The 56,227-nt window shown below is 74.3% G+C and carries 56 protein-coding genes (1 of these 56 cut by a window edge); 34 read left to right on the forward strand and 22 right to left on the reverse strand.

The genetic code is table 11. The features are described 5' to 3' along the window. On the forward strand, positions 1–774 hold a 774-nt coding region (locus tag KVT14_RS06760), incomplete at its 5' end, for a carbon starvation CstA 5TM domain-containing protein (RefSeq protein ID WP_306795721.1). A 187-nt stretch (positions 775–961) separates the two neighbouring features. Here KVT14_RS06760 and KVT14_RS06765 read toward each other — a convergent pair. After that, on the reverse strand, positions 962–2,230 hold the full coding sequence (locus KVT14_RS06765) for an FAD-binding protein (protein WP_217614960.1): 1,269 nt from the start codon (positions 2,228–2,230) through the stop codon (positions 962–964). Positions 2,231–2,355: 125 nt separating this feature from the next. On the opposite strand from KVT14_RS06765, the gene KVT14_RS06770 reads away from it, so the two are divergent. Together KVT14_RS06770 and deoD are read left to right on the forward strand one after the other, a co-directional pair. Then, the gene (locus KVT14_RS06770; protein ID WP_147795800.1) at positions 2,356–2,760 is read left to right on the forward strand and encodes an FKBP-type peptidyl-prolyl cis-trans isomerase; all 405 of its coding nucleotides are present in this window, start codon (positions 2,356–2,358) and stop codon (positions 2,758–2,760) included. A 112-nt stretch (positions 2,761–2,872) separates the two neighbouring features. Then, positions 2,873–3,589, forward strand: a complete 717-nt coding sequence (gene deoD, locus KVT14_RS06775) for a purine-nucleoside phosphorylase (protein ID WP_217614961.1) — start codon at positions 2,873–2,875, stop codon at positions 3,587–3,589. 19 nt (positions 3,590–3,608) lie between these two features. On the opposite strand, the gene KVT14_RS06780 is transcribed toward deoD, so the two are convergent. From KVT14_RS06780 to msrA, 3 genes are all read right to left on the reverse strand, one after another. Continuing rightward, a complete protein-coding gene (locus KVT14_RS06780) occupies positions 3,609–4,019 on the reverse strand; it encodes a VOC family protein (RefSeq protein WP_217614962.1) in 411 nt (136 codons plus the stop codon). A 156-nt stretch (positions 4,020–4,175) separates the two neighbouring features. Further along, entirely contained in the window at positions 4,176–4,913 is a 738-nt protein-coding gene (locus tag KVT14_RS06785) for a HEAT repeat domain-containing protein (protein WP_217614963.1), read from the reverse strand. 180 nt (positions 4,914–5,093) lie between these two features. Next, on the reverse strand, positions 5,094–5,762 hold the full coding sequence (gene msrA, locus KVT14_RS06790; protein ID WP_217614964.1) for a peptide-methionine (S)-S-oxide reductase MsrA: 669 nt from the start codon (positions 5,760–5,762) through the stop codon (positions 5,094–5,096). 126 nt (positions 5,763–5,888) lie between these two features. Between msrA and KVT14_RS06795 the strand changes: the two genes are divergently transcribed. The 4 genes from KVT14_RS06795 to KVT14_RS06810 all read left to right on the forward strand — a co-directional run bounded on the left by KVT14_RS06795 (position 5,889) and on the right by KVT14_RS06810 (position 10,127). Beyond that, positions 5,889–7,118: a cystathionine gamma-synthase gene (locus KVT14_RS06795; protein ID WP_217615018.1), complete on the forward strand. Its 1,230-nt coding sequence runs from the start codon at positions 5,889–5,891 to the stop codon at positions 7,116–7,118. Beyond that, positions 7,115–8,464, forward strand: a complete 1,350-nt coding sequence (locus KVT14_RS06800) for an AI-2E family transporter (RefSeq protein ID WP_217614965.1) — start codon at positions 7,115–7,117, stop codon at positions 8,462–8,464. Before KVT14_RS06795 ends, KVT14_RS06800 begins: the two co-directional genes overlap by 4 nt. An 11-nt stretch (positions 8,465–8,475) precedes the next feature. Further along, positions 8,476–9,681, forward strand: a complete 1,206-nt coding sequence (ilvA, locus tag KVT14_RS06805) for a threonine ammonia-lyase (protein ID WP_217614966.1) — start codon at positions 8,476–8,478, stop codon at positions 9,679–9,681. A 200-nt stretch (positions 9,682–9,881) separates the two neighbouring features. Next, entirely contained in the window at positions 9,882–10,127 is a 246-nt protein-coding gene (locus tag KVT14_RS06810) for a hypothetical protein (protein WP_217615027.1), read from the forward strand. Between the two features lie 81 nt (positions 10,128–10,208). Here KVT14_RS06810 and greA read toward each other — a convergent pair whose 3' ends face one another. Together greA and KVT14_RS06820 are read right to left on the reverse strand one after the other, a co-directional pair. Beyond that, on the reverse strand, positions 10,209–10,697 hold the full coding sequence (gene greA / locus KVT14_RS06815) for a transcription elongation factor GreA (RefSeq protein WP_217614967.1): 489 nt from the start codon (positions 10,695–10,697) through the stop codon (positions 10,209–10,211). Positions 10,698–10,922: 225 nt separating this feature from the next. Further along, entirely contained in the window at positions 10,923–11,327 is a 405-nt protein-coding gene (locus tag KVT14_RS06820) for a DUF4307 domain-containing protein (RefSeq protein WP_308160934.1), read from the reverse strand. A 133-nt stretch (positions 11,328–11,460) separates the two neighbouring features. On the opposite strand from KVT14_RS06820, the gene mca reads away from it, so the two are divergent. Genes mca through KVT14_RS06835 form a run of 3 tightly spaced genes read left to right on the forward strand, consistent with a single transcriptional unit; the run spans position 11,461 to position 13,480 of the window. Then, on the forward strand, positions 11,461–12,318 hold the full coding sequence (gene mca / locus KVT14_RS06825) for a mycothiol conjugate amidase Mca (RefSeq protein ID WP_217615019.1): 858 nt from the start codon (positions 11,461–11,463) through the stop codon (positions 12,316–12,318). Further along, positions 12,315–12,659, forward strand: a complete 345-nt coding sequence (locus tag KVT14_RS06830; protein WP_217614969.1) for a hypothetical protein — start codon at positions 12,315–12,317, stop codon at positions 12,657–12,659. Before mca ends, KVT14_RS06830 begins: the two co-directional genes overlap by 4 nt. Beyond that, positions 12,656–13,480: a carbon-nitrogen hydrolase family protein gene (locus tag KVT14_RS06835; RefSeq protein ID WP_217614970.1), complete on the forward strand. Its 825-nt coding sequence runs from the start codon at positions 12,656–12,658 to the stop codon at positions 13,478–13,480. The genes KVT14_RS06830 and KVT14_RS06835 overlap by 4 nt, the downstream gene beginning before the upstream one ends. Before the next feature lie 127 nt (positions 13,481–13,607). On the opposite strand, the gene KVT14_RS06840 is transcribed toward KVT14_RS06835, so the two are convergent. Both KVT14_RS06840 and KVT14_RS06845 read right to left on the reverse strand, forming a co-directional pair. Next, entirely contained in the window at positions 13,608–14,351 is a 744-nt protein-coding gene (locus tag KVT14_RS06840; protein WP_217615020.1) for a GTP pyrophosphokinase family protein, read from the reverse strand. 95 nt (positions 14,352–14,446) lie between these two features. After that, on the reverse strand, positions 14,447–15,118 hold the full coding sequence (locus tag KVT14_RS06845) for a hemolysin III family protein (protein WP_308160935.1): 672 nt from the start codon (positions 15,116–15,118) through the stop codon (positions 14,447–14,449). A 209-nt stretch (positions 15,119–15,327) separates the two neighbouring features. On the opposite strand from KVT14_RS06845, the gene KVT14_RS06850 reads away from it, so the two are divergent. Both KVT14_RS06850 and KVT14_RS06855 read left to right on the forward strand, forming a co-directional pair. Further along, positions 15,328–16,089 carry an isoprenyl transferase gene (locus KVT14_RS06850; RefSeq protein WP_217614971.1) on the forward strand — a complete coding sequence of 254 codons (762 nt, stop codon included), beginning with the start codon at positions 15,328–15,330 and terminating at the stop codon, positions 16,087–16,089. Between the two features lie 303 nt (positions 16,090–16,392). After that, complete coding sequence (locus tag KVT14_RS06855; RefSeq protein WP_210417453.1) at positions 16,393–17,727, forward strand: PhoH family protein; 1,335 nt, start codon at positions 16,393–16,395, stop codon at positions 17,725–17,727. 92 nt (positions 17,728–17,819) lie between these two features. Here the strand turns inward: KVT14_RS06855 and KVT14_RS06860 are convergent, their stop codons facing one another. Then, on the reverse strand, positions 17,820–18,971 hold the full coding sequence (locus KVT14_RS06860) for an FUSC family protein (RefSeq protein ID WP_217614972.1): 1,152 nt from the start codon (positions 18,969–18,971) through the stop codon (positions 17,820–17,822). Positions 18,972–19,045: 74 nt separating this feature from the next. On the opposite strand from KVT14_RS06860, the gene KVT14_RS22300 reads away from it, so the two are divergent. Both KVT14_RS22300 and KVT14_RS06870 read left to right on the forward strand, forming a co-directional pair. Next, on the forward strand, positions 19,046–19,531 hold the full coding sequence (locus KVT14_RS22300; protein ID WP_217614973.1) for a MarR family transcriptional regulator: 486 nt from the start codon (positions 19,046–19,048) through the stop codon (positions 19,529–19,531). A gap of 197 nt (positions 19,532–19,728) precedes the next feature. Further along, positions 19,729–21,861, forward strand: coding sequence for a methyl-accepting chemotaxis protein (locus KVT14_RS06870; RefSeq protein ID WP_217614974.1), 2,133 nt, complete (start codon positions 19,729–19,731; stop codon positions 21,859–21,861). A 61-nt stretch (positions 21,862–21,922) separates the two neighbouring features. Here the strand turns inward: KVT14_RS06870 and KVT14_RS06875 are convergent, their stop codons facing one another. Both KVT14_RS06875 and KVT14_RS06880 read right to left on the reverse strand, forming a co-directional pair. Next, on the reverse strand, positions 21,923–23,335 hold the full coding sequence (locus KVT14_RS06875) for an aspartate ammonia-lyase (RefSeq protein ID WP_217614975.1): 1,413 nt from the start codon (positions 23,333–23,335) through the stop codon (positions 21,923–21,925). 188 nt (positions 23,336–23,523) lie between these two features. After that, positions 23,524–24,189, reverse strand: coding sequence for a carbonic anhydrase (locus tag KVT14_RS06880; RefSeq protein ID WP_147795818.1), 666 nt, complete (start codon positions 24,187–24,189; stop codon positions 23,524–23,526). A gap of 210 nt (positions 24,190–24,399) precedes the next feature. Between KVT14_RS06880 and KVT14_RS06885 the strand changes: the two genes are divergently transcribed. Genes KVT14_RS06885 through KVT14_RS06900 form a run of 4 tightly spaced genes read left to right on the forward strand, consistent with a single transcriptional unit; the run spans position 24,400 to position 28,848 of the window. After that, positions 24,400–25,692: an extracellular solute-binding protein gene (locus KVT14_RS06885; RefSeq protein ID WP_217615022.1), complete on the forward strand. Its 1,293-nt coding sequence runs from the start codon at positions 24,400–24,402 to the stop codon at positions 25,690–25,692. Between the two features lie 29 nt (positions 25,693–25,721). Then, complete coding sequence (locus tag KVT14_RS06890; protein ID WP_147797136.1) at positions 25,722–26,675, forward strand: carbohydrate ABC transporter permease; 954 nt, start codon at positions 25,722–25,724, stop codon at positions 26,673–26,675. Next, positions 26,675–27,523 (forward strand): carbohydrate ABC transporter permease, encoded by an 849-nt coding sequence (locus tag KVT14_RS06895; protein ID WP_217614976.1) that lies wholly within the window; start codon positions 26,675–26,677, stop codon positions 27,521–27,523. The genes KVT14_RS06890 and KVT14_RS06895 overlap by 1 nt, the downstream gene beginning before the upstream one ends. Positions 27,524–27,549: 26 nt before the next feature. Next, positions 27,550–28,848, forward strand: a complete 1,299-nt coding sequence (locus tag KVT14_RS06900; protein ID WP_217614977.1) for an ABC transporter ATP-binding protein — start codon at positions 27,550–27,552, stop codon at positions 28,846–28,848. A gap of 102 nt (positions 28,849–28,950) precedes the next feature. Here KVT14_RS06900 and KVT14_RS06905 read toward each other — a convergent pair whose 3' ends face one another. The 3 genes from KVT14_RS06905 to KVT14_RS06915 form a co-directional block, all read right to left on the reverse strand. Beyond that, positions 28,951–29,889, reverse strand: coding sequence for a carbohydrate kinase (locus KVT14_RS06905; protein WP_217614978.1), 939 nt, complete (start codon positions 29,887–29,889; stop codon positions 28,951–28,953). A 103-nt stretch (positions 29,890–29,992) separates the two neighbouring features. Further along, positions 29,993–30,253 (reverse strand): exodeoxyribonuclease VII small subunit, encoded by a 261-nt coding sequence (locus KVT14_RS06910; RefSeq protein WP_147795822.1) that lies wholly within the window; start codon positions 30,251–30,253, stop codon positions 29,993–29,995. Between the two features lie 42 nt (positions 30,254–30,295). Further along, positions 30,296–31,147, reverse strand: a complete 852-nt coding sequence (locus KVT14_RS06915) for a helix-turn-helix transcriptional regulator (protein WP_217614979.1) — start codon at positions 31,145–31,147, stop codon at positions 30,296–30,298. Positions 31,148–31,247: 100 nt separating this feature from the next. Between KVT14_RS06915 and KVT14_RS06920 the strand changes: the two genes are divergently transcribed. Next, complete coding sequence (locus KVT14_RS06920; protein ID WP_217614980.1) at positions 31,248–32,012, forward strand: SDR family oxidoreductase; 765 nt, start codon at positions 31,248–31,250, stop codon at positions 32,010–32,012. Between the two features lie 79 nt (positions 32,013–32,091). On the opposite strand, the gene xseA is transcribed toward KVT14_RS06920, so the two are convergent. After that, positions 32,092–33,357, reverse strand: coding sequence for an exodeoxyribonuclease VII large subunit (xseA, locus tag KVT14_RS06925; protein WP_254630531.1), 1,266 nt, complete (start codon positions 33,355–33,357; stop codon positions 32,092–32,094). A gap of 147 nt (positions 33,358–33,504) precedes the next feature. Between xseA and KVT14_RS06930 the strand changes: the two genes are divergently transcribed. After that, positions 33,505–34,545: a 4-hydroxy-3-methylbut-2-enyl diphosphate reductase gene (locus KVT14_RS06930; protein WP_217614982.1), complete on the forward strand. Its 1,041-nt coding sequence runs from the start codon at positions 33,505–33,507 to the stop codon at positions 34,543–34,545. 59 nt (positions 34,546–34,604) lie between these two features. On the opposite strand, the gene KVT14_RS06935 is transcribed toward KVT14_RS06930, so the two are convergent. Next, positions 34,605–35,990: a DNA recombination protein RmuC gene (locus tag KVT14_RS06935; protein WP_217614983.1), complete on the reverse strand. Its 1,386-nt coding sequence runs from the start codon at positions 35,988–35,990 to the stop codon at positions 34,605–34,607. 51 nt (positions 35,991–36,041) lie between these two features. Here KVT14_RS06935 and KVT14_RS06940 point away from each other — a divergent pair, with 51 nt between their 5' ends. From KVT14_RS06940 to KVT14_RS06965, 6 genes are read left to right on the forward strand one after another with little or no spacing between them, the layout of a single operon-like run. Next, positions 36,042–36,809 (forward strand): ABC transporter ATP-binding protein, encoded by a 768-nt coding sequence (locus KVT14_RS06940; RefSeq protein ID WP_217614984.1) that lies wholly within the window; start codon positions 36,042–36,044, stop codon positions 36,807–36,809. Further along, positions 36,785–38,350 (forward strand): hypothetical protein, encoded by a 1,566-nt coding sequence (locus KVT14_RS06945; RefSeq protein ID WP_217614985.1) that lies wholly within the window; start codon positions 36,785–36,787, stop codon positions 38,348–38,350. Before KVT14_RS06940 ends, KVT14_RS06945 begins: the two co-directional genes overlap by 25 nt. A 39-nt stretch (positions 38,351–38,389) precedes the next feature. Further along, entirely contained in the window at positions 38,390–39,475 is a 1,086-nt protein-coding gene (gene ychF, locus KVT14_RS06950; RefSeq protein ID WP_147795830.1) for a redox-regulated ATPase YchF, read from the forward strand. A gap of 34 nt (positions 39,476–39,509) precedes the next feature. Then, complete coding sequence (locus KVT14_RS06955) at positions 39,510–39,791, forward strand: type II toxin-antitoxin system RelE/ParE family toxin (protein WP_217614986.1); 282 nt, start codon at positions 39,510–39,512, stop codon at positions 39,789–39,791. Then, positions 39,778–40,089 carry a HigA family addiction module antitoxin gene (locus tag KVT14_RS06960; protein WP_217614987.1) on the forward strand — a complete coding sequence of 104 codons (312 nt, stop codon included), beginning with the start codon at positions 39,778–39,780 and terminating at the stop codon, positions 40,087–40,089. Before KVT14_RS06955 ends, KVT14_RS06960 begins: the two co-directional genes overlap by 14 nt. Beyond that, positions 40,086–41,237: a class I SAM-dependent methyltransferase gene (locus KVT14_RS06965; protein ID WP_217614988.1), complete on the forward strand. Its 1,152-nt coding sequence runs from the start codon at positions 40,086–40,088 to the stop codon at positions 41,235–41,237. Before KVT14_RS06960 ends, KVT14_RS06965 begins: the two co-directional genes overlap by 4 nt. Positions 41,238–41,246: 9 nt before the next feature. On the opposite strand, the gene KVT14_RS06970 is transcribed toward KVT14_RS06965, so the two are convergent. Beyond that, on the reverse strand, positions 41,247–42,038 hold the full coding sequence (locus KVT14_RS06970; protein WP_217614989.1) for an SDR family NAD(P)-dependent oxidoreductase: 792 nt from the start codon (positions 42,036–42,038) through the stop codon (positions 41,247–41,249). A gap of 109 nt (positions 42,039–42,147) precedes the next feature. Here KVT14_RS06970 and KVT14_RS06975 point away from each other — a divergent pair, with 109 nt between their 5' ends. Beyond that, a complete protein-coding gene (locus KVT14_RS06975) occupies positions 42,148–42,651 on the forward strand; it encodes a MarR family winged helix-turn-helix transcriptional regulator (RefSeq protein ID WP_217614990.1) in 504 nt (167 codons plus the stop codon). A 27-nt stretch (positions 42,652–42,678) separates the two neighbouring features. Here the strand turns inward: KVT14_RS06975 and KVT14_RS06980 are convergent, their stop codons facing one another. The 4 genes from KVT14_RS06980 to KVT14_RS06995 form a co-directional block, all read right to left on the reverse strand. Next, on the reverse strand, positions 42,679–43,122 hold the full coding sequence (locus KVT14_RS06980) for an iron chaperone (RefSeq protein ID WP_217614991.1): 444 nt from the start codon (positions 43,120–43,122) through the stop codon (positions 42,679–42,681). A gap of 101 nt (positions 43,123–43,223) precedes the next feature. Continuing rightward, a complete protein-coding gene (locus tag KVT14_RS06985) occupies positions 43,224–43,667 on the reverse strand; it encodes a hypothetical protein (protein WP_217614992.1) in 444 nt (147 codons plus the stop codon). Further along, positions 43,664–45,256, reverse strand: a complete 1,593-nt coding sequence (locus KVT14_RS06990) for an APC family permease (RefSeq protein WP_254630519.1) — start codon at positions 45,254–45,256, stop codon at positions 43,664–43,666. The genes KVT14_RS06985 and KVT14_RS06990 overlap by 4 nt, the downstream gene beginning before the upstream one ends. 99 nt (positions 45,257–45,355) lie before the next feature. Continuing rightward, positions 45,356–46,024, reverse strand: coding sequence for a hemerythrin domain-containing protein (locus tag KVT14_RS06995; RefSeq protein WP_217614993.1), 669 nt, complete (start codon positions 46,022–46,024; stop codon positions 45,356–45,358). A gap of 118 nt (positions 46,025–46,142) precedes the next feature. Here KVT14_RS06995 and KVT14_RS07000 point away from each other — a divergent pair, with 118 nt between their 5' ends. From KVT14_RS07000 to KVT14_RS07020, 5 genes are all read left to right on the forward strand, one after another. Beyond that, complete coding sequence (locus tag KVT14_RS07000; protein ID WP_217614994.1) at positions 46,143–46,664, forward strand: CGNR zinc finger domain-containing protein; 522 nt, start codon at positions 46,143–46,145, stop codon at positions 46,662–46,664. Positions 46,665–46,766: 102 nt separating this feature from the next. Next, a complete protein-coding gene (locus KVT14_RS07005) occupies positions 46,767–47,183 on the forward strand; it encodes a VOC family protein (RefSeq protein WP_217614995.1) in 417 nt (138 codons plus the stop codon). Positions 47,184–47,674: 491 nt separating this feature from the next. Further along, the gene (locus KVT14_RS07010; protein ID WP_217614996.1) at positions 47,675–49,525 is read left to right on the forward strand and encodes an ABC transporter family substrate-binding protein; all 1,851 of its coding nucleotides are present in this window, start codon (positions 47,675–47,677) and stop codon (positions 49,523–49,525) included. A gap of 206 nt (positions 49,526–49,731) precedes the next feature. Beyond that, on the forward strand, positions 49,732–51,348 hold the full coding sequence (locus KVT14_RS07015; RefSeq protein WP_217614997.1) for an ABC transporter permease: 1,617 nt from the start codon (positions 49,732–49,734) through the stop codon (positions 51,346–51,348). Next, entirely contained in the window at positions 51,345–52,415 is a 1,071-nt protein-coding gene (locus KVT14_RS07020; RefSeq protein WP_217614998.1) for an ABC transporter permease, read from the forward strand. Before KVT14_RS07015 ends, KVT14_RS07020 begins: the two co-directional genes overlap by 4 nt. Positions 52,416–52,419: 4 nt before the next feature. Here the strand turns inward: KVT14_RS07020 and KVT14_RS07025 are convergent, their stop codons facing one another. Continuing rightward, positions 52,420–53,034, reverse strand: a complete 615-nt coding sequence (locus KVT14_RS07025) for a PH domain-containing protein (RefSeq protein ID WP_217614999.1) — start codon at positions 53,032–53,034, stop codon at positions 52,420–52,422. A 93-nt stretch (positions 53,035–53,127) separates the two neighbouring features. On the opposite strand from KVT14_RS07025, the gene KVT14_RS07030 reads away from it, so the two are divergent. Further along, positions 53,128–55,050 (forward strand): ABC transporter ATP-binding protein, encoded by a 1,923-nt coding sequence (locus KVT14_RS07030; RefSeq protein ID WP_217615000.1) that lies wholly within the window; start codon positions 53,128–53,130, stop codon positions 55,048–55,050. A 135-nt stretch (positions 55,051–55,185) separates the two neighbouring features. Then, on the forward strand, positions 55,186–56,227 hold the 5' portion of the coding sequence (gene typA / locus KVT14_RS07035; protein ID WP_217615001.1) for a translational GTPase TypA. 896 nt of this gene lie beyond the right edge of the window; only the first 1,042 of its 1,938 coding nucleotides appear in the window; its start codon is at positions 55,186–55,188; its stop codon lies beyond the right edge, outside the window.

The raw sequence follows: 56,227 nt of genomic DNA on the forward strand, positions 1-56,227 counted from the left end.
GAGGCGCTGTTCATCCTGTCGGCCGTCGTCGCGGTCACGAGGGTCGCCCGGTTCCAGCTGTCCGACGCGATCGGGAACTGGGTGCCACGGTTCCGCGACCCGTCCTGGCTGGTCGGCGGCTGGATCTCCACGGCGGTCGACGTGGCGGCCTGGGGCTCGCTGCTGCTCATTGGCGGGACCGACCCGCTCCGCGGCATCCGCACGCCCTCCCCGCTGTTCGGCATCGCGAACCAGCTCATCGGCGCGGTCGCGCTGCTCGTGGTCACGGTGATGGTGGTCCGCAAGGGCTACGTCCGGTGGGCGTGGATCCCGCTGGTGCCGCTCGCGTGGGACACCGTCGTCACGTTCACGGCGTCGTACCAGAAGATCTTCTCCAGCGTCCCGGCCATCGGGTACTGGGCGCAGCACCGGCAGTACCAGCAGCTGATCGCCGACGGCATCGACGACCCCGGGGCGCTCGCGGACGCGCGGGCCGTGGTCCGGAACACCGCGATCCAGGGGACGCTGTCGATCCTGTTCGTCGTGCTGGTGGCGACGCTCTTCGTGGCGGCGGTCGTCACCGTCGTGCGCGCGCTGCGGACGCCCGGCGGGATCGGGACGTCCGAGGACCGGGCCGAGCCGTCACGGCTCTACGCGCCGGGGCAGCTGTTCGCGTCGCCGCTGGAGCGGAAGGTCGAGGCCGAGTACGCGCGGATGGTCGAGGAGGGCCGGGTCGAGCCGGTCGGCGGTGGGCACGGCTCCGGCGGGCACGGGCACGGCGGGGGCCGGTCGTGAGCGCGGTGAGGCGGGCGGTGCTCGCCCTGCGCTGGTACGTCCGCGAGGTGCTGCGCACGTCCGACCGGGGCACGGGCCCGGGCTGCTGCTGACGGCGACCCCCGGACCGGAACCGGGTGGAGCGTCCTGCCCGACACGCGCGGCGTGTCCCGGCAGAACGCTCCACCCGTGCCCACCTCGGGGGCGGTCAGGCCGCGCCGAGCACGTGCCGGTCGACGAACGCGTTGCGGAACGTGCCGTCGGGGTCCGTGCGCGCGACGAGCGCGCGGAAGTCGTCCAGCCGCGGGTAGAGATCCCGCGGGTCCGCGCCGGCCGGGCCGACCGAGTCGAACAGCTTGCCCCAGTGCGGCCGGGCCCCGAACGGCGCCAGCGCGGCCTCGATGCGCGGGAGCACCGCCTCGACCTCGGCCTGCCGCGGCAGCCAGGTGAAGTGCAGGCCGACCCGGTCGCCGCCCTCGGCGGTGCTCAACCACAGGTCGTCGCCGGCGATCGTCCGGATCTCGGCGACCTGCAGCAGCGGCGCGACCAGGTCGCCGAGCCCGCGCATCGCCTCGATCGCCGCCACGGCGTGCGCGCGGGGGACCAGGTACTCGGACTGCAGCTCGTCGCCGTTGCTCGGCGTGAACTCGAGCCGGAAGTGCGGCAGGCGCTCGTGCCACGGGCCCGGGACGCCGAGCTGCTGGGTGCAGTTCACCGGGTCGATGCCGGGCAGCGGGTGCAGCGGCCCGGGCGCCGGGCGGGCGCCGAACAGGTCGGCCCGCGGCTCGTACGTCGCTCCCGGGGCGACGCGGGTCTTGCGCCAGACCTGCCGGACGCCGGTGGCGGACCAGTCGGTGAACAGGCTGACCGAGTCCGCGGACCCGGTGATCTCGTCCAGGTGCTCCAGCACGGCGTCCCACGGCAGGTCGGTGTGCACCTCCTGGGCGACGTCGTAGGTGGGCTCGACGTCGAGGGTCACGCGGACGACGACCCCCAGGGCGCCCAGCGCGACGACCGCGCCCGGGAAGTCGGCGTCGCCGCGCGCGAAGTGCCGCAGCGAGCCGTCGGCGGTCACGAGGTCCAGGCCGGCGACCGCGGCGGCGAGGTTCCGGGACCGGTCGCCCGACCCGTGCGTCGCGGTGGCGACCGCGCCGGCGACGGAGATGTGCGGCAACGACGCGAGGTTGTGCAGCGCCCAGCCCCGCGGGTGCAGCTCGCGGGCCAGCGCGCCGTACCGGGTGCCGGCGGACACCGTCACGGTGCGCGCCGCGGCGTCGACGTCGACCGCCGGGTCCAGCCCGTCGAGACGCACCAGGTCGTGCGGGGTGTCCGCGACGTCGTTGAAGCAGTGCCGGGTGCCCAGGGCCCGCACGTGCCGCGCGGCCGCGACCACCTCCTGCACCTCCTCGACCGTGCGCGGCTCGTGCACGCGCGCGGCGGCGTAGGTCAGGTTCCCGGCCCAGGTGGTCAGCGTCATCGGTGCTCCCGTCCCGGCGGGCGCCCCTCGCCCGCCGGGCACGACCGTAACCCGGGCGCGTTCGCGAGCCGGGGAGCGCACCGTGCAGGATGGGGGAGTACGCCGCACCCGATCGAGGAGACGTCATGCCCGCCACGCTGCCCGAGGCCACCGGTTCGTTCGGTGAGAAGCCGACCCTGACGTTCCCGGAGGGCGACGCCCCCGCCGAGCTCGAGGTCGTCGTGCTGTCGCCCGGCGACGGCGCGCTCGTCGAGGCCGGCGACGACCTCGAGGTCCACTACCTCGGGCAGACCTGGGGCGGGAACGTCTTCGACAACTCGTACGACCGCGGCTCGTCGATCTCGTTCCCGATCGGCGTCGGCGCCGTCATCGGCGGCTGGGACGAGGGCCTGGTCGGCCAGCCCGTCGGCTCGCGCGTCCTGCTGTCGATCCCGTCGCACCTCGGCTACGGCGACCGCGGCGTGCCGCAGGCCGGCATCCGCGGCGGCGACACCCTGGTGTTCGTCGTCGACATCGTCGGCACGCACTGACGCAGCACCACCCCGCACCACCTCGGCCGCCGCCCTCGCCCGGACACCCGGGCCGGGCGGCGGCCGCGCGTCCGCCCCCGCACCGCCCGCCACGACCCCCGAGGAGCCCGCCATGCCCACCCCGCACATCTCCGCCCAGCCCGGCGACTTCGCCCCCGACGTCCTCATGCCGGGCGACCCGCGCCGGGCGACCCGGATCGCGGAGACGGTGCTCGACGACGCGCGCCTGGTCACCGAGGTGCGCGGCATCCTCGGCTACACCGGCACCTGGCAGGGCCGCCCGGTGTCCGTGATGGCGTCCGGCATGGGCGTGCCGTCGATCTCGATCTACGCGACCGAGCTGTTCCGGTTCTACGACGTGCAGCGGATCATCCGGATCGGCACCGCGGGCGGCATGGCGCGCTCGCTGGAGCTGGGCGACGTCGTGGTCGCGACCGCCGCGCACACCGACTCGGGGGTCAGCGAGCACCGCATCTCCGGCGTGCACTACTCGCACGTGCCGGACTTCGGCCTGGCCGCCGCCGCGTTCGCCGCCGCGGCCGAGGTCCCCGGGGCCCGCGCGCAGGCCGGCGCGGTGTTCACGTCGGACTCGTTCTACTCGAACCGGCCGGAGCGCACGCAGGCGCTCATCGACCACGGCACGCTCGCCGTCGAGATGGAGGCCGCCGGCCTGTACGCCGTCGCGGACCGGGAGCGGGCGAAGGCGCTGGCGCTGCTGTCGATCTCGGACTTCACGTTCCAGCCGAACGAGCTCACCGCCGACGAGCGCGAGCAGCTGTTCGACCACGCGGTGCAGATGGCGCTCCGCGCGTTCGCCACCGCGGCGTGACGCGGCACCGGGGCCGGGGTCAGGCCGGGGCGGCGACCAGCTCGACCTCGAGGCCCTCGCCGTCCTCCAGGTAGGCGGCGTAGTGGCCCGGGCCGCCGGCGTGCGGGTGCCGGTCGGTGAACAGCAGCGTCCAGCCGTGCGCCGGCGCCTCGCGCACCAGCGCGTCGACCTCCGCACGGGTGCCGGCGTGGAACGCCAGGTGGTTCACGCCGGGTCGGCGCCGCTCGTGCGGGGCGTCGACGACGTCCGGTCCCGACTCCAGCACGACGTCCGTGCCGCCGGGTGCGCCGCCGGACGACCAGGCGCAGCCGCCGGTCCACTCGCGGGTGCGGGCATAGCCGAGCGCGCCGAGAAGCCAGCCCCACGACCGCTCGGCGCCCGGGAGGTCGGCGAGCCACAGCTCGACGTGGTGCACAGCGCCCCGTGTCACGCGACCCCCACGGCGCGCGCGGGCTTGTGGACCGCCGGCGCGCCCAGCGGGCACGGCACGCCGTCGAGCCGCGGGCGAGGCCTCGGGGTCGGGGTAGCGGAGCAGCCGGCGTCGACGATCACCGGCCGAGGCTCCCACAGAGCGTGGCTCGGCTGCTCAGGGTCCGGGTCGGCCGATCGGGTCCAGGAGGCGGCGCAGGCGGGTCTTCTTCTCGTTCTCGCGCACGACCCGTGCCACGTCGGGGTCGTCGGAGGCCCGGAGCGCGGCGAACCGCGGCAGCCCGGCGGTCGGGTCGCCCGCGACGGCGACGCTCCACGCGTAGCCGAGCGCCTGGCGCAGCGTCCGGACGCCGGGGTCGCGGCGGTCCCCGGCCGGCAGCGCCGCGATCGAGGCGGTGGCGGCGGCGCACGCGTCGAGCGCGGCCGCGGCGGTCGCCGGGTCGCGGAGCAGGCGCGGCTCGCACACCCCGGCGACGGCGGCCCGGCGGACCAGCGGGTCGGGGTCCGCGACCCAGTCGGCGACGAGCGCGCGCAGGGTGCCGGGCTCGGCGTCGCCGATCCGCTGCAGCGCCATCGCGGCGGACTCGCGCACGCGCCAGGACCCGTCGGCGGCGCGGGCACGGAGCAGGGCGGTCAGCGGCTCGCGGCCCGCGGTGGGGGCGTCCAGGACGAGCCGGCCGACGCCGTCGGTGCCGCAGCAGCGCAGGTACTCGTCGGCGTCGTCGGCGAGCGCGAGCACCAGGTCGGCCGGCGCGACGTCGGCGAACGCGCCCAGGAGCTCGAGGTTCGCCCGCGGCCCGGGCATCCCGGACCCGGCGGCGAGGTGCGCGCGCACGGCGGCGGGGTCGCCGAGCAGCCCCCGCAGGTCCTCCCGGTGCCGCTCCCGCACGCTCATACCCGGCACGCTAGCCCCGCCACCTGCGCCGAGATAGGGCCGTTCGGCCGAGATAGGGCTGTCCGGCGCCCTATCTCGGCGCGCGGGTCCTATCTCGGCGAGCGGAGCGCGGGGGAGCGGGGCCCGGACGCAGGACGGCCCGGCCCCCCGCGTGAGGGGCCGGGCCGTCCGGGGTGTGCGTCAGGCGTCGAGCGGGCGCGGGCACGAGACGCCCGTGCCGCCGATGCCGCAGTACCCGTTCGGGTTCTTGTCCAGGTACTGCTGGTGGTAGTCCTCGGCGTAGTAGTACGGGCCGGCCTCGTCCGCGGTGCGGATCTCGGTCGTGATCTCCCCGTACCCGGCCTGGGTCAGCCGCTGCTGGTACGCGGCGCGGGTCTCCTCCGCGGCGGCGGCCTGCTCCGGCGTCGTCGTGTAGACGGTCGACCGGTACTGCGTGCCGCGGTCGTTGCCCTGCCGGTACCCCTGCGTCGGGTCGTGCGACTCCCAGAACGTGCGGAGGATGTCGGCGTCCGAGACGACGGCCGGGTCGTAGGCGACCTGGACCACCTCGGCGTGCCCGGTCAGGCCGGTGCAGGTCTCCTCGTACGTCGGGAACGGCGAGTAGCCGCCCTGGTAGCCGACGGAGGTGCTCACGACGCCCGGCAGCTGCCAGAAGATGCGCTCGGCGCCCCAGAAGCAGCCCATGCCGAGCACGATCGTCCGGGTCCCCTCGGGCCACGGGCCCTGCAGCGGCGTGCCGAGCACCGTGTGGGTGGCGGGCACGGAGTAGGTGTATCCCTCGTGCCCCTTCAGCGCGCGCTCCGGCTCGACCATCGTCGACTTGAGGGCGGATCCGAACAGCCAGTTCATGGTGACTCCCTTCCACGGGTCCGACACGCTCAACCCGCGCGCGGGCCCGGGTGTTCCCGCGCGCGACCGGCCGCCGCGGGGGCCTAGCCTGGGCACGTGACGGACGCGAACGACAGCACCCCGACCCTGGCCGCCACGGGCGACCTCGACCAGCACACGGACCACGGCGACTGGTCGTCGGCCGGGTTCGCGACGCGCGCGATCCACGCGGGCCAGGACCCGGACGCCGCGACGGGCGCCGTGGTGACGCCGATCTACCAGGTGTCGACGTACAAGCAGGACGGCGTCGGCGGGCTGCGCGGCGGCTACGAGTACTCGCGCTCCGGCAACCCGACCCGCGCGGCGCTGGAGGAGGCGCTGCGGTCGGCGGAGGGCGGCGGCGCGGGCTTCGCGTTCTCGTCCGGCCTCGCGGCGGAGGACACGCTGCTGCGCGCCGTGCTGCGCCCCGGCGACCACGTCGTGATGGCGAACGACGCGTACGGCGGCACCTACCGCCTGATCGCCCGGGTCTTCGGCCCGTGGGGCGTCGAGCACACGGCGGTCGACCTGTCCGACGCCGAGGCGGTGCTCGCGGCGATCCGCCCGGGCCAGACCAAGGTCATCTGGCTCGAGACGCCGACCAACCCGCTGCTGGGCGTCGCGGACGTCGCGGCGCTCGCGGCCCACGCCGCCGCGGCCGGCGCGGTGCTCGTCGTCGACAACACGTTCGCGACGCCGTACCTGCAGCAGCCGATCGCGCTGGGCGCGGACGTGGTCGTGCACTCGACCACCAAGTACATCGGCGGGCACTCCGACGTGGTCGGCGGCGCGCTCGTCGTCGCGGACGGCGCGCAGCTGCCGGTCGGGCTGGACGGGCCGACGGGCACGACGGCGCTCGCGGACGCCGTCGCGTTCCACCAGAACGCCTCGGGCGCGGTCGCCGGCCCGTTCGACTCGTGGCTGACGCTGCGCGGCCTCAAGACGCTCGCCGTGCGGATGGACCGGCACTGCGCGAACGCCGCCGCGGTCGCCGCGTTCCTCGAGGCGCGCGACGACGTCCCGCAGGTCATCTACCCGGGCCTCGACAGCCACGCGGGCCACGAGGTCGCCGCCCGGCAGATGTCCGGGTTCGGCGGCATGGTGTCGTTCCGCGCGGGCAGCGCCGAGCGCGCCGACCGCATCTGCGCCCGCACGAAGGTCTTCACGCTGGCCGAGTCGCTGGGCGGCGTCGAGTCGCTGATCGAGCTGCCCGCGCGCATGACCCACGGTTCCGTCGTCGGCACGGACCTCGAGGTCCCGGACGACCTGGTGCGGCTGTCCGTCGGCATCGAGGACGAGGCGGACCTGCTCGCCGACCTGGCCCAGGCGCTGGCATGACGACCCCGCGCCGGGGCGGCCGGGGCCGCGCCCGCACCGTCGACCCCGCCGCGCCGGCCCCGGTCCTGCACGAGGGCGACCTCGCGTCCGGCGACACGCCCGCGGGCTGGTCGGCGGAGCAGTCGGTGGCGCCGTCGGTGCGCGCCGCGGCGGCCTGGTCCTGGCGGTTCCTGCTGATCGCCGCGGCGACGGCCGCGGGTCTCTGGGTCGTCGGCTTCTTCAAGGTCATCGTCGTGTCGGTGGCGATCGCGCTGCTGCTGACGGTGCTGCTGGCCCCGGTCGCGCGGTTCCTGAGCGCGCGCCTGCGGTTCCCGCGGGGGCTCGCGGCGATCACGTCGGTGCTGCTGCTGCTCGCGGTGGTCACCGGGCTGGTCGTGCTGGCCGGGCGGTCGATCGCCAGCGGCTTCGGCGACCTGTACGACCAGGCGTCCCAGGGCGTCGACGAGGCGCTGCAGTGGCTGTCGGACGGCCCGCTCGGGCTGAGCACGAGCCAGCTCGACGACCTCGTCCAGCAGGGCCGCGACCAGATCAGCGAGAACGCCAGCACGCTGGTGTCCGGAGCGCTGACGGTCACCACGACGGTCGGCCACGTGGCGGCCGGGGCGCTCATCGCGCTGTTCTGCACGTTCTTCTTCCTGCTCGACGGCCGGACCATCTGGACCTGGCTGGTCGGCCTGCTGCCGATCTCGGTGCGCGAGCGGGTGCACCAGGCCGGCCGCCGCGGCATCGTCACGCTGTCCGGGTACACCCGGACGCAGATCCTCGTGGCGTTCGTGGACGCGACCGGCATCGGCATCGGCGCGGCGGTCCTCGGGGTCCCGCTGGCGGTGCCGCTCGCGACGCTGGTGTTCGTCGGCTCGTTCATCCCGATCGTCGGCGCCATCGCGACCGGTGCCGTCGCGGTGCTGGTCGCGCTCGTCGCGCAGGGCCCGGTCGTCGCCCTGCTGATGCTCGGCGTGGTGCTGCTGGTGCAGCAGATCGAGGGGCACGTGCTGCAGCCGTTCCTCATGGGCCACGCCGTGTCCCTGCACCCGGTGGCCGTGCTGCTCGTCGTCGCGGCTGGCTCGCTGGCGGCCGGCATCGTCGGCGCGCTGTTCGCGGTGCCGATCGCGGCGGTGCTCAACACGGTGCTGCTGTACCTGCACGGGCACGACAAGTTCCCCGAGCTCGGCACCGACGACCACGTCACGCTGCGGCCGCCCGGGGCGTTCGGGCGCCGGCGCCTCGGCGGGCGCGGGCGGGTGCGCCCCGGCGGGGACGACGCGGCGGCCGGGCTGGAGCCCGGCGGCGCGCGCGGGGCCGGGGGCGCGCGGCGCGGCCCGGACGAGCAGACCGCGGGATCGTGAATGATGCACCGGTGACCTTCCTCGACGACGCCCGCGCCGCCGCGCGCCTGCTCCAGGGCGTGGCGACCCGCACCCCGGTGGAGACCTCCAGGGCCCTGTCCCAGATCGCCGGGACGCCGGTGCTGCTCAAGTGCGAGAACCTGCAGCGCGCGGGTTCGTTCAAGATCCGCGGGGCCTACGTGCGGATGGCGCGGCTGTCGCCGGAGGAGCAGGCCCGGGGGGTCGTCGCGGCGAGCGCCGGCAACCACGCGCAGGGCGTCGCCCTGGCGGCCCAGCTGCTCGGCATCGACGCGGTGGTCTACATGCCGGTCGACGCGGCGCTGCCGAAGGTCGCGGCGACCAAGGAGTACGGCGCGGAGGTCCGGCCGCACGGCCGCAGCGTCGACGAGGCGCTGGTCGCGGCGCGCGCCGAGGCGGAGCGCACCGGCCGGGTGCTGATCCACCCGTTCGACCACGAGGACATCGTCGCCGGGCAGGGCACGCTCGCGCTGGAGATCCTCGAGCAGGTCCCGGACGTCCGGACGATCGTCGTGCCGCTCGGCGGCGGCGGGCTGGCGGCGGGTATCCAGGCGGTCGTGGCCGAGGTGGCGCCGCACGTCCGCGTGATCGGCGTGCAGGCCGCGCGGGCGGCCGCGTACCCGGCGTCGCTGGTGGCGGGGGAGCCGGTCGCGGCGCCCGAGCTGCACACGATGGCCGACGGCATCGCGGTCGGCACGCCCGGCGCGGTGCCGTTCGCCCTGCTGCAGCGGCACGGCTGCGAGGTGCGGACGGTGTCCGAGGAGGACCTGTCGCGTGCGCTGCTGCTGACCGCCGAGCGGGCGAAGCTCCTGGTCGAGCCCTCGGGCGCCGCGGGCGTCGCGGCGGTCATGGCGGCGCCGCCGGGCGACCTCGAGGGCCCCGTCGTCGTGCTGCTGTCCGGGGGCAACATCGACCCCCTGGTGCTGCTCCGGGTCGTCCGGCACGGCCTCGCGGTGTCCGGCCGGTACCTGCAGCTGCGGGTGCGGGTGCACGACACCCCGGGAGCGCTGGCGGCGCTGCTGCGCGAGCTCGCGACGACCGGCGGCAACGTCATGCACGTCTCGCACGTGCGGACCGGGGTGGACCTGGAGATCGACGAGGTCGAGATCGAGGTCCAGGTCGAGACGAAGGGCCCGGAGCACTGCGCCCGGGTCCTGCAGCACCTCCGCGACGGCGGCTTCCGCCTCGCGGAGCACTGAGGCGGGGCGCCCGCGGCGCGTCCGCGCAGCGTCGAGTGCCTACGCGACACGTCGAGTGCCTATCCCGCGGATGGGCACTCGACGTGTCCGGTAGGCACTCGGTGCCTCGGGCGGGCGCGGGGCGCGGGCATGGACCCGGGCCCCGCGGTGTTGAGGACACCGAGGGCCGGTGCGGCCCCGCACGGACGAGAGGGACCACGGTGACGAGCACGACGGCCACGACCACCACCCCGGCGACCACCACCCCGACGACCACCACCCCGACGACGGACCCCGCCGACGGCTGGGTCGACCCGCGCACGCAGATCGAGGTCGGCGTGCTGCTCGCCAACGGCCGGCTCGTGGGCCGGCGGTTCGCGTCCCGCGAGGAGGCCGAGGCGTTCGCGCGGCCGGAGGACGGCGAGCAGGTCGTCGAGTACAACCTCGTCTGCGAGTGCGTGGTCTGACGCCGCCCCGCCGGCCCCGGACGCACGAGGGCCCCGACCGGATCGCCGGTCGGGGCCCTCGTCGCGTCGCGGGGCGGTGCGTCAGCCGGTGAAGGGCTTCGCGTCCGTGATCTCGACCGGGATGTCGCGGCCGTTGGGCGCGGTGTAGGTGACCTTCTCGCCGACCTTGCGGCCGTTGATGGACGCGCCGAGCGGCGACGTCGGGGAGAACACCTCGATGTCGGCGCTGCCGGCGATCTCGCGCGAGCCGAGCAGGAACGTCATGGCGTCGCCGGCGACCACGGCGGTCACGACCATGCCGGGCTCCACCACGCCGTCGTCCGGCGGGGTGCCGATCTGCACGTTGCGGAGCTTCTCCTTGAGCTCGCGGATGCGGGCCTCCTGCTTGGCCTGCTCCTCGCGGGCGGCGTGGTAGCCGCCGTTCTCCTTGAGGTCGCCCTCGTCACGCGCGGCGGCGATCCGCTCGGTGACCTCGGCGCGTCCCGGGCCCTCGAGGTGCTCGAGCTCTGCCTTGAGGCGGTCGTAGGCCTCCTGCGTCAGCCAGGTGGCGGCCTGCGTCGTGTCGGTCACGTCCACTCCTTCCTGCGTGTCGCGCGCCCGGTCGGGACGCGCCGTCGGTGACCCCGGCCAGGCGTGCGCGGGCCCGAGCGATGAACGGGGATGCCGTCTCCCTCGCGGTCGCGTCGGCCTGCGGCGACATCGGGCGACGTCGGACCGGGGGCGGCGTATGAATCGGCAAGCATAGCAACTGGCGGGGTCCGGCGTGGCCGGGGTCCGCCGTGTCGTGCCGCGCGATCACGCGGCGAAGCAGGACTCCACGACCGCCGACACGGCCAGCTCGGTCGTCGGGATCGTCGTCGTCACGCGCTGCGTGGCGGTGCCCGCCGGGCCGACCTCGACGGTCTGCACGCCGACCTCCGCGTAGGACTCGGACAGCGCCTGCACCCGGCAGGAGACGGTGGACTCGGCGTCCTTCGTGACGTCGAACGTGAGCTGCGTGCTGGTCGGCCCGTCGACCTTGAAGCCGACCACCTTCCAGCTGAGCCCGTCCTGGGCGAGCGCGAGCCAGGCGGCGACGGCCACGGCCAGGACGCCGAGCGCGACCATCGCGAGGCGCCCGGCCCGGCGGCGCCCGGGTCCGGCGGTCTTCCCGTAGCGCCCGGCGGGGAGCTCGGGGGCGGGGGTCGGGGTCGCCGTCACGGTCATCTCCTGGGGGAACGGGTCGCGCGCGGGCCGCGCGGAGTCGTCGGGGTGCGACCATTGTCTCGCGCCGGGTGCCGTACCGGCGACGAGGAGAGGACGACACCACACCGTGACCGAGCAGCTGCGCCTGATGGCGGTGCACGCCCACCCGGACGACGAGTCGAGCAAGGGGGCGGCGACGACCGCCCGGTACGCCGCGGAGGGCGTGGACGTCCTCGTCGTCACCTGCACCGGCGGGGAGCGCGGCGACGTGCTGAACCCGCACCACCCGCCCGTCGAGGGCGGGATCGAGGGGATGCGCGCCGTGCGCCGCGTCGAGATGGCCGCGGCCGCCGAGGCGCTCGGTGTCCGGCAGCACTGGCTCGGGTTCGTCGACTCGGGGCTGCCCGAGGGCGACCCGCTGCCGCCGCTGCCCGAGGGCTGCTTCGCGCTGCAGCCGCTGGAGGAGGCGGCCCGCCCGCTGGTCGAGCTGGTCCGCGAGTTCCGGCCGCACGTCATCACGACGTACGACCCGACGGGCGGCTACCCGCACCCGGACCACATCATGTGCCACCGGGTGGCGTTCGAGGCGTTCCACGCGGCCGGCGACCCCGAGCGGTACCGCGGCGCCGGCGAGCCGTGGGAGCCGCTGAAGCTCTACTACAACCACGGCTTCTCGATGGCCCGGATCCGCGCGGCGCACGAGGCGCTGGTCGAGCGCGGCCTGGAGTCGCCGTTCGGCGAGTGGGTCGAGTCCCGGGCGGCCCGGGAGATCCCGGAGCGCGAGGTCACCACGCTGGTCGACGTGCACGAGCACTTCGACGCGCGGGACGCGGCGCTGCGCGCGCACGCGACCCAGATCGACCCCGAGGGCTTCTTCTTCGCGATGCCGCGGGACCTGGAGCTCGAGGTCTGGCCGACCGAGGAGTTCGAGCTCGCGGAGTCGCGGGTGCCGACCACGCTGCCGGAGGACGACCTGTTCGCCGGCGTCCGGGAGGCGATCGCGTGACCGGGCTGCTGGCGGTCGCGCACGGGACCCTGCTGCAGGGCTGGGGGTCGGTCGCCGCGGCGGTGAGCCCCTCGCCCTCGCCGTCGAGCATCGAGATCCCGCCGGAGGACCAGACGTCGCCCGGGCTGCTCGGGTTCCTCGTGACGTTCGCCGCCGCGGCGGCGGTCATCCTGCTGGCGTTCTCGATGGTCCGGCACCTGCGGGTCGTCGACCGGAACGCGCGGCGGCTGCGCGAGGCCCAGGAGACGGGCGCGCCCGCGGCGGGCGACGACACCCCGCCGGCCGACGACCCCGAGCGCCCCGACGGCCCGGCCGCGAGCCCGCCGCGGGGGCGCGCGTGAGCACCCCGCCGCCGGTCCGCCCGGCGGTGCGCGTCACGGTCGGCCAGCTCCGGGTGAGCGACGACCACGACGCCAACCGGGAGGTGGTCCGCCGCGCCTTCGACACCGCGCGCCGCGCGCGGGCCGACGTGCTGGTGCTGCCCGAGTACGCCTCGGGCTTCGACCCGCGGGGGACCGGCCCGGAGCACGCGGAGCCGCTGGACGGCCCGTTCGTGTCCCTGCTGCGCGAGCGCGCCGCCGCGGACGGCGTGGCGGTGCTCGCCGGCACGACCCTGCCGGGGGCGGACCCCGAGCGCGCGGTGAACGCGGTGGTCGCGGTCGACGCCGACGGCGCGCTCGCGGGGGTCTACCGCAAGGTGCACCTGTACGACGCGTTCGGGCACCGCGAGTCCGAGCGCCTCGAACCGGGCCCGGCTGACGCCCCGCCGCTGACGCTCGACGTCGCGGGCGTGCGGCTCGGCGTGCTGACCTGCTACGACCTGCGGTTCCCCGAGTCCGCGCGCCGCCTGGTCGACGCCGGCGCGGAGGTGCTGGTCGTCCCGGCCGCATGGGCCTCGGGCCCGCTCAAGGCTGAGCACTGGCGCACGCTGGCGACGGCCCGGGCCATCGAGAACACGGCCGTCGTCGTGGCGGTCGGCCAGGCGGGCCGGGGCGTCACCGGGCGGTCGCTGGTGGTCGGGCCGGACGGCGTCGTCGGGCTGGAGCTCGGCGAGGAGTCGGAGCTGCGCACGGTCGACCTGGACCCCGAGGCGCTGCGCGGCGTGCGGGAGTCGAACCCGTCGCTGGCGAACCGCCGCTACCGCGTCGTCCCGGCGGTCTGACGCGCCGGTCCGCCGAGGCCGGTGGTTCTGGCCGAGGTCGGTGCTTCCTGACACCGATCTCGGCGCGAACCACCGACCTCGGCGCACGCGACCCACGAAGACGCCGGCGCCGTGGCCGGTTCCGGGATCAGCCGCGTGGGCGGCCCTCCGGGTCGACGTCGGTGTCCGGGGACGGCCAGAACGTCCGCAGCAGCTCCTCCGGCGTGAGCACCGCCTCGGCGTGCTCGACCGCGTCGTCGCCACCGGCGAGCGCGCGGACCTCGTCGTGGATCCGCTCCATCGACGCGTCGAGCTGGGCCGCGACGTCCGCCGCCAGCTTGAGCGAGTCCGTGAGGTGCCGCGGCACCTGCCGGTCGTACTTGTAGTAGATCTTGTGCTCGAGGCTCGCCCAGAAGTCCATGGCGATGGTCCGGAGCTGGATCTCGACGACGACCTGCTCCACGCGGTCGGACAGGTACACGGGCACCTGCACGATGAGGTGCAGGGACTGGTACCCGTTGCCCTTGGGGTGCGCGATGTAGTCGCGCTCCTCGAGCAGCGTGAGGTCGGCCTGCCCGACGAGCATGTCCCGGACCCGGTAGATGTCCGACACGAACGAGCAGGTCACCCGCACGCCGGCGATGTCGAACATCTGCGCCCGGACGGCGTCGGGGGTCAGCGGGATGCCCTTGCGCCGGCACTTGGTCACGATCGACTCGAACGACTTGAGGCGGCTGCCGACGTGCTCGACCGGGTTGTAGTTCGCCATGTGCCGGAACTCGTCGCGCAGGATCGCGATCTTGGTCATGACCTCGTCGATGCCGAACTTGTAGGTCAGCGCGAGGCGGCGCATGTCGCGCATGAGCGCGCGCAGCTCCGTGGGGTCGGGCATCGCCACCGGGGCGACGGCCTGCTCCCGGGCCGACGGGTCGGGGACGCGGTGCACGGTGCCGGTCATGCCTCCACCGTAGTTCCCCCAAGCGGGGGTCAGCGCAGGACCGCCAGCGCGGCCGCGACGTAGTGGCAGGTGAAGCCGACGACGGTCAGCGCGTGGAAGATCTCGTGGAACCCGAACCAGCGCGGGCTCGGGTTCGGCCGCTTGAGGCCGTAGACCACCGCACCGAGCGTGTAGGCGAGGCCGCCGCCGGCGACGAGCCAGACGACCTCGGGTCCGCCCGTCGGGGCGCGCCAGAACGCGGGCAGGAACCACACCGCCACCCAGCCGAGCGCGATGTACACCGGCACGTAGACCCAGCGCGGCGCGCCGAGCCAGAACACCCGCGCGAGCAGCCCGACCAGCGCGCCGGACCACACGATGATCAGCAGCGTCCGGGCGGTCGAGGCGGGCAGCAGGGCCACGGCCAGCGGGGTGTAGGTGCCGGCGATGACCAGGAAGATGTTCGTGTGGTCCATCCGGCGCAGGATCCCGGCGACCCGCGGGGACCAGGTGCCGCGGTGGTAGACCGCGCTCGTGCCGAACAGCAGCATGGCGGCGAGCCCGAACACGGCGCACGCGATCGTCAGCGGCGCGGTGGGCGCGAGCACGACGAGCACGATCGAGGCCGCGGTGACGAGCGGGAACATCCCGGCGTGGATCCAGCCCCGGAGCCGGGGCTTGACGGCGTCGGCGATCTGCTCGGCGGTCTCGGCGACCTTCACGGCGGGTCCTCCCTGTCGGCGGGCTCGGGGGGCGACGCGGACGAGCCTAACCTACGAGTGCGTAGGTTACGGCTGCGTAGGTAGTGCGCCGGTGCGCGGCGCGGGCCTGCACGAATCCTCCCCCTCGGACCTCGCGCCACCGGCCGTCCCGGGGTCCCGGCGAGCGGTAGCGTGAGCACGCCCAGCCGCCCAGACGAGGAGATCCGCGCGTGCGCCTGCCCCACCCGCTCTACGGGCTGTACGAGCGCCGCCTCGCCGCCTCGCTGCCCCGCGACCGGGTCCCGCGGCACGTCGGCGTGATCCTGGACGGCAACCGGCGGTGGGCGCGGCAGCTCGGCGAGTCGACCGCGACGGGCCACCGGCGCGGCGCGGACCGGATCGCGGACCTGCTCGCCTGGGGCGAGGAGGTCGGGGTCGAGGTCGTCACGCTGTGGATGCTGTCGACGGACAACCTCAGCCGCGACCCCGAGGAGCTGGACGCGCTGCTCGGCATCATCGAGGACGCCGTGCGCGAGCTCGCCGCCACCCGGCGCTGGCGGCTGCAGGCGGTGGGCTCGCTGGACCTGCTCCCCGAGCACACCCGCGCGACGCTGCGGGACGCGGAGTCCGCCACCGCCGACGTCCGCGGCCTGCACGTCAACGTGGCGATCGGCTACGGCGGCCGCAAGGAGATCGCGGACGCGGTGCGGTCCTACCTCAGCGAGCGCGCGGCCGAGGGCGCGACGCTCGACGACATCGCCGCGACGTTCGACGTCGAGCACATCGCGGACCACCTGTACACGAAGGGCCAGCCCGACCCGGACCTGGTGATCCGCACCTCGGGGGAGCAGCGGCTCGGCGGCTTCATGCTCTGGCAGTCGGTGCACTCGGAGTACTACTTCTGCGAGGTCTACTGGCCGGACTTCCGGCGGGTCGACTTCCTGCGCGCGGTCCGCGACTACGCCGCCCGGGAGCGCCGGCACGGCCAGTGAGCCGGGGTCGCGGCGACGGCCCGGCGACGCCCGGGTGAACATCGTGTTGCGGATCACACCCGCGGCGTGTCGTGCGCGCCGCCGTGTCGGAGGCGCGGCGTAGCGTCCGGAGCAACGGGCGGCACCCGCCGCCCCCGGGAGGCCAGCCCATGGAGCATCCGCTCCGGGGGGAGGGCCGGTCCTGGTCCTCCGTGGCCGGCCGCCCTCGTCCCGTCACCGAGCGCCGCAGGACCCGCGGGTCCGGCGCGAGGGGTCCGACTCGGCGCTGAGCAGCGCCGGAGGGAGCCTGCCGTGGTCAGCAAGCTGGGAACCGCCACCGCCTCGACCGACCAGCCGGAGGGGCGCCGGACGCACGTCCTCGACACCTCTGTCCTCCTGTCGGACCCGCGCGCGATCACGCGGTTCGCCGAGCACGACGTGGTCCTCCCCGTCGTCGTGATCACCGAGCTCGAGGCCAAGCGGCACCACGCCGAGCTCGGCTACTTCGCCCGCGCCGCGCTGCGGCTGCTCGACGACCTGCGGGTCGCGCACGGCGGGCTGGACACGCCGATCCCGCTCGGCGAGCAGGGCGGCACGCTGCGGGTCGAGCTCAACCACACGAACCCCGAGGTGCTGCCGGCCGGGTTCCGGCTGGGCGACAACGACACCCGGATCCTCGCGTGCGCGGCCAACCTCGCGGCGGAGGGCCACGACGTCACGGTCGTGTCGAAGGACCTGCCGATGCGGATCAAGGCGTCGGCGATCGGGCTGCGCGCCGAGGAGTACCGGCACGAGCTCGCCGTCGACTCCGGGTGGACCGGCATGGACGCGCTCGACCTCACCGAGCAGCAGATGGCCGACCTGTGGGAGCACGAGTCGCTCCCGCTGGCCGACCTGCCCGACTCCCCGACGCTGCTGACGCACACCGGCCTGGTGCTGCACAGCCCGCGCGGCTCGGCCCTCGGCCGGGTCACCGCCGACAAGCACGTGCAGGTGGTGCGCGGCGACCAGGACGTGTTCGGCCTGCACGGCCGCAGCGCGGAGCAGCGCATCGCGATCGACCTGCTGCTCGACGAGCAGGTCGGCATCGTCTCGCTGGGCGGCCGGGCCGGCACCGGCAAGTCGGCGCTCGCGCTGTGCGCCGGGCTGGAGGCCGTGCTGGAGCGCCGGCAGCACCGCAAGGTCATGGTGTTCCGTCCGCTGTACGCGGTCGGCGGCCAGGAGCTCGGCTACCTGCCGGGCAGCGAGGCCGAGAAGATGAACCCCTGGGCGCAGGCGGTGTTCGACACCCTGAGCGCGGTGGTCAGCCGCGAGGTGGTCGAGGAGATCATCGACCGCGAGCTGCTCGAGGTGCTGCCGCTCACGCACATCCGCGGGCGGTCGCTGCACGACGCGTTCGTGATCGTCGACGAGGCGCAGTCGCTCGAGCGGAACGTGCTGCTCACGGTGCTCTCCCGGATCGGGCAGAGCTCCCGGGTGGTGCTCACGCACGACGTGGCGCAGCGGGACAACCTGCGGGTCGGCCGGCACGACGGCGTCGCGGCGGTGATCGAGGCGCTCAAGGGGCACCCGCTGTTCGCGCACGTGACCCTGACCCGCTCGGAGCGGTCGCCGGTCGCGGCCCTGGTCACGGAGATGCTGGAGGGCATCGAGCTCTGACGGCCGCGGCCGCCCGACCGTGACGCCCGCAGCCCGGCCACGCGTCGCCGAGCGGGCAGAAGGTGTCGCCTCCCGGGCCCCGGAAGGGACGTCTACTGCCCGCTCGGCGAGGTGGCGGGGGAGGGGGTGGGCGAGGTGGCGGGAGCGGAAGCGGGGGCGGTCGCGTGGGGCGGGGCCGCGTGCTCCGGGCGGGCCGCCAGGACCGCCACCACGAGGCCCACCACCGCGCCCGCCGCGGTGTCCAGGGCGCGGTCGAGGGCCAGCCGGGCCGGGTCCAGCGGCGCGCCCAGCGACGTCATCAGCAGCGCCATCGGGGTGATCGTGAGCATCGCGACGCCGTAGTGCCGGGCGACGACCAGCTCGGTGGCGGTCTGCAGCGCCACGACGAGCGCCGCGACGGCCCAGAACGGCAGGTCCGCGCCGAGCAGCGGCAGCGCGATCGCGACGCCCGCGGCCGTGCCGGCGGCGCGCTGCAGCGCCCGGACGCCCATGTGCCGGACGTGCGCGCCCTGCAGGACCGCGGCGGCGCCCATGACGGCCCAGGCCGGGTGGCCCCAGCCGGCGGCGGCCGCGACGGACCCGGCGAGCGCGGCGGCCACGGCGACCGAGACGGTGGGGGAGAGCGCCGCGCCGCCGGCCGTTCCGGCGCGCACGACGTCGCGCACCCGCGGCGCGGGCTCGGTCGGGAGCCCGCGGCCCCGGTCGAGCACCCAGCCGGCGTTGCACACCAGGCAGGCGACGAGCGCGCCGCCCGCGACCGCGAGACCCCGCGCCAGGACGTCGTCCGCGCCGGCGGCCGCGGCCGTGCCGGCCCCGGCGGCGAACACCAGGATGGTCGCCCCGGGCGGCCCGGTGCGCAGCGCGACCGCCCCGGCCGTGGCGCCCGCGGCGAGCAGCGTCAGGACGGCCAGCTCTGCGGCCACCGGGGCGCCCGCGGCCGCCAGGGCCGACATCGCCACCACTGCCGCGCTGAGTGCGCCGCCGACGAGCGCCATGAGCCGCAGCCGCCAGGCGTACCCGCTGGACCGCCCGTAGAGCGACGCGAGCGCGCCGAGCGAGGCGTAGCCGGCCAGGTCGTGGCGTCCGATCGCGGCCACCAGCAGGAACGCCAGCGCGACGCTCGCGCCGCACCGCAGGGCGCCGCCGAGCGAGTCCCGGGTGCTCGGGCCGCCCCGGTGCGGCCGGAGGGCGGCGCGGAGCTGGGACGGGTGCAGGAGGGCGGCGGCGAGGGACAGGCGGTGCACCCGGCGATCCTGCCACCGAATCGTTCACCGGTAAATGATTCGTGAAGCAACTCACGCTCGGTAGGGTGGCGGGCGTGGACAGCGTGGACCGCCTGCGCGCGGACTGGGAGCGCGAGGCGCCGGGGCTCGACGTCGCGCCGATCGCCGTCGCCGGGCGGATCACCCGGATCGCCGCGCTGCTGGACGCCCGGGCGGAGGCCGCGCTGGCGGAGGCGGACCTGACGCGGGGCGAGTTCGACGTCCTCTGCGCGCTGCGCCGGGCGGGGCGAGCGCTGCGGGCGGCCGAGGTGTCCACGATCACCGCCGCGTCGCCGGCCGCGATCACCAAGCGCGCCGACACGCTGGTCCGCGCCGGCCTGGTCGCCCGGGCGATCCCGCACCGGGACCGCCGGGGCGTGCTCCTGGAGCTGACCGAGGAGGGGCGCGCCGCGGTCGACCGGCTGATGCCGGAGCACCTCGCCCGGGAGGCGAACGCGCTCGGCGCGCTGGACGACCGCGAGGCGGCGGCGCTCGCGGCCCTGCTGTCCCGCGTGCTCGTCCGGGTCGAGGGCGGCGCCTGAGCGAGGTCGGGACGCGGGTGCGTCCGAGCAGGTCAGGGGCGATCGCGCACGCGGTCGCCGGGTGAAGTCGGGCAAAACACCGCGTTTCCATCCCTGTGACCGCTCACAAGGGACCAAGGTCCCCCCGATGGGTCGGGGAACCCCGGACGGCCCACCAGGCCGCCCGAGCCCCCCGCCCCTCGGCCCAGGAGACCACCGTGCCCCTGCCCCGACTGCGCACCTCCCTGCGCGCTCAGCTCGTCGCGACCGGAGCCGGCGCCGTCGCCGTCACCGCCGCCCTGCTCACCGCCGTCGGCGGCTGGCAGGTGACCGGCCTGGCCTCCCAGGCGGGCGACGACGTCGACCGCCTCATGCGCGACTCGATGACCCAGACCACCCAGCAGGCGGTGACGATGGTCGAGACCCAGGTCGCCACCGTCACCGACCGGATGGCCTCGAGCCTCCGGGTCGCCCAGGAGACGTTCGCGCAGGCGGGCGCCCTGACGTTCGACGGCTCCGAGCACTGGACCGTCACCGACCAGACGACCGGCGCCACGGAGGAGGTCGACCTGCCCCGGCTGCAGGTCGGCGGGACGTGGCTCGGCCGCACCACCGACCCGGCGACCCCGGTCCCGGTGGTCGACGAGATCACCACCCTGCTCGACGCGCCCGTCACGGTCTTCCAGCGGGTGAACACCGAGGGCGACATGCTGCGCGTCGCGACGAGCGTGACCAACGCCGACGGCGCGCGCGTCATCGGCACCGCGATCGGCGCGACCGGCGCCGACGGCAAGCCCAACGCGGTCGTCGCGTCGCTGCTGTCCGGGCAGCCGTACTACGGCACGGCCACTGTGGTCGGCCAGCCGTTCGTCACGGCCTACGCCCCGCTGCTGGCGGGCGACGAGGTGGTCGGCGGCCTGTTCGTCGGCGTCCCGCAGACCGAGGTCGACGCCCCGCTGCGCGCCGCGCTGGCCGAGGTGGCCGTCGGCGAGGAGGGCTACCTGACCGTCTCGGACGCGAACGGGCAGTGGGTCGTCCCGCCGCCGGGCGCCCAGGCGGGCGACGCCGCGGGCTCGGTGGACGCCGACGGCGAGGCGTACGCGCCGCGCCTGGTCGAGGCCGCCGCGGAGCTCGGCGAGGGGGAGACCGCCACCGAGCGCGTCGACCTCGGGGACGCCGGTGCCGCCACCGTGCAGCTCGCGCGGTACGCCCCGTGGGGCTGGACCGTCGCCGCGTGGGGCTTCGACGCCGACCTGCGCGCGGTGTCCGCGGAGCTGGAGTCGGGCGCCAGCACCCTCATGGTCACCCTGCTGGTCGCCGGCCTGGTCGTCGCCGCGGTCGCGGTCGCGCTGGTCGTGTGGATCTCCGGCCGGATCGTCGCCCGCGTCGGGCGGCTCACCACCGCGCTGCGCCGGGTCGCCGACCGCGACCTGTCCGTCGCCGTGCGCGGCGAGGGCCGGGACGAGATCGGCGTCATGGGCGCGGCGCTCGGGGAGGCCATCGACGCGATGCGCGCCGCGCTCACCCGGATGCGCGAGGGCGCCGAGGCCGTGCGCGGCACCGCCGGCCGGCTCGACGGCTCGTCGGGCACGCTGGAGGAGGCCGCGGGCCGCACCGTGTCCCGCGCCGAGGTCGCCGCCGGCTCCGCCTCGGTCGTGAGCACCGAGGTGCAGACGGTCACCGCGGCGATGACGGAGATGCGCGCGTCCATCGAGTCCGTGGCGCAGGACGTGAGCGCGGCCTCCGGCGAGGCGTCGCAGGCCGTCGGCGTGACCGCGGAGGCCGCTGCGGCCGCGGACCGGCTCGCGGCGTCCACGGGCCAGATCGCGGCCGTCCTGGACACCGTGACGACGATCGCCGGCCAGACCCACCTGCTCGCGCTGAACGCCAGCATCGAGGCGGCCCGCGCGGGCAGCGCCGGCGCCGGGTTCGCCGTGGTCGCCGGCGAGGTCAAGGACCTGGCGCAGCAGACCTCGAGCGCGATCGGCACGATCGCGCCGGTGCTCGAGGCCGTCACCCGGGACGCCGCCGACGTGCAGGAGTCGGTGTCCCGGATCTCCCGCGCCGTCGCGACGGTCGACGGGCTGCAGGGCGCGGTGTCCGCCGTGGTCGAGGAGCAGACCGCCACGACGTCCGAGATCGAGCGCAACCTCGTGGTCGCCGCCGAGAGCACGACGGACATCGCCGGCAGCGCCGCGGACGTCGCGCAGGCGGCCGGCCAGGCGTTCGACGGGGCCGCCGAGGTGCGGCAGGCCGTCATCACCCTGGGTGACGTCGCCGCCGAGCTCGCGCGGGGCGCGGAGGAATTCACGCTGAACCGGCCCGCCGCGCAGTTCGACCTGGCACGCTAGGCGAGGCGCCGTCGGCCCGGGACCCCCTGCCCCGGACCGGCGGCGCCGTCGCGCGCGGGGGTCAGGCCTTCGGGCGGGTCATGCTCAGCAGGTCGAGCGCCGCGTCGAGCTGCGCCTCGGTGACCTCGCCGCGCTCCACGTAGCCGAGGTCCACCACGGCCTCGCGGACCGTGATGCCCTGCGCCACCGCGTGCTTGGCGATCTTCGCCGCCGCCTCGTAGCCGATCACCCGGTTCAGCGGGGTGACGATCGACGGGGACGACCCGGCGTACGCCGCGCCGCGCTCGGTGACGACCTCGATGCCGTCGACGGTGCGGTCGGCGAGCACGCGGCACGCGGCCGCGAGCAGCCGCTCCGACTCCAGGACCGCCTGGCCCATGACCGGGATCTGCACGTTGAGCTCGAAGGAGCCGCTCGCGCCGGCCCACGCCACGGTGGCGTCGTTGCCGACCACGCGCGCGGCGACCATGAGCACGGCCTCCGGGATGACCGGGTTCACCTTGCCCGGCATGATCGACGAGCCCGGCTGCAGGTCGGGGATGCGGATCTCACCCAGGCCGGTGTTCGGGCCGGAGCCCATCCAGCGCAGGTCGTTGCAGATCTTGGTCAGGCTGACGGCGATGGTCTTCAGCGCGCCCGACAGCTCGACCAGCCCGTCCCGGGCCCCCTGGGCCTCGAAGTGGTCGCGCGCCTCGGTGAGCGGCAGCCCGGTCTCCTCCGCGAGCAGGGCGATGACCCGCTGCGGGAAGCCGGCCGGGGTGTTGATGCCGGTGCCCACCGCCGTGCCGCCGAGCGGGACCTCCGCCACCCGGGGGAGCGCCGCCTGCACCCGCTCGACCCCGCGGCGCACGGCGGCCGCGTAGCCGCCGAACTCCTGGCCGAACGTCACCGGGGTCGCGTCCATCAGGTGCGTGCGGCCGGCCTTCACGTCGCCGGCGTGCTTCTCGGCGAGCCGCTCCAGCGACGCGGCGAGGTGCTCCAGGGCGGGGACCAGGTCGTTGACCGCGCCGTCGGTGGCGGCGACGTGCACCGAGGTCGGGAAGACGTCGTTCGAGGACTGCGAGGCGTTGACGTGGTCGTTCGGGTGGACGTCGGCGCCGAGGGACCGGGACGCGAGGGTCGCCAGCACCTCGTTCATGTTCATGTTCGAGGAGGTGCCGGAGCCGGTCTGGTAGACGTCGACCGGGAAGTGAGCGTCGTGCCGGCCGTCGGCGACCTCGTCCGCCGCGTCGGCGATCGCGCGCGCCACGGCGGCGTCGAGGATGCCCAGCTCGGCGTTGGCGAGGGCGGCGGCCTTCTTGACCCTGGCCAGCGCGGCGACGTGGCCGCGCTCCAGGCCGGTCCCGCTGATCGGGAAGTTCTCCACCGCGCGCTGGGTCTGCGCGCGGTACAGGGCGTCCGCGGGGACGCGGACCTCGCCCATCGTGTCGTGCTCGATGCGGTACTCGACGTCGTCGTCGGCGTGCAGGCTCATGCGGCCGATCCTGCCACCGCCAGGGACCTCGGTCCCGCCCGCGCCCCGCGCGAGGGGCGCGGGGTGGCGCACGTCACACCTCCCCGCGCGCCCCCTCTCGCCGAGATGGCAGCTCTCGGCTGCGCGCGCGGGGCGCCGCACAGCCGGGAGTTGCCATCTCGCCGAAGAAGGGCGGGAGCGGGGAGGCGTCAGGCCGGGACCGGGACGTCGCCGATGTCGCCGATCGCGGAGGTCAGGCGCGCGTGGCCGTCGGCCAGCGCGTACTCCACGCCCACGACCGCGACGCGGCCGGCGTCGATGCCCTCGGCCAGCGTGACCGAGTACGAGCGCAGCATGTCGACGGTGTGCCGCACGTGCTCGTGGCCGAGCTCGGCGGGGTCCACCGACGACAGGTCGCGCGGGCGTCCCTCGGCGTCGGCGCCGTGCGCCAGCGACACGATGGACGGGATCACCCGGTCCACCACGGCGCGCACGAACCCGCGCTGCAGCTCGCCGGTGGTGAGCGCCGCCGTGGCCGCCGCCACCGCGCCGCAGGAGTCGTGACCCAGCACGACGACCAGTGAGGCGCCGAGCACCTCGACGCCGTACTCGATGGAGCCGATCACCGTGGTGTCGAGGACGTGGCCGGCGGTCCGGACTACGAACACGTCGCCGAGCCCCTGGTCGAAGATGATCTCGGCCGCGACACGGCTGTCCGAGCAGCCGAAGACGACGGCGAACGGCGCCTGGCCGGTGCTGACCTCGGCGCGGCGGTCGATGCCCTGGGACGGGTGCTCCATGGCGCCGCGGACGAACCGGTCGTTGCCGTCGCGCAGCGCGGCCCAGGCCTCGGCGGGGGTGGTGGGGTGTGCCATGCGGCCCATGGTCGCACCACGCGGCGCGGGGCGAGGAGCGGTGTCCGCGGGCGGCCCGCGTCCTGTCCGCCCGGGGTGGAACCGCCCGGCGGGACCCTGCTCCGGTGGCAGGCCGCGACCCGCCGGTGTAGCCATGGGGAGGGAAGCGTGGAGACGTCGCGGAGCCCCAGGTGGGAGCCCCGCGGCGCCGAGTGAGGGAGAGCGGTGCGCGTGCGAAGACGGTCGAGGGCGATCGCCGGGGTGTCGGTGCTCGCGCTGGGGGCGGGGCTGGCGGCGTGCGCGCCGGCGGACTCCACCCCGGTGCTCACCTGGTACACGAACCCGGACGCGGGGGGCCAGGCGACGCTGGCCCAGCAGTGCACGGAGGAGGCGGGCGGGGCCTACCGCATCGAGGTGTCGGTGCTGCCCCGCGACGCCAGCTCCCAGCGCGAGCAGCTGGCTCGGCGGCTCGCGGCGTCCGACTCGTCGATCGACCTGATGAGCCTGGACCCGCCGTTCATCCCGGAGCTGGCGAACGCCGGCTTCCTGGCGCCGGTGCCGGACGACGTCGCGGAGCAGGTCAGCCAGGACGTCGCGGAGGGCGCGCTCCAGGGCGCCTCGTGGGGCGACGAGCTCGTGACCGTCCCGTTCTGGGCCAACACGCAGCTGCTCTGGTACAAGAAGTCGGTCGCCGAGGCGGCGGGGCTCGACCCCGCGACCACGCCGGTGACCTGGGACCAGGTCATGGACGCCGCGCGCGACCAGGACAAGACGCTCGGCGTGCAGGGCATCAAGGCCGAGGCGTACACGGTGTGGATCAACGCCCTGGTCGAGTCGGCCGGCGGCCAGATCGTGGAGAACCCCGAGGCGCCCGCCGAGGACGTGAAGCTGGGTCTGGAGACCGACGCGGGCCGCGAGGCGGCCCGGATCATCGGCGAGATCGGCAAGGACCGCCTCGGCGGCCCCGGCCTGCCGACGCAGGACGAGAACGCCTCGCTCACCCAGTTCCAGGGGGACAGCGGGTCGTTCATGGTGAACTGGCCGTTCGTCTGGCCGGCCATGCAGGCCTCCGTCGAGGACGGCGCGCTGGACCAGTCGTTCCTCGACGACGTGGGCTGGGCGATCTACCCGCAGGTGACCGAGGGCACCGACGCCGCGCCGCCGTACGGCGGGATCAACCTCGGCGTCGGCGCGTTCAGCGAGCACGTCGACGAGGCCTACGAGGCCGCCGCGTGCATCGTGAAGCCGGAGAACCAGGCGGCGTACTTCGTCACCGACGGCAACCCGCCGGCGTCGACCGTCGCCTACGACGACCCGAAGGTGCAGGAGACGTTCCCGATGGCGGACGTCATCCGCCAGTCGCTGGAGCAGGCGGCCCCGCGCCCCCAGACCCCGTACTACAACGAGGTCTCCCAGGGTCTCCAGGAGACCTGGCACCCGCCGGCCTCGGTCGACCCCGACCGGACGCCGCGGGAGTCCACGGACTTCATCACCGCCGTGCTGCGAGGGGAGCGACTCCTGTGAGTACCGAGATCACGGGCGCCGCGGCGGGGGTGGCGGCGAAGGCCACCCGCGGCGCGGGCCCCGGAAAGGCGTCGAAGCCCCGCAAGAGCGACCGGGCGCGGGCCGAGGCCCGGCTGGGCTGGTGGCTGGCCGGCCCGGCGTTCGTGGTGATGCTGGCCGTCACCGCCTACCCGATCCTGCAGGCCGTCTACGACTCGCTGTTCCGGTACCGGCTCACCGCCCCGGACGACCGGGCGTTCGTCGGGCTCGGCAACTACGGCGTGGTGCTGGGCGACCCGGTGTTCTGGCAGTCGCTCGGCGTCACCACGCTGATCATGGTGATCACCGTCGCGATCGAGCTGGTGCTCGGCTTCGCCCTGGCGCTCGTCATGCACCGGGCCGTCCTCCGGCTCCGGGGGCTGCTGCGCACCGCGATCCTCGTGCCGTACGGGATCATCACGGTCGTCTCGGCGTTCGCGTGGTTCTACGCGTTCGACATCAGCTCGGGGTACGTGAACAGCTGGTTCGACTGGGTGCCCGGGATCAGCGAGGACCTCAACTGGTTCGCCGGCACCGGCACCAGCCTGTTCGTCATCATCGCGTCCGAGGTCTGGAAGACCACGCCGTTCATCTCGCTGCTGCTGCTCGCGGGCCTGGCGCAGGTGCCGGGCGACCTCGAGGAGGCCGCGCAGGTCGACGGCGCCACCTGGTGGCAGCGGATGAAGCGCGTCGTCCTGCCGAACATGAAGGCCGCGATCATGGTCGCCGTCCTGTTCCGGGCGCTCGACGCGTTCCGCATCTTCGACAACGTGTTCATCATGACGAACGGCGCCAACGGCACCACGGTCCTGTCGCTGCTGGCCTACCGGACGTCCATCGGGCGGCTGGAGATCGGCCTCGGCTCCGCGATCTCGGTGCTGCTGTTCATCTGCGTGATCATCATCTGCTTCATCGCGATCAAGATCTTCAAGGTCGACCTCGCCGGTGCCCGAGGGGAGAAGTGATGGGGACCCTGTCCGGCAAGCAGAAGGTGGCCTGGGCGGCCATCACCGTCGTCGTCCTCGTCTGGGCGCTGTTCCCGGTCGCGTCGATCATCGCGACCTCGTTCAAGCTGCCGAGCGACCTCAGCACCGGCAACCTCCTGCCGACGACCTGGTCCTGGACCAACTACGAGCAGATCCTCGGGCCCGACGGCTCGGCGCAGGAGCTGTTCCTGTCGTCGCTGCGGAACTCGATCGGCATCTCGCTGATCGCCACGGCGATCTCGTCGGTGCTGGCCACGCTCGCGGCGTACGCGATCGCCCGGCTCGACTTCCCGGGCCGCAAGCTGATCCTCACCACCGCGCTCGGGGTGTCGATCTTCCCGGTGATCTCGATCGTCACGCCGCTGTTCAACCTGTGGCGGAACATCGGCCTGTACGACACCTGGCCCGGCCTGATCATCCCGTACCTGTCGCTGACCCTGCCGATCTCGATCTGGACGCTCACCGCGTTCTTCCGGCAGATCCCGTGGGAGCTCGAGCAGGCCGCGCAGGTCGACGGCGCGACCACGTGGCAGGCGTTCCGCAAGGCGATCGTGCCGCTCGCGGCGCCGGGCGTGTTCACCACCGCGCTGATCGCGTTCTTCATCGCGTGGAACGACTTCGTGTACGGCATCTCGCTGACCTCGACCGAGGCGGCCCGGCCCGTGCCCGCCGCGCTGGCGTTCTTCTCCGGGGCCTCGCAGTTCGAGGACCCCACCGGCGCGATCTCCGCCGCCGCCGTCGTCGTGACCATCCCCGTCGTCGTCCTGGTGCTGCTGTTCCAGCGCCAGATCGTGTCCGGGCTGACCCAGGGCGCGGTCAAGGGCTGAGGCCCTCGCCGCGGAAGGAGTACCCCATGGCATCCATCACCCTCACCGACATCGTCAAGAAGTACGGCGACGGCTACCCGGCCGTGAACGGCGTGAGCCTCGACATCAAGGACGGCGAGTTCGTCATCCTCGTCGGGCCGTCCGGCTGCGGGAAGTCGACGCTGCTGCGCATGATCGTCGGCCTCGAGGACATCACCTCCGGCGAGCTGAGGATCGGCGACGAGGTCGTCAACGACAAGGCCCCGCGCGACCGGCACCTGGCGATGGTGTTCCAGAACTACGCGCTGTACCCGCACCTCACCGTGTACGAGAACATCGCCTTCCCGCTGCGGCTCCAGAAGGGCAAGTACACCGAGGAGCAGATCAAGGACAACGTCGAGTACGCGGCGGACACCCTGGAGCTGCGCGAGCACCTCGACCGCAAGCCGGCGAACCTGTCCGGCGGCCAGCGGCAGCGCGTCGCGATGGGGCGCGCGATCGTCCGGGACGCGCGCGCGTTCCTGTTCGACGAGCCGCTGTCCAACCTGGACGCCAAGCTGCGCGGCCAGATGCGGACCGAGATCGCCCGCATGCAGCGCCGGCTCGGCACCACCACCGTGTACGTGACGCACGACCAGACCGAGGCCATGACGCTCGGGGACCGAGTGGCGGTGCTCCGCAAGGGCGAGCTGCAGCAGGTCGCGAGCCCGCGCGCGCTGTACGAGCAGCCCGTCAACCTGTTCGTGGCCGGGTTCATCGGCTCCCCGCCGATGAACTTCCTGCCCGGCGAGGTGCACGGCGACTCGCTGCGGCTGCCGTTCGGCGACGTGCCGATCCCGGAGTCGGCGCGCGGCAAGCTCGACGGCCGGGAGCTGGTCATCGTCGGCCTGCGGCCGGAGCACGTCGAGGACGCCCGCGTCCTGGACGAGGACAAGCGCGCCAAGGGCGCCACGTTCTCGGCCGAGGTGGACGTCGTCGAGTGGCTGGGTGCGGAGCTGTACGCCTACATCCCGTTCGAGACGCACGCCGACGTCGCGCAGAAGCTCGAGGAGCTCGACCGCGACCTCGACGGCGAGGGGATGCGCACCCAGATGATCGTCGCGCTCGGCTCCGAGAGCCGGGTCCGCGACGGCAGCAGCGCCGACCTGTGGTTCGACCCGAGGCGGCTGCTGATCTTCGACCCGGAGTCGGGCGAGAACCTCACCTACGACGAGGAGGCGGCCCGCCGCATCGACGGCGAGACCGAGGAGGACCGCCGCGCGGCCCTGGAGCGCGCGCACCGCGACGCCGAGAAGCAGTCGAACGGCGAGGCCGCGGCCGCGGGCCGCCACCGCCAGGCGAGCTGACCCGCACCCCCGCGCTCTGCCCCGTCGAGGTCGAGGGGTTCGGCCGAGGTCGAGGGTTTCCGTGCCCTCTCCGGGGCGGAACCCTCGACCTCGGCGGGGGGCCTACGCCTCGCCGAGCTCCGCGGACGTCGGGGGGTTGGCGCCCGAGCGGGAGACCGTGATCGCGGCGACCTGGGCGCAGCGGACCAGGACGCGCTCGACCGTCGGCCGGTCGATCGCGTGCAGCGCCTCGCGCCGGTCGGCGCCGAGCAGGTCCGCGGACCACAGGCCGTCGACGAGCGCGCCCATGAACGAGTCGCCCGCGCCGACCGTGTCGGCCACCTCGACCCGGGGCGCCTCGACCAGCACCTCGTCGCCGCCCGCGGTGATCGCGAGCGCGCCCTCGCCGCCCAGCGTCACGACGACCAGCGCCGGGCCGCGGCCCAGCCAGTCCCGGGCGATCTCGGCCGGCGCGACCCCCGGGTGCAGCCAGGCCAGGTCCTCGTCGGACACCTTGACGACGTCGGCCAGCGCGACCAGCCGTTCGACGACCGGCAGCGTGTCCTCGGGCGAGCCCATGAGCGCGGGGCGCAGGTTGGGGTCGTAGGTGATCGTGGACCCGTCCCGGCGGTCCGCGAGCAGGCGGGCGACGGCCTCGCCGCCCGGGGCGATCACCGTGGCGATCGAGCCGGTGTGCACGACGGCGGGGGCGTCGTCGCCCTCGTCCCAGCGCGTCGGGAGGTCCCAGGTCAGGTCGAACTCGTAGGTCGCGGCGCCCTCGGCGTCGAGGTGGGCGCGGGCCACGGGGGTGCGCTCGGGGCCGCGGTCGCCGGCGAGGACGTGCACGTCCGAGCCGGCCAGGTGCTCCCGGACCAGGTCGCCGTGCGCGTCGTCGGCGAGCCAGGTCAGCAGGTCGACGCGCCGGCCCAGCCGGCCGAGCCCGATCGCGACGTTCGCGGGGCTGCCGCCGGGGTGCTCCGCGGGCCCGGCGCCGGGGCGGAGCACGACGTCGACGAGGGCCTCCCCGACGACGAGGGCACGGGCGGCGGGCTGCTCGGTCATGGGGCTCCTTCGCGTCCGGCGGCGGTGCCGGGTCGGGGGTGGGGTCGTGCGGGGTGGAGCGGGGTCGGACGGGGTTGCACGGGGCGCGGGTGCGCCCGCCCCGTCAGGAGCCGGCGTCCTCGCCGTCGGCCGCGCGGGCGGCGTCCAGCCGGGCGCGCGCGCCGTCCAGCCACTGCTGGCAGCGGGCCGCCAGGGCCTCGCCGCGCTCCCAGAGCGCGAGCGACTCCTCGAGCGTCGCGCCACCGGCCTCCAGCCGGGAGACGACGGCGACGAGCTCGTCGCGCGCCTGCTCGTAGGACAGGTCGGCGACGCCGGGGGCGCCGGGGGAGTCGGAGGCGGGGGAGGTGTCGCTCACGGGCACCATCTAACCAACGACCGCCGACCCTCGCGCCCACACGGGGGTCGCTCAGCCCTCCCGCGCGGCGAACTCCTGGGTGCCGAGCACGGCCAGCAGCCGCAGCTGCCCCTCGGCCTCGCTGCGCGGCGCGGCCGTCAGCACCAGCAGCGTCTGGGAGCCGTCCTCGGTGAACAGCGCCTGGCAGTCGACCTCGATCGGCCCGACCCGCGGGTGCACCAAGGTCTTGTGGTCCTCGAACCGGCGGGACACCTCGTGCGCCTCCCAGATCGCGACGAACTCGGCGCTCCGCGCGGACAGCGCGCGCACCAGCTCGGCGGCCCGGGAGCGCGGCCCCTCCGCACCGAGCGTCGCGCGCAGCGAGGCGACCTGCGCCCGGCTCTGCCGGTCCCGGTCCTCCTCGGGGTACATCAGGCGCTCCGTCTCCGGGTGCGCGAACCAGCGGTAGATCGCGCTGCGCTCCCAGCCGGTCAGCTGCTCGACGGGGCCGAACAGCGCGCGCGCCAGGTCGTTCTGCACCAGCGTCCGGCCGAGCCCGTCGAGGATCAGCGCCGGGCTGTCGGTGATCCGGTCGAGCACCCGGAGCAGCCCGGGGGCGACGTAGTCCTCGCGCGCCGCGCGGTCCGGGGCGCTGTGCCCGGCGACCCGGTACAGGTAGTCGCGCTCGTCGGGCGTCAGGCGCAGGGCCCGGGCGAGTGAGCCGAGCATCTGGGTGCTGGGCTGCGGACCGCGGCGCTGCTCGAGCCGGGTGTAGTAGTCCGTCGACATGACGGCGAGCTGCGCGACCTCCTCGCGGCGCAGGCCCGGCGCCCGGCGCCGCGCGCCCGGGGGCAGCCCGACGTCGTCCGGGCGCAGCGCCTCCCGGTGCCGGAGCAGGAAGTCGGCCAGCGCGTCGCGATCCACCCGAGCAGTATCGGCGGGGCGCCGGTGCGCAGCCAGGGATCGGCGGTCCCCCGACAACCGCTCTCTGGCGGGGCCGCGCGGGGCGCCGAAGACTCGGGGCATGCGAATCACCGGTAACACCGTCTTCATCCCCGGCGCGACGAGCGGCATCGGCCTGGCCCTCGCCGTCGCCCTGCACGAGCGGGGGAACGAGGTGATCGTGGGCGGGCGGCGCACCGAGCTGCTCGACCGCGTCACCGCCGAGCACCCCGGCATCCACGCCCACCGGATCGACACCGCCGACGCCGAGGACGTGGCCGAGGTCGCGAAGCGCGTCATCGCGGAGCACCCCGAGGTCAACGTGCTGGTCCCGATGGCCGGCATCATGCGCGCCGAGGACTGGACCGACCCGGCCGGGTTCCTCGCCACCGCCGAGCAGACCGTCACCACCAACGTGCTCGGGCCGATCCGGCTGATCGCCGCGTTCGTCGAGCACCTGCAGACCCGCCCGGACGCCACGATCCTCACCGTGTCCTCCGGGCTGGCGTTCGCCCCGCTGCAGGTCACGCCGACGTACAACGCCAGCAAGGCGTTCATCCACATGCTCAGCGAGTCGATCCGGCTGCAGCTGGCCGGCACGAGCGTCCGCGTCGTCGAGCTCGAGCCGCCGTCGGTGCAGACCGACCTCATGCCGGGGCACCGGGAGAACGCGGACGCGATGCCGCTCGACGACTTCGTCGCCGAGGTGATGGCCCTGCTCGAGGCGCAGCCCGACGCCACGGAGATCCAGGTCGAGCGCGTGAAGTTCCTCCGGTACGGCGAGGCCCGCGGGGACTACCCGCAGGTGGTCGCGGCGCTCAACGCGCGGGACCCGCACGGGAAGTAGCCGGGCGACCGTCGGTCCGCACGCAGTCCGGCGCCGCGCCGGTCCCGTCGGCGCGCGGGGTGGCGGACAGCGGGAGCGGTCAGGCGTCCCCGTCGTCCGCCGCCGCGGGCCGCTTCCGCCCGGGCGCGACCGCCAGCACCGTCGCCATGAGCTCCCCGCGGGACACCCGGATCCGCAGCGAGTCCTTCGCGGCGACCTCGGTCGCCTCCCGCACGACGCGCCCGTCGGACGTCTGCACCACGGCGTACCCGCGGTCGAGCGTCGCCGCGGGGGACAGCGCGCGGACCTGCGCGGCGAGCGCCCGGGTCGACGTCACCGCGCCGGCGAGCGCGTGGTCGAGGCTCCGCCGGGCGTGGTCGCGGGCGCGCAGCACCTCGGCCTCGCGGGTGTCGACCATCGTGTGCGGCCGGGCGAGCACCGGGCGGCTGCGGACCTGCTCCAGGCCGGCGGCCTCGCGGGCGACGCGGTGCTCGACCGCCGACCGGATCCGGGCGCGGGCCTGCGTGACGCGGGCCCGCTCCTCGCCGACGTCCGGCACGATCCGCTTCGCGGCGTCGGTCGGGGTGGACGCGCGGTAGTCGGCGACCAGGTCCAGCAGCGGGGTGTCGGTCTCGTGGCCGATCGCGGATACCAGCGGGGTCCGGCAGGCCGCGGCGGCGCGCACCATCGCCTCGTTGCTGAACGGCAGCAGGTCCTCGACCGAGCCGCCGCCGCGCGCGACGACGATCACCTCGACCCGGGGGTCCGCGTCCAGCTCGGCGATCGCCCGGCTGACCTGCGGCACCGCGCCGACGCCCTGCACCGCGACCTCGCGGATGACGAACTCGACCTGGGGCCAGCGCGCGCGGGCGTTCACCACCACGTCGTGCTCCGCCTTCGACTCCCGCCCGCACACCAGGCCGACGACCCGCGGCAGGAACGGCAGCGGCACCCGGCGCTCGGGGTCGAACAGGCCCTCCGCGGCGAGCACCCGCTTGAGGTGCTCGATCCGGGCGAGCAGCTCGCCCACCCCGACCGCGCGCACCTCGTCCGCGTTGAGCTGCAGCGTGCCGCGCTTGGTCCAGAACGTCGGGCGCGCGTGCACCACGACGTGCGCGCCCTCGGCGAGCGGGGTCGCGGCGCCGGACAGCACGCCCGCGGGCATCGACACGGGCAGCGACATGTCGGTGTCCGTGTCGCGCAGCGTGAGGAACGCGATGTTCGCGCCCGGGCGCCGGTTGAGCTGGACGACCTGGCCCTCGACCCACAGCGGCGACATCTTCGCGACGTAGTCGGCGATCTTCACCGAGAGCAGCCGCACGGGCCAGGGGCGCTCGGCGGTCGTCTCGTTCGCGCGGGCGGGCAGCTCGGCGGGCGCGCCGGGTGCCGGGGCGCCGGGGGCGTCCGCGCGGGGCGTCGTGGGGGAGGACTGCTGCTGCACGGCCCCACCCTGCCACGCGCTCCCGACACCGGCCGACCCGCCCGCGCCGCGCGGGCGACCTACGATGGGCGCGTGACCCTCGGCACCGAGCGCGGCCCCGCGACCGCGGGCCGTCGCGTGCTCCTGGCCGCCCCCCGCGGCTACTGCGCCGGCGTGGACCGCGCGGTCGTCGCCGTCGAGCAGGCCCTCGAGCACTACGGCGCCCCGGTGTACGTCCGCAAGGAGATCGTGCACAACCTGCACGTCGTGGACACGCTCGCGGCCCGCGGCGCGGTGTTCGTCGACGAGACCGACGAGGTGCCCGAGGGCGCCCGCGTGGTGTTCTCGGCGCACGGGGTGTCGCCGGCGGTGCGCGCGGCCGCGGAGGCCCGCTCGCTCCGGACGATCGACGCGACCTGCCCGCTGGTCACCAAGGTGCACAAGGAGGCGGTGCGGTTCGCCGCGGCGGACCTCGACATCCTGCTGATCGGGCACGCCGGGCACGAGGAGGTGGAGGGCACCCAGGGCGAGGCGCCCGCGCACGTCCAGGTGGTCGACTCCCCGGACGCCGTGGCCGACGTGGTGGTTCGCGACGAGAGCCGGGTGGTGTGGATCTCGCAGACCACGCTGTCGGTGGACGAGACCATGGAGACCGTCCGGCGGCTGCGCGAGCGGTTCCCGCTGCTGCAGGACCCGCCGAGCGACGACATCTGCTACGCCACCCAGAACCGGCAGGTCGCGGTCAAGAAGCTCGCGCCGGAGTGCGACGTGGTCATCACCGTCGGCTCGGCGAACTCGTCGAACTCGGTGCGGCTGGTCGAGGTCGCGCTCGAGTACGGCGCCCGCGCGTCGTACCGGGTGGACACCGCGGACCAGGTGGACCCCGCGTGGCTCGAGGGCGCCCGGACCGTCGGCCTGACCTCCGGGGCCTCGGTGCCGGAGATCCTCGTCCGGGACGTGCTGGACCTGCTGGCGGCGCACGGTTTCGGCGACGTCGAGGAGGTGCGGACCGCGACCGAGGACCTCATGTTCTCGCTGCCGCGCGAGCTGCGTGCGGACCTGCGCGCGGCCGGCGGGGACGACCCGCGCCCGCGCCGCGGCGACCGCCCCGACCTGGCCGTCCGCCCCGTCTGACCCGGGCCCGCCGGTCCGGCCGTCAGGCCCGCGATCCGGCCGAGGCCCCCGCCCGGGCCTCAGACCGCGCCCGGGCCCGCCTCCGGCGGCCGCACGTCGCCGAGCACCGCGTCGTCGAGCGCCCCGAGCGCGTCGGCCGCCCGCCGCCCCGTCCCGGGCGCCGTGGGCGCGTCGGACCCCAGCCCCACGACCTGCTGCGTCTCCCAGGCCACCAGCTCCGGCGCGGTCACGACGGACAGCCGCCGCTCCACCGAGGGCGGCGTCTCCAGGCCGGCGTCCACCACGCGCAGGTCGGCGAACTTCCGCGCGCTCACCAGCACCCGGGACTCCAGCGACGCGACCGACTGGTTGTAGGCCGTCGCCGCCGAGTCGATCGCCCGGCCGACCTTGGACAGGTGGCCGCCGAGCGTCGCGATCCGGCCGTGCAGCTCCTTGCCGAGGTCCAGCACCGCCTGCGCGTTGCTCGCCAGCGCGTCCTGCCGCCAGGCGTAGGCCACCGTGCGCAGCAGCGCGAGCAGCGTCATCGGCGTCGCGATCACGACGTCCTTCTCGAACGCGCGCTCCACGATCGCAGGATCGACGTCGATCGCCGCGTGCAGGAACGCCTCCGCGGGCACGAACATCACGACGAACTCCGGTGCCGGGCTGAACTGGTCCCAGTACCGCTTGGCCGCGAGCTGGTCGACGTGCGCGCGCAGGTGCCGGGCGTGCGCGGCGAGCCGGCGCTCGCGCTCGGCCGGGTCGGCCGCCTCGACGGCCTCCAGGAACCCGAGGAACGGCACCTTCGCGTCGACCACCACGCGCTTGCCGCCCGCGAGGTGCACGACCATGTCCGGCCGCAGCAGGCCGTCGTCGGTGCGGACCTGGTCCTGCTCGGCGAAGTCGACGTGCGGCAGCATCCCGGCGGCCTCGACCACCCGGCGCAGCTGCACCTCGCCCCACCGCCCGCGCACCTGGGACGCGCGCAGCGACGTGACGAGCTGGGCGGTCTGCTCCCGGAGCCGGCCGGCCTCCTCGCGCATCTGCCGGACCTGCTCGCCCAGGGCGGCGTCGTGCTGCGCGCGGGTCTGCTCCGCGGTGCGCAGCTCGGCCCGCACGGCGTCCAGGGTCCGCGCCAGCGGGTCGACCATCGACCGCACCGCCTGCTCGCGCTGCGCCAGGTCGCCGGACTGCTCCTGGTGCCGCGCCGCGAGGCTCTGGTGCGCGAGCGCGAGGAACTGCTCGCTGCTCTGCGCGAGCGCGTCGGCGGCCAGGGCGCGGAACCGCTCGGCCTGCCGGTCGGCGTCGACGGTCCCGCCGCCGAGCTCGGCGGCCGTGCGCCAGCGCGCGGCCTCCACCTCGGCACGGCGCAGCCGCGCGCCGGAGCGGCCGGCGGCCAGGAGCCAGCCGAGGGCGACCCCCGCGAGGAGGGCCCCGGCGAGGGCGAGCACGAGTCCGGTGTCCATGACCTGCAGATTGCCAGGCGCCACCGACACGCCCGCCCCTATGCTGGGTCGATGGAGCCGATGTCCGCTTTGTCCATCCAGGGGCTGTGGAAGAGGTTCGGCACGAAGATCGCCGTGGCGGGCGTCGATCTCGAGGTCCCGGCCGGGTCGTTCTACGGCCTCGTGGGCCCGAACGGCGCCGGCAAGACCACCACGCTGTCGATGGCGACCGGCCTGCTCCGCCCGGACTTCGGCCGCGTGCTCGTGCGCGGGCAGGACCTCTGGGCGGACCCGCCGGCGGTCAAGGCCGGGCTCGGCGTGCTGCCCGACGGCGTGCGGCTGTTCGACCGGCTGACCGGCGCACAGCTCGTGACCTACGCGGGCCTGCTGCGCGGCCTGGACCGGGACACCGTCCGCGACCGCACCGCGGACCTGCTGCGCACGTTCGACCTCACCGCGGACGCGGACACCCTGGTCGTCGACTACTCGGCCGGCATGACCAAGAAGATCGGCCTGGCCTGCGCGCTCGTGCACGCCCCGCGGGTCCTGGTCCTCGACGAGCCGTTCGAGGCGGTCGACCCGGTGTCCGCCGCCAACATCCGGGACATCCTCGCGGCCTACGCCGCGGGCGGCGGCACCGTCGTCGTCTCGTCGCACGTGATGGACCTGGTGCAGCGCATGTGCGACCACGTCGCCGTCATCGCCGGGGGCCACGTGCTCGCGCAGGGCACCGTCGACGAGGTCCGCGGGGACGCGTCGCTGGAGGACCGGTTCGTCGAGCTGGTCGGCGGCCGCCGCACGGAGGGGGCGCTCGCGTGGTTGCGCACCTCGTCCGACTGAAGCTGACGCTGCTGCGCAACGGCCTGCGGCGCAGCGTGTGGAAGGTCGTCGCGCTCCTGCTGTCGGTCCTCTACGCGCTGTTCCTGCTCGGGCTCGCGGTGGTGGGCCTGGTGGCGCTCGGTGCGCACGACGACGCCGAGCTCACCCGCACGGTCGTCGTGCTCGGCGGCGCGCTGCTCGTCGCCGGGTGGTGGCTGCTGCCGCTGGTCGCGTTCGGCGTGGACAGCACCCTGGACCCCGAGCGGTTCCAGCTGTTCGCGATCCGCCGGCGGCACCTGCTGACGGGCCTGACGCTCGCCGGCCTGGTCGGCGTCCCCGGCGCCGCGACCCTGGTGCTCGGCGGCGCGTCCGCGCTGGCCTGGTGGCGGGACCCGGGCGCAGTGGTCGCGGGTGTCGTCGGCGGAGCGCTCGGCGTGGCCGTCTGCGTGGTCGGCTCCCGCGCGATCACCACGATGCTCGCCCCGCTCGTCGGCGGCCGGCGGTTCCGCGAGGTGGCGGCGGTGCTGGCGATCGTCCCGCTCATGCTGATCGGCCCGATCCTGCTCGGCGCGACGGCCGGGCTGTCCGCGGTCGCGGACGCGCTGCCCACGGTCGGCGTCGTCGTCGGCTGGACCCCGCTCGGGGCGCCCTGGGCGCTCGCCGCCGACGTGCAGGCGGGCGCCTGGCTCGCGGCGCTGGGCAAGGTCGTCGTCGCGGGTGCGACCCTCGCCGTGCTCGTCGGCGTCTGGGACCGCGCGCTGTCGGCTGCCCTGGTGCGGTCGCCCGGTGGCGCGGGCCACGTCGCGCGCAGCGAGGGCCTCGGGTTCTTCGCCCGGTTCCCCGCGACCCCGACCGGCGCGGTCGCCGCCCGGAGCCTCACGTACTGGCTGCGCGACCCGCGGTACGCGGCCGCCGTCGCCGTGGTGCCGGTCATGGTCCTGCTGCTGTGGTTCATGGGGCGGGGCGGCGGGATCGTGCTCGGCGCGGGCGTGGTCGTGGCGTTCGTCATGGGCTGGTCGCTGTCCGCGGACATCTCCTACGACGACACCGCGTTCTGGACGCACGTCGCCGCACCCGTGGACGGCCGGGTGGACCGGGGCGGCCGCGCGATCGCGGGCATGGTCGTCGGCGGCGTGGTGGTGCTGGCGACCGACGTGCTCGTGCTCGGCGTGTCCGGGCGGTGGGACGCCACGGCCCCGGTGCTCGGCATGTCGCTGGGCGTGCTGGCCGTCGCCGTCGGGGCGTCGTCGATCTACTCGGCCCGGGTCGTCTACCCGGTGCCGAAGCCCGGCGACAACCCGTTCTCGACGCCGCAGGGCTCCTCGCTGGCGGTCATGCTCACCCAGTCGCTGGGGATGCTGCTGCTGCTCGCCGTGTGCCTGCCGACCGTCGGGCTCGGCATCGCCGCGGTCGTCACGGGCCACGCGCTGCTCCAGGTGCTGACCCTGGTCGTCGGCCTCGGCTCGGGCGCGGCGGCGCTGGTCGTGGGCGTGCGGGTCGGCGGCGGCCTGTACGACCGGCGGGCCCCGGAGCTGCTGCAGACCATCCGCTCGTTCGCCTGAGGACCCGCCCGGGGCGCCCGCCCCCTAGGATGGTCGCCCGTGGCACTCACCATCGGCATCGTCGGCCTGCCCAACGTCGGCAAGAGCACCCTGTTCAACGCGCTCACCCGCGCGCAGGTCCTCGCGGCGAACTACCCGTTCGCCACGATCGAGCCCAACGTCGGCGTCGTGCCGCTGCCCGACCCGCGGCTGGAGAAGCTCGCGGAGATCTTCGGCAGCGAGAAGATCCTCCCGGCCACGGTGTCGTTCGTCGACATCGCCGGCATCGTCAAGGGCGCGAGCGAGGGCGAGGGGCTCGGCAACAAGTTCCTCGCCAACATCCGCGAGGCCGAGGCCATCTGCCAGGTGACCCGCGCGTTCGCCGACCCCGACGTCGTGCACGTCGACGGCCGCGTGTCGCCCAAGGACGACATCGAGACGATCAACACCGAGCTGGTCCTCGCCGACCTGCAGACGCTCGAGAAGGTCGTCCCGCGTCTGGAGAAGGAGGTCCGCATCAAGAAGGCGGACCCCGCCGAGCTCGCCGCCGCGCAGGCCGCCCAGGCCGTGCTGGAGTCCGGGCAGACGCTGTTCCAGGGCGCGAAGGCCGCCGGGCTCGACCTGGCCGACCTCGCCTCGCTGCAGCTCATGACGGCCAAGCCGTTCATCTACGTGTTCAACACGGACGACGCCGGCCTGGCCGACACCGCGATGCAGGACGAGCTCCGTGCCTTCGTCGCGCCCGCCGACGCGATCTTCCTCGACGCGAAGTTCGAGTCCGACCTGGTCGAGCTCGAGCCGGACGAGGCCAAGGAGATGCTGGCGGACAACGGCCAGGACGAGGCCGGCCTCGACCAGCTCGCCCGCGTCGGGTTCCACACCCTCGGCCTGCAGACCTACCTCACGGCCGGCCCGAAGGAGTCGAGGGCCTGGACGATCCACCAGGGGTGGACCGCGCCGCAGGCCGCCGGGGTCATCCACACGGACTTCCAGAAGGGCTTCATCAAGGCCGAGGTCATCTCGTTCGACGACCTGGTCGAGGCCGGTTCGGTCGCCGCCGCCCGGTCCGCGGGCAAGGCGCGCATCGAGGGCAAGGACTACGTGATGGCCGACGGCGACGTGGTGGAGTTCCGGTTTAACGTCTAGCGTTATTGACGCGTCGCGTCATAGGCTGCCGTAGGTGATCCGGTCGTTCGCGAGCAAGGACACCGAGCGCCTGTGGCGACGCCAGCGAGTTCCGTCGCTGGACCCGCGGATCGAGCGAGCAGCACTGCGCAAGCTCCGGCAGATCGGTGCTGCGGAGTCGGTCGAGGATCTGAGGGTGCCGCCGGGGAACCGGCTGGAGCGGCTGCGGGGCGACCGGGCGGGTCAGTACAGCATCAGGATCAACGACCAGTGGCGGATCTGCTTCACGTGGACCGACGCTGGCCCCGAGGAGGTCGAGATCGTTGACTACCACTGAGGTGAACGACAAGATCGCTCCGATCCACCCGGGAGAGGTGCTCCAGGAGGACTTCCTCGACGGGTTCGGGATCACGCAGCACAAGCTGGCCGTGTCGATCGGTGTCCCCCCGCGTCGGATCAACGAGATCGTGCACGGCAAGCGGAGCGTCTCGGCAGACACGGCTCTCCGGCTGGCGAAGTTCTTCGGGACGTCGGCGCAGTTCTGGCTCAACCTTCAGGCTCGGTACGACCTGGACCTCGCCGAGGACCGGGTCGCGGACCAGATCGCCGTGATCGCGCCGATCCAGGTGGCATGACGTCGAGCGAGCGAACGGCGGAGGACCTGCTCGCCGCGCTGCGCTGCGACCCCGAGATCCCCGCGCCGGACCTGGTCGCGGTCGACGCCGCCGACCGGCTGGTCCTCGACGAGGCCGCGCCCCTGCTCGAACGCGCCGAGCCGGGCACCGTCGTGGTGATCGGTGACCGGTACGGCGCGGTGACGCTCGGCGCGGTCGACCGGTTCGGCCTGACCGGCGTCCGCGCGCACACCGACCGGCTCACCGGCGAGCTCGCGCTGGCGGAGAACGCGGCTCGGGTGGGCGGTGCCGACGCGTTCCGGTCGCTCGCGGACCTCGGCCCGGAGCTGGTGTCCGGCGCCCGGGTGGTGCTGCTCCTGCTGCCGCGGTCGCTCGACGCGCTGGACGAGATCGCCGCCCTGGTCGCGCGGCACGCGGACCCGTCGGTGGCCGTGGTCGCCGGTGGCCGCGAGAAGCACATGTCCCGAGCCATGAACGACGTCCTCGCGCGGCACTTCGCGGAGGTGCGCGCCAGCCGCGGGCGGCAGAAGGCCCGCGTCCTGCACGCCGCCGGACCCCGCGCGGTCGACGGGGGAGACCCCGCCTGGCCCGCCACCGCGCGCCACGACGACCTCGGCCTGACCGTCCGCGCGCACGGCGCCGCGTTCGCCGGCGCCCGCGTGGACATCGGCACCCGGTTCCTCGTCGAACACCTGGCGGACGCCGTGCCGGACGCCCGCGCCGCGGTGGACCTGGGCTGCGGCACCGGGGTGCTGGCGTCCGCGCTGGCCGCCGCGCGCCCGGCCGTCGAGGTGGTCGCGACCGACGAGTCCGCGGCCGCGGCCGCGTCGGCCCGGGCGACCGTCGAGGCGAACGGGCTGACGGACCGCGTGCGCGTGCAGCGCGCCCGGGGCACGGCCGGGATCCCCGACGCGAGCGCCGACCTCGTCCTGCTCAACCCGCCGTTCCACGTCGGTGCGGCCGTGCACGACGGAGTCGCCCGCGGGCTGTTCGCCGAGGCGGCGCGGGTGCTCCGCCCGGGCGGCGAGCTGTGGTGCGTGTGGAACTCCGGGCTCGGCTACCGGCCCGCGCTGCAGGCGGCGGTCGGCCCGACCCGGCAGGTGGCGCGGAACCCGAAGTTCACGATCACCGCGTCCCGCCGCGCCTGACCGGGTGCGTCACAGCAGCGTCGTCAGCACCCCGCCGTCGGCCCGCACCGCGGCGCCGTTCGTCGCCGACGACAGCGGGCTCGCCAGGTAGACCGCCAGGCGCGCGATCTCCTCGGGCTCGAGGAATCGCTGCAGCAGCGACGTCGTCCGGGCGGCGGCGAGCGCGTCCTTGAGGTCGGCGGCGGGGACCCCCTGGGCCTGCGCGATCTGCTCGACCGTGCGTGCGACCCCGTCGGAGTAGGTCGGCCCGCCGAGGATCGTGTTGACCGTGACCCCGGTGCCGCGAGTGGTCTTGGCGAGGCCGTTGGCCAGCGCCAGCGCCCCGGCCTTCGTCACGCCGTAGGGCACCATGTCGGCCGGGACGTCCACCCCCGACTCGCTGCTGACGAACAGCACCCGGCCCCGGCCGCGGGCGAGCATCGGCGGGAGCAGCCGGCGGGTGAGGCGCACGCCGCTCATCAGGTTGACGTCGAGGTAGCGCTGCCAGTCGGCGTCGGTGGCCCGGTCGAACGGCGCGACGTCGAACACGCCCGCGTTGTTCACGAGCACGTCGACGTCGCCGAGCCGGTCGAGCAGCCGCTCCACCTGGTCGGCGTCCGCGAGGTCGGCGGCGATCCCGGACACCGCGGCTCCCGGGACGGCAGTGCTCAGCCGGGCGACCGCGTCGTGCACCCGACCCTCCTCCCGCCCGTTGACGACGACCTCGGCCCCCTCGCGCAGCAGCGCCTCGGCGATCGCGTGGCCGATGCCCTGCGTCGACCCGCTGACGAACGCCCGGGTCCCGGTCAGCTGCAGATCCATGGTGGTCCTCCCCGTGCCGCCGCGCGGTGCGGCGATCACTTGCTCAGGCAAGTCACCGTAGGCGGCGGTGACTTTCTTGAGCAAGTCAGGTCGCGCTAGACTGCCCCGTATGACGGACGCCGCGCAGCCTCCCGCCGAGCTCGAGGGTGACGACCTCACGACCTGGTCGTCGCTGGCCACCGTCCTCGAGTGGCTCCCGCCCGCGCTCGACGCGCAGCTCCAGCGGGACGCCGGGATCACGCACTTCGAGTACGGGGTGCTCTACGCGCTGAGCCGGGCGGACGGCGGGACGCTGCGGATGAGCGTGCTCGCGGACTACGCGAACAGCACCCTGTCCCGGCTGTCCCGGGCGGCGGCCCGGCTGGAGGGGCGCGGGTGGCTGCGCCGGGAGCCGGATCCCGCGGACGGGCGCTACACGCTCGCGGTGCTGACGGACGCCGGGCGGGCGGCGGTCGCGACGGCGACGCCCGGGCACGTCGCGACGGTCCACCGGCTGGTGCTCGACCGGCTGACGGCGGCGCAGGCGCGGCAGCTGCGGGAGATCAGCCGGCGGATCGCGCGGGCGGTGCGCGAGGAGGGCGGCTGGCGGCCGCCCGCCCCGGGGGAGCGGTGACCGGCTCGCGGAGCTGTTCCGGTGGCCTCACCCCTCCCCGGCCGCCCGCCGCACGAGCTCCCGGATCGCCGCCTCCTCGGCGTCCCCGACCCGGGTCAGCGCGTACGCGGTCGGCCACATCCCGCCGTCGTCGAGCCGCGCGTCGTCGTTGAACCCGAGCGTCGCGTACCGGGCCTTGAACTTCGACGCGGGCTGGAAGAACAGCACGGCCTTGGTCGCGCCGTAGGCCGGCATGCCGTACCAGGTGCGCGGCGTGAGCCCGGGGGCGACCTCCCGGACGATCGCGTGGATCCGCTCGGCCATCGCCCGGTCGTCGTCGGGGAGCTCGGCGATCTTCGCGAGCAGCTCGGCCTCCGGGTCGCCGCCGGCCTTGCCGCGCTTGCGGGCGGTGCGGACCTCGGCGGCGCGCTCCTGCATCGCGGCGCGCTCCTCGGCGGTGAAGTTCGCGGTGGACTCGCGGGTCTCGGCCATGCTCGGTGCCTCCTGCTCGGCGGGGGTGCGGTGCGTGAGCCCACCGTAGGAGCAGGGGTCGGCGCGGTGCTTCTCCGATCCTGACGGGTCCCCGCGGGGGCTCAGTCGGACTCGACGAGGTCCAGGTCGTCGACGATCGCCTGCACGTCCTCCAGGTGCTCCGGGCAGTAGATCCCCACGATCAGCAGCTCGGCCTGCACGGCCCGGCTCTCCGCGATCGTCGGCCGGTAGCCCGGACCGGTCGCGCCGTTGGAGAGGCCGGCGAAGATCGCGGCCTGGCCGAGCGCGGACGCCGGGTCGCTGCACGCGACCCCGCCGTCGGTGCCGAGGACGGCCGCGACGCGGTCGGCGGACGGCAGGTGCTCGGCACCCGCGGCGGCCATGGCGTCGACCAGGTCCTGGGCCTTGTCCTGCGCCTCGGCCTCCTGCCGGGCGGAGCGGAACGACAGCAGGGCGATGAGCACCAGCACCGCGAGGACCGCGATGCTCACCCCGTACACCCAGCCGCGCTCGCGGCGGGTCGAGGTCTCGACGGGTACGGTCATGACGCGCTCACCTCCGGCTGCTGCGCCTCCGCGAGCCGCCACGAGGGCTTGCGGAGCCGGTAGAACAGGAACGGCACGAGCAGGCCGAGCCCGAGGGCGCCGCCGCCGACGACCAGGACGTAGACCCACGGGCTGCCGGTGCCGAGCTGCGACGGCGGGACGAAGCCGACGAGCAGCGCCGCCGCCGAGGCGACGAACCCGACGCCGCACAGCGTGCGGATGATCGGGGCCTTGTACCCCCGCGGGTGGTCCGCGTGCAGCCGCCGCAGCCGCACCGCGGCCACGAACATGAGCAGGTACATGATCAGGTAGACCTGCGTGGTGATCACCGAGAACACCCAGTACGCGCTCGACACCGAGGGGATCAGCGCGTAGCCGAGGGCGATGACGGTGGTGACGGCGCCCTGCGTGACCAGGATGTTCTGCTGCACGCCGTTCTTGTTCAGCCGCTGCAGGAACGGCGGGAGGTAGCCCTCCTGCCGGGAGATCAGCAGCAGGCCCTTCGACGGCCCGGCGAGCCAGGTGAGCATCCCGCCGACGGACGCGGCGACGAGCATGATGCCGATGATCGGCGTGAGCCACTGCCAGCCGAACTGCGCGAACACCGCGTCGAACGCCTGCATGATCCCGGCGGTGAGGGACAGCTCCTCCGCGGGGACGAACCAGGAGATGGCCAGCGCGGGCAGGATGAAGATGAGCAGCACCATCCCCATCGCGAGGAACATCGATCGCGGGAACTCGCGAGCTGGGTTCCGCAGCGAGGACACGTGCACCGCGTTCATCTCCATGCCCGAGTAGGACAGGAAGTTGTTCACGATCAGCACGAGGCTCGACAGCCCGGCCCAGGCGGGCAGCAGGTGCTCGGCGTCCATCGGAGCGGCCGACGGGTTGCCCTGCCCGAGGAACACGACGCCGAGGGTCACGAGCAGCACCCCGGGGATCAGCGTGCCGATGATGAGGCCGCCGGAGGCGAGCCCGGCGATCGCCTTCGTCCCGCGGGACGACACCCACACGCCGCTCCAGTAGACGACCACGATGACCGCGGCGGTCCACACGCCGCTCGTCGCGAGGTCGGGGTTGATGACGTACGCCAGCGTGCTCGCGACGAACCCGAGGAGCGTCGGGTAGTAGAAGATCGTCATCGCGAACTGGCACCAGACGGCGAGGAAGCCGGCGGGCTTTGAGATCCCCTCGGAGACCCAGTTGTAGACGCCGCCCTTCCACCCGGACGCGAGCTCGGCGGACACCAGCGAGGTCGGCAGCAGGAACACGATGGCCGGCACGACGTAGAGGAACACGGCCGCGAGCCCGTAGATCGCCATCGTCGGCGCCGCGCGCAAGCTGGCCACCGAGCTGGTGGTCATCATCGCGAGCGCGACCCAGGAGATCCACTGGGCCGCCGGCACCGGGGTGCGGGCCGGCACCGCGTCGGCGGGTGGCGGCTCGGGGGCGTCGCCCGCGCGCCCGTCGCCGGCCGGGGTGCCGTTCGTGCGCGGTGCGCCGTCGACGGCGACGCCGGCGTCCGGGGCCGTCGCCGCCCGGTGCCGCGGCGCGGGCTCGCCGGTCGTGGGTGCGGTCTCCGCGGACATGGTGCCCCCCTCTCCGCGCCGTCTCCGGCGACGGATCTCACGCTAGGGAGGCGCCGGAGCGGCCGTCCTCACCCGGCCGGGGTTACCTCCGCGGACGCGTCACCGCACGCCGTAGACCTGCGCGCGGTGCGCCGCGAACCGCCGCCGCCCGACCGTGCGCCACAGCAGCCGGGCGGGCGCGGGCAGGTTGGTGCGCAGCCAGCCGGCCCGCTCGGGCTCCGGCACGGCGTCGAGGATCCAGCCGAGCTGGAGGAGCATCCGGCTGCGCGGGACCGAGGCCATGCCGTGCTCGTGCAGGTGGTCCCACTCCCGCTGGCTGAGCACGCTCGACGCCGTCGGGAGGATGCGGTCCTCCTCCTGGCCGAGGTGCAGCACGAGCAGCGCCTGCAGCTCCTCCAGCACGCGGGCCACCTCGTCGCGCGCGCCGGCGGCCGCCCCCGCCTCCCAGGCGGGCAGCGCGGCGTCCAGGTCGCGCAGCAGCCCGGCGACGTCCGCGTGCTGCGCGCGCATCAGGCCGACGTGCAGCGCGCAGGCGGGGGAGCGCTGCTCGAGGCGGTCCCACAGCAGGAGGTCCTCGCCCTCGTGGTGGTGGTGCAGCCCCGTCGCCACCTCGCGGACGTGCGCGGCGACGACGCGCATCCGGGCGACGTCGCCGTCCGGGACGCCGCGGACGAGGCCGGGCGCGTCGCCGAACGCCCGGCGGAACAGCGCGTGGATGTGCAGCAGGTCGGAGGTGTCGCACCCGGGACGGTCGGTGGTCGCGGTCATCGTCGGCTCGCTCTCGCTCGGTGGCTGGTCCGGGGAGGTGGCGCCCGGCGCCGGTGACGCCGCCCCTGCGGGCGTCACCGGCTATCGCCGAACGATGGTGACGACTATCCTCAGGGCCATGTCCGCCGTCAAGGGGTCCGACCCGCTCGACGCCTGGGTCGTGCGCGGGACCGCGCCCGGCGTCGCGCCCGCCGCGACGGAGGGGCTGCGCGCGCTGCTCAACACCGACGACCGGTTCCACGGCGTCGACCGGCTCCGCGGGACCGGGCCTCGGGCGTTGGTCGAGGCCCGCGACGTCCTGCGCGGCTACCTCGGCGGGGGCGACGCGACGGCGCTGGGCGCGCTCGCGGCGCGGTACCCGCTCGTGGTGGCGCCCGGCGACCCGGCGTCCGGCGGCGGGCTCGCCCTCGCGCCTGCGCCCGGCGCGGACCCGGACGCGGAGCTGGTCGGGGGGGTGCTCGCCGCGCTGCACCGGTCGGTCGCGACGGGGGAGTGGGCCCGGCTCAAGGCCTGCGCGAACCCGGACTGCCAGTGGGTCTACCACGACGCGTCCCGCAACCGGTCGGGCCGCTGGTGCTCGATGGACGAGTGCGGTGACGTGATGAAGGCGCGCGCCTACCGCCGCCGCGCGCGGGGCTGACCCGGCGCCCGGCACCCGCGCTGCGACCCCGCTGCGACCCGGTCGCCGTACGCTCACGGCGCCGGTCGGTCGACCGTCGGCCGACCCGCGCTGGAGGCGACGATGCTGTCCGACCACCCCGCGATGCCCTGCCTCGCCGTGCGGGACCTGGGCCGTGCGCGCCAGTTCTACGAGCAGACCCTGGGCTTCCGGAAGCTGGAGCTGCCGGGGTTCAGCGACGCCGACGAGATGACCGGCGTCGTCTACGGCACGAAGTCCGGCGGGATGCTCGTCTACCCGTCGTCCTACGCCGGCACCAACCAGGCGACGGCCGTCACGTTCCAGGTCGCCGACGAGGCCTTCGAGCAGGAGGTCGCGGCGCTGCGTTCCGGCGGGATCGAGTTCCAGACGTTCGAGCTGCCGTCCGGCTCCTGGTCCGACGGCGTGCTGACCGACGGGCCGATGCGGTCCGTGTGGTTCGCCGACCCGGACGGGAACATCCTCAACGTCGAGGCGGTGCGCGTCGCCGCCGCGGTCTGAGGTCCCGCGGCCGCCGGGCCGCACCCACGGGGCCGCCCCGCCCGCCCGGGCCGGGCGGCCCCGTCGCGCCCGGCCGGCGTCGAGGTGCCGGAACCGGCGCGGCGTGCGATCCTCGTCACACCGCGCGCGGGGACGACGAGGTCGTCGCGCGGGGGACCGGCGGTCGGCAGGCCGCCCCCATAGCACAGGGCCGTGGTTCCGCGCTGAGCCGGAGGCCCCTGACGAGGGCGCCCGTCGAGGACGGGCGCTCCGACACGCATGTTTCCGCGAGGTTACCGGCGTGTTCCGTCTTGAATGCTGGACACTACTGCTCAGTATCGATCCGGTAACGATCGCCCGCTGCGGGGGGATGTGTCCGATTTGTCCTGACTGGGGTCACTAGCGTTGCCCCATCCACGGCGGGACCGCACGTCTGCCGCGCTCGGGACGACCTCGCCAGGTCGGCCCACGCGGCGCGAGGACGGGCGGGCGCCACCTTCACAGGAGGAACATTGAAGATCAGGCGAATCAGCGCCGCGGCGGCTGCGGTGGCGGCGGGGGCCCTCGTGCTCACGGCGTGCTCGAGCCCCGCTCCGCAGAGCGAGATCGACGAGACGACGTCGGTCAACGTCAGCTGGAACCAGCCGATGTTCTCGACGAACAACCTCACGTCGAACGGCAACGCGACCGCGAACGCGAACGTCATCTACCTGATGACCTCGTTCTTCAACTACTACGACGGCGACCTGAACCTCGCGAAGAACGAGGACTTCGGGACGTACGAGGTCGAGTCCGAGGACCCGCTGGTCGTCAAGTACACGATCAACGACGGCGTCACGTGGTCCGACGGCGAGCCCGTCGACGCGGCCGACATGATCCTCTGGTGGGGCGCGCAGAACGACATGTTCGACACCGCCTCCGGTGACGACGTGGAGTCCGGCGACGACGGCTCGGTCACCGCGCCCGAGGGCTCGGTCTACTTCGACTCGTCCTCCCCGGCGATGAACCTGATCACCGAGTTCCCGGAGATCAGCGACGACAACAAGTCGGTCACCTTCCACTACACCGAGCCGCGCTCGGACTGGGAGGTCTCGATGAGCCAGCCGTCCCCGATCGCGGCGCACGCCGTGGCGGAGATCGCGCTCGGCATCGACGACCCGACCGAGGCGAAGAACGCCCTGATCGACGCTTTCAAGAACAACGACGCGGCGGCCCTGGCCCCGATCTCGGAGACCTGGAACAACGGGTTCAACTTCACGTCGCTGCCGGACGACGAGCGTCTCTACCTGTCGTACGGCGCGTACATCATCTCGGACTACGTCGAGAACCAGTACGTCACGCTGACGAAGAACCCCGACTACACCTGGGGCCCGGAGCCCAAGGTGGACTCGATCACGATCCGCTACACCGAGGACCCGCTGGCCGCGGTCACCGCGCTCCAGAACGGTGAGGTCGACCTGATCGCCCCGCAGTCCTCCGTGGACGTGCTGGCCACCCTCGAGGGCATCGACGGCGTCTCCTACTCGACCGAGCAGGAGGGCACGTACGAGCACGTCGACCTGACGTTCAACAACGGCGGCCCGTTCGACCCGGCGGCCTACGGCGGCGACGCCGACAAGGCGCTCAAGGTCCGCCAGGCGTTCCTCAAGACGATCCCGCGCCAGGAGATCATCGAGAAGCTCATCCAGCCGCTGCAGGAGGACGCCACCACGCGTGACTCCTTCACCGTGGTCCCGGGCTCCCCGAACTACGACGAGGTCGTCGCGAACAACGACTCCTCGCTCTGGACGGACGTCGACATCGAGGGCGCCAAGGCCCTGCTCGCCGAGGCCGGCGTGACCACCCCGGTGGACGTGCGCTTCCTCTACGGCAAGTCCAACGTGCGCCGTGCGAACGAGTACCAGCTCATCGCGCAGTCCGCGTCGCAGGCCGGCTTCAACGTCATCGACAACGGTGACGACAACTGGTCCTCGCTGCTCGGTGGCGGCACCTACGACGCCTCGCTCTTCGGCTGGCAGTCGACCAACACGTTCGCCCTGAACTCCGAGGCGAACTACATCACCGACGGCGTCAACAACTTCGGTGGCTACTCGAACCCGGCCATCGACGAGCTGTACGGCCAGATGTCCACGAACACGGACGCGGACGTCGAGACCCAGCTGACGATCGACATCGAGAAGCAGCTGAACGCGGACGCCTTCGGCGTCAACATCTTCCAGTTCCCCGGTGTGGTCGCGCACCGTGACGTCCTCCAGGGCGTCTCGACCATCGCGCTCTCGCCGACCATCTTCTGGAACTACTGGGACTGGGAGATCAGCGCGTCCGACTCCCTCGACGCGCCGAGCGCGACCGAGACCGAGTGACGCTGCCGACGCAGCACTGACGCTCCGCGAGGAGCGACGCCGGCACGGGGGTACCGCGGCCACCGCGGTACCCCCGTTGCCGTGCCCCTAGTACCACAGCCGTAGCGGCACTCACGGCCGACCCCGGCCCGAGGCGCAGCACCCCTACCGGGAGTGCCTACACTTGCGCTTTGCGAGTATCCCCCTTCCCGTGAGGCAAGGACCCCATGGCCACCTCTGTGACGACCCGTGCCTCCGGCGCGCGCTCCGCGCCCGACGCACCGGTCACGGCCCGCCGTTCCTGGTTCAGGAACGCGGCGCCCACCCTGACGTTCCTCGGGCGACGCCTCGTGTCGTCCGCGATCGTGCTGCTCGGAGCGACGTTCATCGTGTACATGCTCCTCGCGTACTCCCTCGACCCCCTCGAGGAGCTGCGGACCAGCACCGCCCCCAACAAGGAGGCGCTGATCGCGGCACGGATCCAGGCGCTGGACCTGAACACCCCGCCGGTGATCCGGTACTTCAAGTGGCTGGGCTCGCTGCTCACCGGTGACCTCGGCTCCAGCTGGGTCACGGGGCAGCCGGTGTCCGCGCTGCTGAGCTCCGCGATCCCGAGCACCGTCCAGCTCGTCGCCGCGTCGACGTTCCTCGCGATCGGCCTCGGCGTCCTCGTCGGCATCGTGTCGGCCCTGCGCCAGTACACGCGCTTCGACTACAGCGTGACGTTCATGTCGTTCGTCCTGTACTCGCTGCCGTCCTTCTGGGTCGCCGTGCTCCTCAAGCTCTGGGGCGCCATCGGTTTCAACGACTTCCTGGCGAACCCGCACGTCCCGCCGCTGTGGATCGCCCTGCTGTCCGTGATCTCCGGCGTGCTGTGGTCGTCGATCATCGGCGGCACGACGCGCACCCGCTGGGTGTCGTTCGGCGCCGCGGTCGTCGCGACGGCCGCCGCGCTGCTGTTCATCTCGAACACGGGATGGCTGCTGAACCCGAGCCTCGGCCTGGTGGGCGTCCTCGCCCTCGGCGTGGGCATCGCGTTCGGCATCGTGGCGCTGACCGCCGGCCTGCAGAACCGCCGCGCGCTGTACGCGTCCCTCACCACCGCCGCGATCGGCGCCGCGCTCTACTACCCGCTGCAGTACGCGTTCGTGAACGCGAGCTGGGGCCTGATGGCGCTGCTCGCCGTCGCCGCCCTCGCGGTGGGCCTCGTGGTCGGCTACCTGTTCGGCGGCTACGACCGCGTCGTCTCGATGCGTGCCGCCGCGGTCACCGCGATCGGCGTCGGCGTGCTGCTGTTCGTCGACCGCGTCATGGCGGTCTGGTACCCGTACTCGAACGCCTCGCAGATCAACGGCCGGCCGATCGCGACCATCGGGTCGCAGACGCCGGGCCTGTCCGGCGACTTCTGGGTGGAGTCGCTCGACAAGTTCACGCACCTGATCCTGCCGACGATCGCCCTGATCCTCATCTCGTTCGCGAGCTACACCCGGTACTCCCGGGCGAGCCTGCTCGAGGTCATGAACCAGGACTACATCCGCACCGCGCGGGCCAAGGGCCTGTCCGAGCGGGTCGTCACCACGCGGCACGCCTTCCGCAACGCGCTCATCCCGCTGGCCACCGTCGTGCCGCTCGACATCGCGGCCCTGTTCGGCGGCGCGATCATCACCGAGCGCATCTTCTCGTGGAGCGGCATGGGCGCGCTGTTCATCAAGTCCCTCGGCGCCAAGGACGCGGACCCGATCATGGGGTACTTCCTCGTGACCGGCACGCTCCTCGTCCTCGCCAACATCGTCGTCGACTTCGTGTACGCGGCGCTCGACCCCCGGATCCGGGTGAACTCATGAGCATCACTCCTCCCCTCGAGCCGAACGAGGGCATCACCGACCCGAAGGCCGCGGTCGAGAACACCGAGAACGCGATCGAGCTCAAGGAGGTCGAGGGCCTCTCGCAGGGCCGCATCGTCCTGCGGCGGTTCCTCCGGCACCGCGGCGCGATGATCTCCGCGATCGTCCTGCTCGGCGTCGTCATCCTGGTGACCACGTCCATCGGCTGGGGCCCGATCCCCGGCTGGTGGAAGTACGGCTACCGCGAGACCAGCGACATCGTGAACGCCGGCGGCGCCCCGACGATGGGCTTCGAGAACGGCTCGTTCCAGTTCGGCGACCACCCGTTCGGCCAGGACAACATCGGCCACGACGGCTTCGCCCTGGTCATGCGCGGTACGCAGCAGTCGCTGACGGTCATGGTCGTCATCGGCCTGCTGTCGACCACGATCGGCGTGCTGGTCGGCGCCGCGGCCGGGTTCTTCCGCGGCCGCCTGGACGACCTGCTCATGCGGTTCACCGACATGATCATCACCATCCCGGTCATCATGATCGGCGCCATCCTCGGCGTGCTGGTCGGCGGCGCGAACCCCTGGTCGCTGGCCATCGCCCTGTCGCTGGTGTCGTGGACGAACATGGCGCGACTCGTGCGCGGCCAGTTCCTCACCCTGCGCGAGCGGGAGTTCGTGGACGCGGCCCGCGTGGCCGGCGCCTCGAACGGCCGGATCATGTTCAAGCACATCCTGCCGAACGCCGTCGGCGTGATCATCGTCAACGCGACGCTGCTCATGGCCTCGGCGATCCTGCTGGAGACCGCGCTGTCCTACCTGGGCTTCGGCATCAACAGCCCCGAGGTCTCCCTGGGCCAGCTGATCAACGAGTACCAGACCGCGTTCGCCACGCGGCCCTGGCTGTTCTGGTGGCCCGGCCTGTTCATCGTGACGATCGCGCTGTGCGTGAACTTCATCGGTGACGGCCTGCGGGACGCCTTCGACCCGCGGCAGCGGCGCATCCCGACCAAGCGGGCCCTGGCCCGTGCGGACGCGCGCAAGGCCAAGTCCCAGGCGCGGGCCGCGGCGCGGGCCTGACGTGTCAGAGCGCCACGGTCAGCACGCTGGCCGCGATCAGCACGGCGATCGCGGCCAGCGTGCCGGCGTGCCAGCGGACCCGCGGGGTCGCGCGCTCGAGGCGGGGGTCGTCCAGGACGCCCGCGTCGCGCAGCTCCTCCCAGCGGGCCCGCACGATGATGGCCGCCTGGCCGGAGGCGCTCGACGCGAGGTCGCCGGGGCGCACGGTGCCGCCGGGGCCGTAGGTCGAGCCGGGGAGGTTCGCCACGTCGTCCTTGCCGGCGGTGGCCACCCGGGCCCGGCTCGGCGCCGGCGCCGCCCACGCGGCGTAGTCGCCGTAGGCGGTGTGCAGCGTGAGCGCGTAGCGGGTGTCGACCCGCTGGATCGTCGGCCAGGGCAGCTCGATCGTCCGGGTGACGTTCCGGAGCTCGACGCCCGCGGGGCTGACCAGCACGGCCGGGCGCCAGTAGGCCGCCCAGACCCAGAGCACCACCAGCACCACCGGTGCCACGTAGGGCCACGTGGCCCCCGCGTCGCCCACCAGCCCGGTCACGAGGCCACCGAGGCCCAGGACCGCCACGACCACCGCAAGAACCCGGCCGAAGGCCGGCCTGTACTCCACCACGTCCGCCGAGACCATGCGGCCATCGTCCCAGACCAGCGGACGACCGCCCCTCTCGACGTCGCGCGGCCCGCCCACATCGGGTCGTCCCACGGAAGGATCTCGTGAACCGTGTCCACTGACTTCGCCACCGCCCCCGGCGGCCCGGGCACCCCGGTCCCCGGCGCCAAGGCGCCGATCCTGGAGGTCCGCGACCTCACGGTCGAGTTCTTCGTCGACGGCGAGTGGTTCCCGGCCGCCCAGGACGTCAGCTACGACGTCCGCCCGGGCGAGGTCCTCGCGATCGTCGGCGAGTCCGGCTCCGGCAAGACCCAGTCGTCGATGTCGCTGATCGGCCTGCTGCCCCCGAACGGGCGCTCGTCCGGCTCGGCGAAGCTCGCGGGCCGCGAGCTGCTCGGGCTGAACCACAAGCAGCTCAGCCGGGTGCGCGGCAACGAGGTCGCCGTCATCTTCCAGGAGCCGATGACGGCGCTGAACCCGGTGTACACCGTCGGGTTCCAGATCATCGAGACCCTGCGCGTGCACTTCGACATGACGCCGAAGCAGGCGCGCGAGCGCGCGATCGAGCTGCTGCGCCTGGTCGACCTGCCGAACCCGGAGGAGTCGGTCGACAAGTACCCGCACCAGCTCTCCGGCGGCCAGCGCCAGCGCGCGATGATCGCCCAGGCGCTCGCCTGCGAGCCGAAGCTGCTCATCGCGGACGAGCCGACCACGGCCCTCGACGTCACCGTCCAGGCCGAGATCCTCAAGCTCATGCGCGACCTGCGGCACCGCGTCGACGCCGGCATCATCCTCATCACCCACGACATGGGCGTGGTCGCGGACCTGTCCGACCGCGTCATGGTGATGAAGAACGGCCGCGTCGTGGAGTCGGGCTCGGCGGACGAGGTGTTCAACCGCCCGCAGCACGAGTACACCCGCCAGCTGCTCGACGCCGTCCCGCACCTCGGCTCCGAGACCTACGCCGCCCAGGGCCTGCACGGCGAGCACCCGGTCGCCGAGGCCGAGGGCACCGTGCAGGTCACCGAGCGCGCGGGCGTCGACCCGTTCGGCACCGCCGCGCCGGCCGCCGCCCCGGGCTTCGCGCTCGAGGCCAAGGGCCTCGTCATCGAGTACCCGGGCCGCGGTCGCGTCCCCGCGTTCCGCGCCATCAACGGCATCGACCTGACCATCGGCAAGGGCGAGGTCGTCGGCCTGGTCGGCGAGTCCGGCTCCGGCAAGACCACCGTCGGCCGCGCCGCGGTCGGCCTGCTCCCGGTGGCCGGCGGCTCGCTCTCGGTCAACGGCGTCGAGCTGGCCGGCATCAAGCCGAAGGACCTGCGCGCCGTCCGCCAGGACGTCTCGATCGTGTTCCAGGACCCGGGCTCCTCGCTGAACCCGCGCCTGCCGATCGGCGAGTCCATCGGCGAGCCGCTCAAGCTGCACAAGATCGCCTCGGGCGCCGACCTGGACCGCCGGGTCGAGTCCCTGCTGGACCGGGTGCACCTGCCCCGCGCCATGCGGAACCGCTACCCGCACGAGCTGTCCGGCGGCCAGCGCCAGCGCGTCGGCATCGCCCGCGCCCTGGCCCTGTCGCCCAAGCTGCTCATCGCCGACGAGCCGACCTCCGCGCTCGACGTGTCGGTGCAGGCGCGCGTGCTGGAGCTGTTCCAGGAGCTGCAGCGCGAGTACGGGTTCGCCTGCCTGTTCATCAGCCACGACCTCGCGGTCGTCGAGATCCTGTCCAACCGGATCGCCGTGATGAGCAAGGGCGACCTCGTCGAGGTCGGTCCGCGCGAGCAGATCCTCCGCTCGCCGCAGCAGGACTACACCCGGCGCCTGCTCGCCGCGGTGCCCGTGCCGAACCCGGCCGAGCAGAAGCTGCGCCGCGAGGAGCGGGACCGGCTGCTGGCCGCGGCCGCCCCGGCCGGCACCACCGCCGCGGAGGCCGCGGTGGCCGACGGCGAGCGCGTCCAGGCGTTCGAGGACGAGCAGATCACCAACGCGGGCCGCTACGACGGCAACATCCGCCCCCGCGGCGGCTCGGGCGTCTGAGCCCCCGCAGCACCACCACGCGCGCCCCGGCACGACCCCTCCTCGTGCCGGGGCGCGCGTGCGCGTACAATCGATCGGCGCTCGACGTCGTCGCGCCCCTCATCTCCCCACTTCCTCGCGGAAACGAGTCCTGACATGACTGTGCCCACCTCGCCCACGGGCACGCGCGTGCGCGGCGACCTGCGCAACGTCGCGATCGTCGCGCACGTCGACCACGGCAAGACCACGCTGGTCGACGCGATGCTCCACCAGTCCGGCGCCTTCGGTGCGCACGCCCACGTGGACGAGCGCGCGATGGACTCGGGCGACCTCGAGCGCGAGAAGGGCATCACCATCCTCGCGAAGAACACCGCGGTCCGGTACGCCGGCCCCGCGGCGGCCGCGGCGGGCGAGCCCGGTGGCATCACGATCAACGTGATCGACACCCCGGGCCACGCCGACTTCGGCGGCGAGGTCGAGCGCGGCCTGTCGATGGTCGACGGCGTCGTGCTGCTCGTCGACGCGTCCGAGGGCCCGCTGCCCCAGACCCGGTTCGTGCTGCGCAAGGCGCTGGCCGCGAAGCTCCCGGTCATCCTGGTCGTCAACAAGGTCGACCGCCCCGACTCCCGGATCACCGAGGTCGTCGCCGAGGCGACCGACCTGCTGCTGGGCCTGGCGTCCGACCTGCACGACGAGGTCGAGGACCTGGACCTCGACGCGATCCTCGACGTCCCGGTCGTGTACGCCGCCGCCAAGGCCGGGCGCGCCTCGCTGACCCAGCCCGCCGACGGCGGCCTGCCGGACTCGGAGAACCTGGAGCCGCTGTTCCAGACGATCCTCGAGAAGATCCCGGCGCCGACCTACACCGAGGGCGCGCCGCTGCAGGCGCACGTCACCAACCTCGACGCCTCGCCGTTCCTCGGCCGGCTCGCGCTGCTCCGCATCTTCAACGGCGAGCTCACCAAGGGCCAGACCGTGGCCTGGGCGCGGCACGACGGCACGATGCAGAACGTCCGCATCACCGAGCTGCTCGAGACCAAGGCGCTCGACCGCGTCCCGACCGAGAAGGCCGGCCCCGGCGACATCGTCGCGGTCGCGGGCATCGCCGACATCACCATCGGCGAGACCCTGACCGACCCCGACGACCCGCGTCCGCTGCCGCTCATCACGGTCGACGACCCGGCGATCTCGATGACCA

This window comes from Cellulomonas sp. GbtcB1, assembly GCF_019091725.1.
GTDB lineage: Bacteria > Actinomycetota > Actinomycetes > Actinomycetales > Cellulomonadaceae > Cellulomonas.

Excerpts from the sequence above, each read along its gene's own strand:
- KVT14_RS06785 (WP_217614963.1), bottom strand. The coding sequence starts at position 4,913 with ATGAGCGTGCGGGAGCGGCACCGGGAGGACCTGCGGGGGCTGCTCGGC.
- mca (WP_217615019.1), top strand. The coding sequence starts at position 11,461 with ATGGCGGTGCACGCCCACCCGGACGACGAGTCGAGCAAGGGGGCGGCG.
- KVT14_RS06980 (WP_217614991.1), bottom strand. The coding sequence starts at position 43,122 with ATGGCCGAGACCCGCGAGTCCACCGCGAACTTCACCGCCGAGGAGCGC.
- KVT14_RS06995 (WP_217614993.1), bottom strand. The coding sequence starts at position 46,024 with ATGACCGCGACCACCGACCGTCCCGGGTGCGACACCTCCGACCTGCTG.
- deoD (WP_217614961.1), top strand. The coding sequence starts at position 2,873 with ATGCCCACCCCGCACATCTCCGCCCAGCCCGGCGACTTCGCCCCCGAC.
- KVT14_RS06800 (WP_217614965.1), top strand. The coding sequence starts at position 7,115 with ATGACGACCCCGCGCCGGGGCGGCCGGGGCCGCGCCCGCACCGTCGAC.
- KVT14_RS06975 (WP_217614990.1), top strand. The coding sequence starts at position 42,148 with ATGACGGACGCCGCGCAGCCTCCCGCCGAGCTCGAGGGTGACGACCTC.
- KVT14_RS06880 (WP_147795818.1), bottom strand. The coding sequence starts at position 24,189 with ATGGCACACCCCACCACCCCCGCCGAGGCCTGGGCCGCGCTGCGCGAC.
- KVT14_RS06895 (WP_217614976.1), top strand. The coding sequence starts at position 26,675 with ATGGGGACCCTGTCCGGCAAGCAGAAGGTGGCCTGGGCGGCCATCACC.
- KVT14_RS06940 (WP_217614984.1), top strand. The coding sequence starts at position 36,042 with ATGGAGCCGATGTCCGCTTTGTCCATCCAGGGGCTGTGGAAGAGGTTC.
- KVT14_RS06910 (WP_147795822.1), bottom strand. The coding sequence starts at position 30,253 with ATGGTGCCCGTGAGCGACACCTCCCCCGCCTCCGACTCCCCCGGCGCC.
- KVT14_RS07015 (WP_217614997.1), top strand. The coding sequence starts at position 49,732 with ATGGCCACCTCTGTGACGACCCGTGCCTCCGGCGCGCGCTCCGCGCCC.
- KVT14_RS06985 (WP_217614992.1), bottom strand. The coding sequence starts at position 43,667 with ATGACCGTACCCGTCGAGACCTCGACCCGCCGCGAGCGCGGCTGGGTG.
- KVT14_RS06920 (WP_217614980.1), top strand. The coding sequence starts at position 31,248 with ATGCGAATCACCGGTAACACCGTCTTCATCCCCGGCGCGACGAGCGGC.
- KVT14_RS07020 (WP_217614998.1), top strand. The coding sequence starts at position 51,345 with ATGAGCATCACTCCTCCCCTCGAGCCGAACGAGGGCATCACCGACCCG.
- KVT14_RS06875 (WP_217614975.1), bottom strand. The coding sequence starts at position 23,335 with ATGAGCCTGCACGCCGACGACGACGTCGAGTACCGCATCGAGCACGAC.
- KVT14_RS06840 (WP_217615020.1), bottom strand. The coding sequence starts at position 14,351 with ATGCCCGACCCCACGGAGCTGCGCGCGCTCATGCGCGACATGCGCCGC.
- KVT14_RS07000 (WP_217614994.1), top strand. The coding sequence starts at position 46,143 with ATGTCCGCCGTCAAGGGGTCCGACCCGCTCGACGCCTGGGTCGTGCGC.
- KVT14_RS06970 (WP_217614989.1), bottom strand. The coding sequence starts at position 42,038 with ATGGATCTGCAGCTGACCGGGACCCGGGCGTTCGTCAGCGGGTCGACG.
- KVT14_RS06770 (WP_147795800.1), top strand. The coding sequence starts at position 2,356 with ATGCCCGCCACGCTGCCCGAGGCCACCGGTTCGTTCGGTGAGAAGCCG.
- KVT14_RS07005 (WP_217614995.1), top strand. The coding sequence starts at position 46,767 with ATGCTGTCCGACCACCCCGCGATGCCCTGCCTCGCCGTGCGGGACCTG.
- KVT14_RS06765 (WP_217614960.1), bottom strand. The coding sequence starts at position 2,230 with ATGACGCTGACCACCTGGGCCGGGAACCTGACCTACGCCGCCGCGCGC.
- KVT14_RS06900 (WP_217614977.1), top strand. The coding sequence starts at position 27,550 with ATGGCATCCATCACCCTCACCGACATCGTCAAGAAGTACGGCGACGGC.
- msrA (WP_217614964.1), bottom strand. The coding sequence starts at position 5,762 with ATGAACTGGCTGTTCGGATCCGCCCTCAAGTCGACGATGGTCGAGCCG.
- KVT14_RS06990 (WP_254630519.1), bottom strand. The coding sequence starts at position 45,256 with ATGTCCGCGGAGACCGCACCCACGACCGGCGAGCCCGCGCCGCGGCAC.
- KVT14_RS07025 (WP_217614999.1), bottom strand. The coding sequence starts at position 53,034 with ATGGTCTCGGCGGACGTGGTGGAGTACAGGCCGGCCTTCGGCCGGGTT.
- KVT14_RS06965 (WP_217614988.1), top strand. The coding sequence starts at position 40,086 with ATGACGTCGAGCGAGCGAACGGCGGAGGACCTGCTCGCCGCGCTGCGC.
- KVT14_RS06935 (WP_217614983.1), bottom strand. The coding sequence starts at position 35,990 with ATGGACACCGGACTCGTGCTCGCCCTCGCCGGGGCCCTCCTCGCGGGG.
- KVT14_RS06905 (WP_217614978.1), bottom strand. The coding sequence starts at position 29,889 with ATGACCGAGCAGCCCGCCGCCCGTGCCCTCGTCGTCGGGGAGGCCCTC.